General features: G+C 34.7%; 45 protein-coding genes (1 of these 45 running past the window's edge). 24 read left to right on the top strand and 21 right to left on the bottom strand.

Features of this window, described 5'->3' with window-relative positions; all coding sequences use genetic code 11:
• Nucleotides 1-907, top strand: partial view of an LETM1-related biofilm-associated protein gene (locus tag ACODSI_RS10665; RefSeq protein WP_488916839.1) — the 3' portion only. It extends 287 nt beyond the left edge of the window; the window shows 907 of its 1,194 coding nt (coding positions 288-1,194); its start codon lies beyond the left edge, outside the window; the stop codon is at nucleotides 905-907.
• Here the strand turns inward: ACODSI_RS10665 and can are convergent.
• The 5 genes from can to ACODSI_RS10640 all read right to left on the bottom strand — a co-directional run bounded on the left by can (nucleotide 904) and on the right by ACODSI_RS10640 (nucleotide 4,923).
• Entirely contained in the window at nucleotides 904-1,542 is a 639-nt protein-coding gene (can, locus tag ACODSI_RS10660) for a carbonate dehydratase (protein ID WP_488916838.1), read from the bottom strand. The genes ACODSI_RS10665 and can overlap by 4 nt on opposite strands.
• Before the next feature lie 134 nt (nucleotides 1,543-1,676).
• A complete protein-coding gene (locus ACODSI_RS10655) occupies nucleotides 1,677-2,360 on the bottom strand; it encodes a carbonic anhydrase family protein (protein ID WP_488916837.1) in 684 nt (227 codons plus the stop codon).
• Between the two features lie 13 nt (nucleotides 2,361-2,373).
• Nucleotides 2,374-4,029 carry a SulP family inorganic anion transporter gene (locus ACODSI_RS10650; RefSeq protein ID WP_488916836.1) on the bottom strand — a complete coding sequence of 552 codons (1,656 nt, stop codon included), beginning with the start codon at nucleotides 4,027-4,029 and terminating at the stop codon, nucleotides 2,374-2,376.
• Between the two features lie 58 nt (nucleotides 4,030-4,087).
• Nucleotides 4,088-4,375, bottom strand: a complete 288-nt coding sequence (locus ACODSI_RS10645; protein WP_488916835.1) for a hypothetical protein — start codon at nucleotides 4,373-4,375, stop codon at nucleotides 4,088-4,090.
• A gap of 74 nt (nucleotides 4,376-4,449) precedes the next feature.
• The gene (locus ACODSI_RS10640) at nucleotides 4,450-4,923 is read right to left on the bottom strand and encodes a Dps family protein (protein ID WP_488916834.1); all 474 of its coding nucleotides are present in this window, start codon (nucleotides 4,921-4,923) and stop codon (nucleotides 4,450-4,452) included.
• Between the two features lie 95 nt (nucleotides 4,924-5,018).
• Here ACODSI_RS10640 and ACODSI_RS10635 point away from each other — a divergent pair, with 95 nt between their 5' ends.
• Entirely contained in the window at nucleotides 5,019-5,960 is a 942-nt protein-coding gene (locus ACODSI_RS10635; RefSeq protein WP_488916833.1) for a LysR substrate-binding domain-containing protein, read from the top strand.
• A 9-nt stretch (nucleotides 5,961-5,969) separates the two neighbouring features.
• Here the strand turns inward: ACODSI_RS10635 and ACODSI_RS10630 are convergent, their stop codons facing one another.
• The 5 genes from ACODSI_RS10630 to ACODSI_RS10610 all read right to left on the bottom strand — a co-directional run bounded on the left by ACODSI_RS10630 (nucleotide 5,970) and on the right by ACODSI_RS10610 (nucleotide 8,336).
• Nucleotides 5,970-6,191, bottom strand: a complete 222-nt coding sequence (locus ACODSI_RS10630; RefSeq protein ID WP_488916832.1) for a hypothetical protein — start codon at nucleotides 6,189-6,191, stop codon at nucleotides 5,970-5,972.
• A 217-nt stretch (nucleotides 6,192-6,408) separates the two neighbouring features.
• Nucleotides 6,409-6,606: a hypothetical protein gene (locus tag ACODSI_RS10625; RefSeq protein ID WP_488916831.1), complete on the bottom strand. Its 198-nt coding sequence runs from the start codon at nucleotides 6,604-6,606 to the stop codon at nucleotides 6,409-6,411.
• 117 nt (nucleotides 6,607-6,723) lie between these two features.
• Nucleotides 6,724-7,386, bottom strand: a complete 663-nt coding sequence (mnmC2, locus tag ACODSI_RS10620; protein WP_488916830.1) for a tRNA (5-methylaminomethyl-2-thiouridine)(34)-methyltransferase MnmC2 — start codon at nucleotides 7,384-7,386, stop codon at nucleotides 6,724-6,726.
• Nucleotides 7,387-7,389: 3 nt separating this feature from the next.
• On the bottom strand, nucleotides 7,390-7,836 hold the full coding sequence (locus ACODSI_RS10615) for a hypothetical protein (protein ID WP_488916829.1): 447 nt from the start codon (nucleotides 7,834-7,836) through the stop codon (nucleotides 7,390-7,392).
• A gap of 8 nt (nucleotides 7,837-7,844) precedes the next feature.
• Nucleotides 7,845-8,336: a DUF4920 domain-containing protein gene (locus ACODSI_RS10610; RefSeq protein ID WP_488916828.1), complete on the bottom strand. Its 492-nt coding sequence runs from the start codon at nucleotides 8,334-8,336 to the stop codon at nucleotides 7,845-7,847.
• Nucleotides 8,337-8,619: 283 nt separating this feature from the next.
• On the opposite strand from ACODSI_RS10610, the gene ACODSI_RS10605 reads away from it, so the two are divergent.
• A complete protein-coding gene (locus tag ACODSI_RS10605) occupies nucleotides 8,620-9,687 on the top strand; it encodes a branched-chain amino acid aminotransferase (RefSeq protein ID WP_488916827.1) in 1,068 nt (355 codons plus the stop codon).
• A 78-nt stretch (nucleotides 9,688-9,765) separates the two neighbouring features.
• Here the strand turns inward: ACODSI_RS10605 and ACODSI_RS10600 are convergent, their stop codons facing one another.
• From ACODSI_RS10600 to ACODSI_RS10590, 3 genes are all read right to left on the bottom strand, one after another.
• Nucleotides 9,766-11,253 carry an aminotransferase class V-fold PLP-dependent enzyme gene (locus ACODSI_RS10600; RefSeq protein WP_488916915.1) on the bottom strand — a complete coding sequence of 496 codons (1,488 nt, stop codon included), beginning with the start codon at nucleotides 11,251-11,253 and terminating at the stop codon, nucleotides 9,766-9,768.
• Between the two features lie 151 nt (nucleotides 11,254-11,404).
• A complete protein-coding gene (locus ACODSI_RS10595) occupies nucleotides 11,405-17,110 on the bottom strand; it encodes a choice-of-anchor D domain-containing protein (protein WP_488916826.1) in 5,706 nt (1,901 codons plus the stop codon).
• Nucleotides 17,111-17,400: 290 nt separating this feature from the next.
• A complete protein-coding gene (locus ACODSI_RS10590; RefSeq protein WP_488916825.1) occupies nucleotides 17,401-19,044 on the bottom strand; it encodes a S41 family peptidase in 1,644 nt (547 codons plus the stop codon).
• A 92-nt stretch (nucleotides 19,045-19,136) separates the two neighbouring features.
• Between ACODSI_RS10590 and ACODSI_RS10585 the strand changes: the two genes are divergently transcribed.
• A complete protein-coding gene (locus ACODSI_RS10585) occupies nucleotides 19,137-20,702 on the top strand; it encodes a protein adenylyltransferase SelO (protein WP_488916824.1) in 1,566 nt (521 codons plus the stop codon).
• 44 nt (nucleotides 20,703-20,746) lie between these two features.
• On the opposite strand, the gene ACODSI_RS10580 is transcribed toward ACODSI_RS10585, so the two are convergent.
• Complete coding sequence (locus ACODSI_RS10580; protein WP_488916823.1) at nucleotides 20,747-23,626, bottom strand: T9SS type B sorting domain-containing protein; 2,880 nt, start codon at nucleotides 23,624-23,626, stop codon at nucleotides 20,747-20,749.
• 263 nt (nucleotides 23,627-23,889) lie between these two features.
• On the bottom strand, nucleotides 23,890-25,278 hold the full coding sequence (gene glmM / locus ACODSI_RS10575) for a phosphoglucosamine mutase (protein WP_488916822.1): 1,389 nt from the start codon (nucleotides 25,276-25,278) through the stop codon (nucleotides 23,890-23,892).
• Nucleotides 25,279-25,841: 563 nt separating this feature from the next.
• Between glmM and ACODSI_RS10570 the strand changes: the two genes are divergently transcribed.
• The 8 genes from ACODSI_RS10570 to ACODSI_RS10535 all read left to right on the top strand — a co-directional run bounded on the left by ACODSI_RS10570 (nucleotide 25,842) and on the right by ACODSI_RS10535 (nucleotide 34,269).
• The gene (locus ACODSI_RS10570) at nucleotides 25,842-27,020 is read left to right on the top strand and encodes a hypothetical protein (RefSeq protein ID WP_488916821.1); all 1,179 of its coding nucleotides are present in this window, start codon (nucleotides 25,842-25,844) and stop codon (nucleotides 27,018-27,020) included.
• Between the two features lie 189 nt (nucleotides 27,021-27,209).
• Nucleotides 27,210-28,481, top strand: coding sequence for a glycosyltransferase family 2 protein (locus ACODSI_RS10565; RefSeq protein ID WP_488916820.1), 1,272 nt, complete (start codon nucleotides 27,210-27,212; stop codon nucleotides 28,479-28,481).
• Between the two features lie 3 nt (nucleotides 28,482-28,484).
• Entirely contained in the window at nucleotides 28,485-29,735 is a 1,251-nt protein-coding gene (locus ACODSI_RS10560) for a YaiO family outer membrane beta-barrel protein (RefSeq protein ID WP_488916819.1), read from the top strand.
• A 41-nt stretch (nucleotides 29,736-29,776) separates the two neighbouring features.
• Nucleotides 29,777-30,136, top strand: coding sequence for a response regulator transcription factor (locus tag ACODSI_RS10555; protein WP_488916818.1), 360 nt, complete (start codon nucleotides 29,777-29,779; stop codon nucleotides 30,134-30,136).
• A 10-nt stretch (nucleotides 30,137-30,146) separates the two neighbouring features.
• Complete coding sequence (locus tag ACODSI_RS10550) at nucleotides 30,147-31,268, top strand: protein-tyrosine phosphatase family protein (protein ID WP_488916817.1); 1,122 nt, start codon at nucleotides 30,147-30,149, stop codon at nucleotides 31,266-31,268.
• A 74-nt stretch (nucleotides 31,269-31,342) separates the two neighbouring features.
• Nucleotides 31,343-31,927, top strand: a complete 585-nt coding sequence (locus ACODSI_RS10545; protein WP_488916816.1) for an acyl carrier protein phosphodiesterase — start codon at nucleotides 31,343-31,345, stop codon at nucleotides 31,925-31,927.
• Nucleotides 31,924-33,591 carry a gamma-glutamyltransferase gene (gene ggt, locus ACODSI_RS10540; RefSeq protein ID WP_488916815.1) on the top strand — a complete coding sequence of 556 codons (1,668 nt, stop codon included), beginning with the start codon at nucleotides 31,924-31,926 and terminating at the stop codon, nucleotides 33,589-33,591. Before ACODSI_RS10545 ends, ggt begins: the two co-directional genes overlap by 4 nt.
• Before the next feature lie 9 nt (nucleotides 33,592-33,600).
• Entirely contained in the window at nucleotides 33,601-34,269 is a 669-nt protein-coding gene (locus ACODSI_RS10535; protein WP_488916814.1) for a DNA alkylation repair protein, read from the top strand.
• A gap of 1 nt (nucleotide 34,270) precedes the next feature.
• On the opposite strand, the gene ACODSI_RS10530 is transcribed toward ACODSI_RS10535, so the two are convergent.
• Nucleotides 34,271-34,843: a hypothetical protein gene (locus tag ACODSI_RS10530; protein ID WP_488916813.1), complete on the bottom strand. Its 573-nt coding sequence runs from the start codon at nucleotides 34,841-34,843 to the stop codon at nucleotides 34,271-34,273.
• Nucleotide 34,844: 1 nt separating this feature from the next.
• Nucleotides 34,845-35,942, bottom strand: a complete 1,098-nt coding sequence (locus tag ACODSI_RS10525) for a hypothetical protein (RefSeq protein WP_488916812.1) — start codon at nucleotides 35,940-35,942, stop codon at nucleotides 34,845-34,847.
• 1 nt (nucleotide 35,943) lies between these two features.
• On the opposite strand from ACODSI_RS10525, the gene ACODSI_RS10520 reads away from it, so the two are divergent.
• The 4 genes from ACODSI_RS10520 (at nucleotide 35,944) to ACODSI_RS10505 (ending at nucleotide 40,397) form a co-directional block, all read left to right on the top strand.
• On the top strand, nucleotides 35,944-36,951 hold the full coding sequence (locus tag ACODSI_RS10520) for an SIMPL domain-containing protein (protein WP_488916811.1): 1,008 nt from the start codon (nucleotides 35,944-35,946) through the stop codon (nucleotides 36,949-36,951).
• A gap of 9 nt (nucleotides 36,952-36,960) precedes the next feature.
• Nucleotides 36,961-37,440, top strand: coding sequence for a hypothetical protein (locus ACODSI_RS10515; RefSeq protein WP_488916810.1), 480 nt, complete (start codon nucleotides 36,961-36,963; stop codon nucleotides 37,438-37,440).
• Nucleotides 37,441-37,532: 92 nt separating this feature from the next.
• Nucleotides 37,533-39,353, top strand: a complete 1,821-nt coding sequence (locus tag ACODSI_RS10510) for a chloride channel protein (RefSeq protein ID WP_488916809.1) — start codon at nucleotides 37,533-37,535, stop codon at nucleotides 39,351-39,353.
• Nucleotides 39,354-39,404: 51 nt separating this feature from the next.
• Nucleotides 39,405-40,397 carry a tetratricopeptide repeat protein gene (locus tag ACODSI_RS10505; protein WP_488916808.1) on the top strand — a complete coding sequence of 331 codons (993 nt, stop codon included), beginning with the start codon at nucleotides 39,405-39,407 and terminating at the stop codon, nucleotides 40,395-40,397.
• Between the two features lie 74 nt (nucleotides 40,398-40,471).
• On the opposite strand, the gene ACODSI_RS10500 is transcribed toward ACODSI_RS10505, so the two are convergent.
• Nucleotides 40,472-40,993, bottom strand: a complete 522-nt coding sequence (locus ACODSI_RS10500) for a DUF8685 domain-containing protein (protein ID WP_488916807.1) — start codon at nucleotides 40,991-40,993, stop codon at nucleotides 40,472-40,474.
• A gap of 111 nt (nucleotides 40,994-41,104) precedes the next feature.
• On the opposite strand from ACODSI_RS10500, the gene uvrA reads away from it, so the two are divergent.
• The 8 genes from uvrA to ACODSI_RS10460 all read left to right on the top strand — a co-directional run bounded on the left by uvrA (nucleotide 41,105) and on the right by ACODSI_RS10460 (nucleotide 53,743).
• The gene (gene uvrA, locus ACODSI_RS10495) at nucleotides 41,105-43,942 is read left to right on the top strand and encodes an excinuclease ABC subunit UvrA (RefSeq protein WP_488916806.1); all 2,838 of its coding nucleotides are present in this window, start codon (nucleotides 41,105-41,107) and stop codon (nucleotides 43,940-43,942) included.
• Nucleotides 43,943-43,949: 7 nt separating this feature from the next.
• Nucleotides 43,950-44,495, top strand: a complete 546-nt coding sequence (locus ACODSI_RS10490) for a GNAT family N-acetyltransferase (protein ID WP_488916805.1) — start codon at nucleotides 43,950-43,952, stop codon at nucleotides 44,493-44,495.
• A gap of 168 nt (nucleotides 44,496-44,663) precedes the next feature.
• Nucleotides 44,664-45,389 carry an LOG family protein gene (locus ACODSI_RS10485; protein ID WP_488916804.1) on the top strand — a complete coding sequence of 242 codons (726 nt, stop codon included), beginning with the start codon at nucleotides 44,664-44,666 and terminating at the stop codon, nucleotides 45,387-45,389.
• Nucleotides 45,390-45,468: 79 nt separating this feature from the next.
• Nucleotides 45,469-46,902, top strand: coding sequence for an MBOAT family O-acyltransferase (locus ACODSI_RS10480; protein WP_488916803.1), 1,434 nt, complete (start codon nucleotides 45,469-45,471; stop codon nucleotides 46,900-46,902).
• Nucleotides 46,902-47,792, top strand: coding sequence for a hypothetical protein (locus ACODSI_RS10475; RefSeq protein WP_488916802.1), 891 nt, complete (start codon nucleotides 46,902-46,904; stop codon nucleotides 47,790-47,792). Before ACODSI_RS10480 ends, ACODSI_RS10475 begins: the two co-directional genes overlap by 1 nt.
• Nucleotides 47,789-50,590 (top strand): gluzincin family metallopeptidase, encoded by a 2,802-nt coding sequence (locus ACODSI_RS10470; protein ID WP_488916801.1) that lies wholly within the window; start codon nucleotides 47,789-47,791, stop codon nucleotides 50,588-50,590. The genes ACODSI_RS10475 and ACODSI_RS10470 overlap by 4 nt, the downstream gene beginning before the upstream one ends.
• Before the next feature lie 187 nt (nucleotides 50,591-50,777).
• Nucleotides 50,778-53,180, top strand: coding sequence for an alpha-ketoacid dehydrogenase subunit alpha/beta (locus tag ACODSI_RS10465; protein ID WP_488916800.1), 2,403 nt, complete (start codon nucleotides 50,778-50,780; stop codon nucleotides 53,178-53,180).
• Nucleotides 53,181-53,275: 95 nt separating this feature from the next.
• Nucleotides 53,276-53,743: a hypothetical protein gene (locus ACODSI_RS10460; RefSeq protein ID WP_488916799.1), complete on the top strand. Its 468-nt coding sequence runs from the start codon at nucleotides 53,276-53,278 to the stop codon at nucleotides 53,741-53,743.
• Nucleotides 53,744-53,745: 2 nt separating this feature from the next.
• Here the strand turns inward: ACODSI_RS10460 and ACODSI_RS10455 are convergent, their stop codons facing one another.
• The 3 genes from ACODSI_RS10455 to ACODSI_RS10445 all read right to left on the bottom strand — a co-directional run.
• Entirely contained in the window at nucleotides 53,746-55,620 is a 1,875-nt protein-coding gene (locus ACODSI_RS10455; protein WP_488916798.1) for an OmpA family protein, read from the bottom strand.
• 10 nt (nucleotides 55,621-55,630) lie between these two features.
• The gene (locus ACODSI_RS10450) at nucleotides 55,631-56,584 is read right to left on the bottom strand and encodes a PorP/SprF family type IX secretion system membrane protein (RefSeq protein WP_488916797.1); all 954 of its coding nucleotides are present in this window, start codon (nucleotides 56,582-56,584) and stop codon (nucleotides 55,631-55,633) included.
• A gap of 19 nt (nucleotides 56,585-56,603) precedes the next feature.
• Nucleotides 56,604-57,671: T9SS type B sorting domain-containing protein (locus ACODSI_RS10445; protein WP_488916796.1), on the bottom strand; the 1,068-nt coding region annotated here is incomplete at its 5' end.

Raw genomic sequence — 57,671 nt, 5'->3', positions numbered from 1 at the left:
TTATAACGAAATTACCCCCAAAGGTTTTGGTTTTTTTAATAAAATAATGCCCTCAACTGTTAGTTCCAAATTAGAAGGTTTGATTGATGAACGTGTACAAACCAATAAAGACATCATAAGTAAGAACTTTTCACATATTGTTACCAATGCCTTGCTGTTTGTAGATGTTTTGGCTTTTAGACGGTATTTAAAAGAAGGCAAAGTTCCCGAAAAATATTTGAAACGTATGGAAGAAACTATCATGAGTTTGGTTTCCTTAGCGCTTCAAGTAAAAACAATAAAATCGCAACACGACGATTTATTAATTAAATTATTTGAAGCATCCGTGCGCTATACACGGTTTTCTAAAGTCAATATTCAAAATTTAGAATCGTTACCCTTAAACGATTTTAATGACGATTTAGAAAAATACTATCTATTTGATTTAACAGGTTTGACCCTTTGGAATGATGAAAAAATAGAAAATGACGAAGTGTATTTTCTTCATAAATTGGCAGAAACATTAGCTATTACTGATGATTTTGTAAATGAAAGTATTGTCGCCAATGATGCTTTCATTACAACTCACAAAGAGGAAATTCAATACTTTAATTATTCCAATCCAGTAAAGCACTTTTACGACCAAACCACACATGGCGTTATTTTTCTAATCAAACGGAACAAAAAACGACTGACAAAAGAAATATCTGAAAGTAAAGAATTGATGCAACTTTTAGCACAATCTACGCAACGCGATTTGGATGCTGATGAAAAAAAGAAAGTAAAAAAACAGCTGTTAGACATTTGCAAAAGCATACCGTCGTTAACTATTTTTTTACTTCCTGGTGGCGGATTATTATTACCTATTTTGGTAAAATTTATTCCGCAATTATTGCCTTCTGCCTTTAATGAAAACTTAGACGATTAAAATTTCAATTGGTATACTTCGTCTAAATCTTTGTTACTACTCATGTTTACTTCCAAATCGGTTACATACCCCGAATTCAATCCGTAGGCCCATCCATGAAGGCTTAAATCTTGTCCTTTCTTCCATGCCGATTGCACAATAGAGGTTTTGGCTAAATCGAACACTTGTTCTTTAACATTCAATTCTACAAAAGCATTAAAACGTTCATTTTCGTCTTCAATTGAATCTAAGTAAATGTTATGCAATCGATAAACGTCTTTAATATGACGAATCCAATTGTCAATTATCCCAATAGAATCGTTGCTCATAGCTGCTTTTACCCCACCACAACCATAATGCCCACACACAATAACATGTTTAACTTTCAAAACATTGACTGCATAATCTAGCACGCTCAACATATTCATATCGCTGTGAACGACCATATTGGCGATGTTTCTATGTACAAAAACTTCTCCGGGTTTGGCACCAATAATTTCATTTGCCGGTACCCGACTATCCGAACAGCCAATCCAAAGTAACGGTGGATTTTGTCCTTTAGATAAATCTTTAAAATACTCAGGGTCAACTGCAATCTGGCTTTCAACCCATTGCTTATTATTATCTAATATCTTTTTATAAAAATCACTATCCATAGTTAATTTATTAATCTGATTCGTTTGTATTATTAGATGTTCCAATAACATTCAAATATATAAAAAATAAAAAGCCATTAATCACAATTGGCTTGTTAGTTGCGATTAATGGCATAATTAAAAATTTTGGTTTATTAATGACGTAAATTGGCAACTGAAAAATTAGGATTCTGTTCATCTTTTATGAATTCAACATCTTCATAAAAAGTCACTTCTCCGTTTTCAATATTGTGCATTGCTCCTACGATACCAATCTCACCATTTTCAATCATTTGTTCTAAAGTATAACTGCGTTCGATAATGTTTTTTACATTTCGTTTTACGTTAATTTGTGCTACATTTTCAACAAAATCAGGGTTGCCCGAAGTTCTATTTTCTAAAGTATCCTTTTCTTGATACACCGAAGGTTGAATTTTAGACAATAATTCGGTAAGATTTCCCATTTCAACATGGTCACAGGCACCTTTCACAGCACCACATTTACTGTGTCCAAGAACCACAATTAACTTAGAACCTGCAACTTTACAGGCAAATTCCATACTGCCTAAAATATCGGTGTTGACAATATTTCCGGCAATTCGCACTGAAAAAATATCTCCCAATCCTTGATCAAAAATCAATTCGGCAGACGTTCTACTATCAATGCAACTCAATATAATTGCAAACGGCCATTGTCCGTCTCTGGTATCATTTACTTGTTCTAATAGGTTTCTGTGCGCTTTTAGGTTTTGCTTGAATCGGTTATTTCCTTCTTTTAATAACTCTAATGCTTTTCTAGGGGTAATAGACGATTGTAATTCTTTATTTAATGTTTTCATTTTATTATTTTTTTTAATCAATAAACTTTGTTTTACTAACTTCAACAATCACAGTTTCTCGTTTCAAGGCATCGTATTTATGTTCTAGAGTAACTGTATTTTTAAATCCGTCACTATTTTCCAATTCGTAAGCCTCTTTAAAACCAACCAATTTCACTTTAATATTTTCTTCTTTGGCTCGTATTTTTTTAAATTCTTTTATCAAATCTAATACATCGTGCGCAATATAAACCGTATCGGTTGCATTAATGACTACTTTAGAATTTGATGGTATAGCGGCTAAAGTTGCTTTGATGGCAGCTTTATTTAAAAAAGATACTTCTTGCGCTAAATCGATATGAATGATGTCACCATCAACATATTCTTCCTTTCTAAAGTTATAGGCACGTTTCATATTTCCTTTCAATACAAAAATAACACTGATTATCATACCAAGCGCTACTCCTTTCAATAAATCTGTAAAAACCACAGCAACAAATGTGGCTATGAAAGGAATGAATTGGTATTTCCCTTTTTGCCAAAAATGTTTGATTGTTTTTGGATTGGCCAATTTATATCCAACCAATAACAAAACAGCCGCTAGAGTGGCTAACGGAATTTTATTTAAAACAACTGGAATAGTTAACACACTAATCATCAATAACAACCCATGAATGATTGCTGACATTTTCGATTTAGCACCAGCATTATTATTAGCCGAAGTTCGAACCACAACAGAAGTCATGGGCAATCCACCTAAAAGTGAACTTACAATATTTCCAATTCCTTGTGCTTTTAACTCCACATTGGTGTTGGTATATCGTTTTTGAACGTCCATTCTATCGGCAGCTTCAATACATAAAAGCGTTTCAATAGAAGCTACAACGGCTATTGTTATAGCAACAATCCACACTTTAGAATTGGAAATTACGCTAAAATCGGGTGTTACTATAATGGCTTTAAATTCTTGCAAAGAGCTTGGAACTGGTAAATTCACCAAATGGTTTTGTGCCACGGCTAAATCACTACCGGAACGAATAAAAATCTCATTCAAAACGACACTAACCACAACGGCTACTAGAGCTGCTGGAACTAATTTTATTTTTTTGAAAAATTCAAACTTATTCCAAACAAGAATTATTGCTAACGAAAGTATAGTTATTACAATGGAACCCAATTGAACATGATTTAACACCGAAAATAGTTCTGAAAAAGTATTTTGACCATCGTCTTGAATGAAAGACAAATCGCCTTCATAATCGGGATCATACCCAAAAGCATGCGGAATTTGTTTTAAGAAAATGATCACTCCAATTCCGGCCAACATCCCTTCAATAACATTGGTTGGGAAATAATTGGAGATGGAACCTGCTTTGATAAAACCCAATGTCAACTGAATCAAACCTGCAATTAATACGGCTAAAAGAAATGAATTGAACGATCCTAAATCGGCTATTGCAGTTAAAACTATAGCGGTTAAACCAGCCGCTGGACCAGACACACTGATGTGAGACTGACTTAAATAACCTACAATAATGCCGCCAACTACACCCGAAATAATACCTGAAAATAAAGGTGCTCCACTCGCTAATGCAATACCGAGACACAGTGGCAATGCCACAAGAAAAACCACTAAACCTGATGCGAAATCAGATTTGAGGTTTGCAAAAAGATTGATTTTTTTTGTCATACCTTGAAATTAATTTAATACGTAAATGCCTTCACTTGATGTGAAACTGTGATTAGTATTAAACGAATTCGGGTGGCGGTGAAAATATTTCTTCGGCCACATTATCATGGCGAGACAAGTTCTCTGAAATGATTTTATTTGAAGTAGATTGAGATAAATCCACAAATACAAAAGAGTATTCGTGGCTCAAATCGGCTTTAATCTGTTTGTAATCTTTGTGCATTTCTTCTTCACTGAAACTATAAAACACAGAAATATCGGTGTTTTTCTTTATCAACGTTACAATAGTAGGCGTTGAAAGAAAAAACACAAAAAACACCAATACGATTCTTGCTACTAACTTCATATCGCAAAAATAGCCATTGAAAAGATTAATAAACAGATATTATATATTTTTTAACACACTTTCTATTTCTATACTTATTGCTCCAACCAAGCTTTCATCATCCAAATGGTTTTTTCTTGCTCTGAAATAAAATCGCTCATCATCGAAGTAGTGCCTTCATCGTCAATTTCGGATGCTTTTTTAAGTATAACACGTTCAATTTTAAGAAGTTTAACCAACGAATCCAAAATCAATTCGATGGCTTTTACATCATTTTGGATATTACTCCCAATTTGCAACTTATTGTATTTTATGTACTCTTCAAACGTATGTAGTGGTGTAGCATCTAACGTTAAAACTCGTTCAGCAATTAAATCAATTTTTAGCTGGCTGTCGTTGTACAATTCTTCAAATTTCAAGTGTAAATCAAAAAAACGTCTACCTCGTATGTTCCAGTGTAAACCTCTCAAATTTTGATAATAGATTTGAAAATTGGCTAATAAAATATTTAATTCTGCTGCTAAAATTTCAGCATCTTTTTCGGGTAATCCAATACTATTTAGTTTCATTGTGACTTATTTTTACACAAAATTACTTTTTATTTAAGGGTAATACTATAAATTAAATTGATTGTTTTTATATTTGCATCAAATTTTACTATATAATGACAATTACGCAACTTCAATATGTTTTGGCTGTAGCCGAATATAAAAATTTCACATTAGCAGCCGAAAAATGCTTTGTAACGCAACCTACGCTGAGTATGCAAATACAAAAAGTAGAAGAAGAACTTGGAATACAAATTTTTGACCGAACGAAGAAACCTATTCAACTCACCGAAATAGGACAAAAAATAGTAAATCAAGCTAAGAATATTGTGAATGAGGCCAATCGCATTCAAGATATTGTACACCAGCAAAAAGGATTTATAGGAGGCGAATTTCGATTGGGAATAATTCCGACGATTATGCCAACATTATTGCCAATGTTTTTGAGCAATTTTATCAAAAAATACCCTAAAGTAAAGCTGATTATTGAAGAATTAAATACAGAAGATATCATCTTCAAATTGAATAATGGTCATTTAGATGCAGCTATTGCGGCAACTCCACTTAATGAAGAGAAAATCAAAGAAGTCGTTTTGTATTTTGAACCGTTTGTTGCCTACATTCCCGAACATCAGGGTAGTTTTAACAAAAAAGAAATCGAAATTGACGATTTGAATCTGGATGAAATTCTATTGCTGCAAGATGGACACTGTTTTAGAGACAGTATTTTAAATCTGTGTAAAAATAACAACAATTTGGAAAATAATAACTTTCAATTGCAAAGTGGTAGTTTTGAAACTTTAATAAAATTGGCCGATGAAGGTTTGGGCACCACATTATTACCCTACTTGCATACCTTAGATTTGAAAGAAAAAGACCAGGCAAAACTTCGCCATTTTACAGAGCCAAAACCAGCTCGAGAAGTGAGTTTAATTTATCCAAAAAACGAATTGAAAATTCATATTATAGATGCTTTACGCACCACAATTGCTGGTGTAATTAAAGGTGCCATCGTCTTCCAAAACGTACAAATTATTAGCCCAAAATCGAATAAATAAAAAAAGGAGTTAGCAAACTCCTTTTTTAAAATGTTCTATATCAATTTCTGTAATACATTGCTGCAAATGAGGTTTGTTGTTAGCAAAATAGGATAACCACTTTTGCAGATGATCAATCTCATGAGGCAATAAACTATGCACTGCCTTTCTCAATTTTCTTTTAAAAAGATTTGGGTCTATACTTACACTTTCCAACTCTGATTTAGTGTAATCGTAAATCATTCTTGCCATAGGTTTAAAGTTTAGGTTAAGTTTCGTTTAAATGTTTTGGGGAAAACGTTAAGTAAAAATATATTTATTTTTTTAATTGACCTAAAAAAAATCGAATTTTTATCGTCAAAAAGCCGATATAATCGACAAAATACATTTTAAAACTAATAAACTAAATATATACCTACAAATAAAATTTATGCATAAAAAAAAGGAACCGTTTAAGTTCCTTTTAGTTTTAGGTATTGCTACTCAGTAAACATTGCCTTAATTCTGGCTTTTCACTTGTGAAACTGAGTAACCATTCTGTTAATTGCTCAATTTCATAAGGTAAAAGTGTTTTTAAAGCTTTTTCTAATTCTTTGCAAAAAAGTTTAGTATCAAAACTAACCCTTTCAAGCACCGTTTTAGTGTAGTCGTAAATCAATCTTGACATAATAACATTAATAAGATTTGGTTAGACTTTTGGTAGAACTTGGAATAAGAACGTAATAAAAATACTTTTATTGTATCAAATTTAAAAAATTATTCTTTACCAAGATAACTTTAACCTTTATTTTTTTGTTGCGCGCAACATTTCTCTTTTTCCAGGAGCTCCGGGAAGTTTCTCAACCACAAATCCGCTGTCTAACATAGCCCTTTTTATGCTGCTTCGACAAGCATAAGTTACTAAAACACCGTCGGGTTTTAAAGCTGTAAACATTTTCTTAAAAATTTCAAGCGACCAAAGTTCAGGTTGCACTCTAAACCCGAAAGCGTCAAAATAAATTAAATCAAATTGTTCAATATCTGTAATATCTTGAAAAAATTGTTTTCGTTTGGTTAATGAAAAATTATCTGAAATGAATTGTTTTTCTTCCCAAGCAAATTCGTGAATGGCTTTAAATATTTCAGATGTATTGGAAGCGTCCAATTGCGAAACATAATTCATTTGCAAGGCTTCGTCAAGTAATACAGGATAAGCTTCTACACCAACATAATCAATAGGTTGACTGTCTTTTGTTGCTTCTAAAAAAGTTATAAAAGCGTTCAATCCAGTACCAAAACCAATTTCTAAAATAGAAACGGACTTTCCTTTAAAAAGATCAAGTCCGTTTTTTATAAATACATGATAGGCTTCTTGAATGGCACCGTGTTTGGAATGGTAACTTTCTTCCCATTCGGGTAAAAGTATGGTTGTAGAACCGTCTTGGGTTTGAATAATTTCTCTTTTCAAAATCTATTGGATGTACAACTTTTTAATTCTAGGAATGGGTCCGCCACATTTTCCTTGATGACACGTGATACAAGCATCAAGTCCTTTGTTAAAATTTGCTTTCACATTCTTAGGATCGCTATAAATTAGCCTTTGAGCTTCAATATATTTTTTGGCATTTTCTTTAAAAAAAGCATCGTTATCACTTGGAGTAGTAAACTTGGCCGTGTAAATTTTATTGAAAAATTCTGGATATTTCCCTAGCGTATCGCCTTTAACAATTAGCTTTTTAATTTGACTGTTGTAAGCATACATTTGTTCCATAAGAGTAGCCATTTCCGACATTTCATACATCTCGAATTTTTTTTCTTTGGCACACGATTTTTGTTTGTCAGTATCCTCTTTTTTTGCTTCCTTCTGTTGGCACGAAAAAAAAGAAAATGTCAATAACAAAACTATAACTTTATTCATCTAAAGCGCTATTTTTTAATTAAAACACCATCAGCCAAGAACGAATAATTAGTTTCAGGAGCTACAATACTATCAATGGCAGCTTTTGATTTTCCTGCATCTTTAGCATATTCTTTTAAGTCTGCAACAGAAGTTACTTCAACAAATGCTTTTCCATTCACAATTGCTTCACTATTACCCGCATTTTTAGGAACAAAAAAACCGTAGTCTTTAAATTTTACAAAAGCGGATTTCCCTTCACCTAAATCTAAATTCATCCAACATCCTTTCTTCTGACAAACATCAACAATCTTGGCAGCTACTTTTACAGTTAACGTGTCTGTAGGTTTCATGGTTTTGTATTTCGTTAGAAGTTCTGCACTGGTAATAGCACCATCAGTTGAAATACTATCGCCAAATTTTGCATACGATTCCGTTTTTTCTTCTCCTTTAATTTCCACTTTTTTTTGGCAACTTGCTAAGGCTAAAACGGTCAAAGCAGTATAGATTATTTTTCTCATTTTGATTGTTTTTAAATACACAACAAAAATAATCAGATATTAAAAACTAACACTCAAAAACGTATCTTTTTTTTTGTTTTCATTGATAATTTTCTATTTTTTTTGGAATAGTTTCAAAAAAAATAGAAAAGTGGGAATTAATTTAGATTAGTTAAAAAAAACATTCATTTTTTTAGTAGTTTAGCAAAATAATACCATTGATATGTTATAATATCTGAAATATTATACAACTATATAAAAACCAAATAGTTATATAGGATTTACTAAATTAATACCTGATCTAATGAGTCTAAATAATACGCTCGAAATCGATATAGTTAGCGCTAATTCTTCTAAAATTGATGCTGTAGATTTTGAAAATCTTACCTTCGGAAACACTTTTACCGACCATATGTTGATTTGTGACTATAAAGAAGGTGCTTGGCAAAAGCCTCTAATTAAGCCTTACGAACCTTTTATGATTGATCCTTCGGCAAAAGTATTTCATTATGGACAAGCCATTTTTGAAGGAATGAAAGCGTATAAAGATGAAAATGACGATGTTTGGTTGTTCAGACCTGATGAAAATTTTCACAGACTTAATAAATCAGCCGTGCGATTGGCCATGCCTGAAATTCCTGAAAACATTTTCATTGATGGATTAAAAACCATCTTAGATATGGAACGCAATTGGGTCAAAAAAGGATTGGGAAATACCCTTTACATAAGACCTTTTATGATTGCTATTGGTTCGGGTGTTATTGCACAACCTTCCACCCAATACCGTTTTATGATTATCCTTTCTCCGGCAAAATCATACTATTCTGGTGCAGTAAAAGTAATTATTGCCGATCATTACAGTCGTGCTGCTAACGGTGGAATTGGAGCCGCTAAAGCCGCTGGTAATTATTCGGCACAGTTTTATCCTACCAAATTGGCCAACGAAAAAGGGTACCAACAAATTATTTGGACGGATGATGCCACCCATACAAGATTAGAGGAAGCAGGTACAATGAATGTTTTTTTTAGAATTAACGATACCTTATATACCGCACCAACAGGAGAACGTATTTTGGATGGTGTTACCCGTAAAAGTTTAATTGAATTGGCCAGACGAGAAGGGCTTCATGTAGAAGTACGTTCGGTATTGGTAGAAGAATTAGTAAATGCAGCACAAGACGGAAGTTTGAAAGAAATTTTTGGAGCAGGAACAGCAGCTGTAATCAGTCCGATTAGCGCATTTGCTTATCAAGATGTGGAATATGTTTTGCCTGTAATTGAAAATTCCTATGCGAGTCAATTGAAAGACAAACTGACTAAAATTCAGTACAAATTGGCCGAAGATACTTTTGGTTGGACCGTGAAAGTATAAATCAATAATTTAAAATACACTTTATAAAAAAGCGATTTTCAAATGAAAATCGCTTTTTTTATTCCTTCATTGGTTAATCTATATTGAAAACCAATTTTTTACCATGTCTTTTTCAGAATGCAATGCGTTTTTGTGAACAAATTCATTTGTCTTTCCATTGTACACATAGTCGCTTTCCCAAGCTGTATGATTTGCTGCTAAATCTTTAATACTATCACAAACAAATTTTATTTCTTCAGTTGTTGTAGTCGGATGAATTGACATTCTAATCCAACCTGGTTTTTTTATTAAATCGCCAGAAGTAATGAGACAAACTAAATCGTGAGAGGTTTCTTGATCAACGTGCAATAAATAATGACCATAAGTACCAGCACAACTGCAACCACCACGAGTTTGAATTCCGAAACGGTCGTTGAGCATTTTAACCCCTAAATTATAATGTAAATCTTTAATATAAAATGAAATCACTCCCAATCGATCTTCTTGTTCTTTAGCTAAAATCGTTATGTTTTCTGAACCTCTCAGCGCATCAAAAACATAATTCACAATTTCGTGTTCGCGATCAAGAATGTTTTGAACACCCATTTTTTCTTTCAACTGAATAGCTAATGCCGTTTTAATCACTTGTAGAAATCCAGGTGTTCCACCATCTTCCCTATCTTCTATGTTGTCAATGTACTTGTGTTCACCCCAAGGATTGGTCCAAGAAACAGTCCCACCGCCAGGACAATCAGGAATGCTGTTTTTATATAAATCTTTATTAAAAACCAAAACACCGGAAGTTCCAGGACCTCCCAAAAATTTGTGTGGTGAAAAGAAAATGGCATCCAAATAACTTTCTGGATCTTTTGGATGCATATCGATAGTTACATAAGGTCCTGAACAGGCAAAATCTACAAAACAAACTCCATTATTTTGGTGCATTAATTTAGCCACTTCGTGATAAGGTGTTTTAATTCCAGTTACATTAGAACACGATGTGATAGATGCGATTTTAAAACTTCTTTCTTTATATTTTTCAAGCAGAATTTTTAAATTTTCAATAGAAAACAATCCGTTTTCATCAGCTGGAATGATTTCAACCTCAGCCATGGTTTCCAACCAAGAGGTTTGATTCGAATGATGCTCCATGTGTGAGATGAATACTATCGGCTTCAGTTCTTTAGGAATGGTAGTAAATTCCTTTAAATTTTCAGGAATTTTTAATCCTAAAATGCGTTGAAATTTATTTACTACACCTGTCATTCCAGTACCCGTATTGATTAAAACATCATTATCGGTAGCGTTTACGTGCTTTTTAATGATGTGCTTGGCTTCGTGATACGCCATGGTCATAGCGGTTCCAGTTACCGAAGTTTCGGTATGTGTATTGGCTACAAAAGGACCAAATTCGTTCATCATTTTTTCTTCAATAGGACGATACAAACGACCACTGGCAGTCCAATCGGTATAGATGATTTTTTTAGTTCCAAATGGCGAATCGAATTCTTGATCAATTCCAATAATATTCTTTCGAAATTGTTGAAAATAAAGCTCTAGTTTGGTAGTAGTTTCAGTTGCAATCATTCTGTTTAGTTTGTGCGTCAAAGATACGTTTTTTTGAGAAAAATTAAGTTATGAATTTGATTACTACAATCGATTGAAAAAATAGCAATTAAGACTTATTTGAAATAAAAAAATCCGACTAATTAGGTCGGATTTTGATTTGTATTTAAAATTATTTGATACTAATTTTTTGAGCAAAATCAGTATCCGAAGTATGAACTTTCACAACATAAGTTCCAGCACTGATTTCATTTACAGGAATTTTTAGACTTGTTTGGTTGTTGTCTTTTACATTCCAAGATTGGATTAATTGCCCTAACATAGTATACAAGGTCACCGACTCAATAGTTGAACTTGATGAACTGCTTTTAATACTGATAGTGTTATCTGATTGGGTATAAATTATGAAACCCTGATTACTCGATTCCAGCTGATTTGATGATAATACAGCCATATTACTGAAACGTAAAGAGAATCTTGTATCAATTGTTCCGGCAGGTAAATTAATTTCAAATGGCGTATTTTTTACATCGTGATACAGTTCTGTTACAGCATCATAAATATATACATTTTGATTTTGGTCGAAATTTTCCAATCCATCCACCATGATTTTAACCAATCCAGAAGCCGCAGTTTTAATCCCTAATGGATAGCTATTTGCTGTCGCAAAAAATCCTTCACCTTGAATGTTCAATTTTTCAGTTCCGTTTAGAAAGTACATATCACTCGGCAACGTTTCATTCAAACGAGCATCATATCCTAAATCAAATCCACTGGTTGCATTTTCATTCATAAACCCTAATAAAATTTGTCTGTGGTAGTTGTTAGTCGAATTAAATCCCAATCTAATTTTAGCAAATGTATTTTCTAAAACCACCTCTGCACTATTATTGGTAGCGGTTACTGTTGCGTTTGCACTAGAAGTTTTAAACATATCATTAGAATCTACATCCGTTTCTTTAATAAAAGCTCTTTGATTGTTATTAAAAACAATGGTCCCTCCAGTTGCATTTCCGTAAAGTAAAAAACCTTGTCCAACCGGAATAAATCGGCCCGGAATTCTTGAACTAGAGCCCAATCCGCTTGTTCCTGCAGGTGCTACTGGAGGTGTTCCTCCAACTAACGTTCTAGTAGCATAACCGCCCTGATAATCTGTAGTAACATGAGAGGCATTGGTACCATAATGTTCCCAAAAATATAAGGTTCCTGTGGTAGAGCCTAAATTATCTTTTATAAAAGCATCTGCGTCTAATGCTGATGCATAAGGGTTTCCACTTAAATTAGCATTATTTGCGGCAATCGGACTTGTTATAGTCCCATTATTTGGTTTTCCAACAAAAGTATAATTTTGAGATTCCGATAATGCGCCACTTCCTTTCATCGTAAAACCCTGACAAGCAAGTAACGATCCATTTTGCCCAACAGCCGCCCAATTGGCATACACTGGAGTCACATTTTGAAATTTAAAAATCCAGTAACTACTCAAGGTAATTGGTGACGTTGGCGCACCGTTGTATCCTGTTGTCCAAGTAATATTTTGAATGTTATTGGGATCTGTGGCATCTCTTAATACTCCATTTACAGTAAAAGCGTTGTTATTTGTTGTCGTATTTATACTTCCAACAGGAGAAGACCAATAATTGTAATTGAATTTATTGGATTGTCCTTGTTGGTCTCTTTCAATAAATCCAGCACTGGTTTCATCCAAATCACTTTCGGTTGTTTGTAACAATTGGGATTTTCCTTGTAAGTCAATTTTTCCATCCAATTTTAAATACCAATCGTTTTGAATTTTGGTGTCATTATCCATGGTAACTACAACACCTGAATCTACAATCAAACCTAAATCAACTGTATTAGTTGTTTCGGTAATATCATTTTTAACGTGTATTATTGACCAATCTTGTTCCACACAATCTAATCCTCTTACTTCATTAGTTGGGCTATTAACAGCGGTTGAAAAATCGCCACTACGTTCGGTTACAAAAGGCATTGGGGCTTGTTGTTCATAAATATTTTTATGGTTGTAGATTTTCATACCGGTTACTACATCTGTAGATAGAGTTGCATAATTATCAATGATGTCGTCTTTATATACATCCATTCTGTAATAGCGAATAAGATTGACAAACGATAATCCCTCAATGTTTTTAGGTATGATTGAACCACGAATTTGACCTCCATTGTCTTGAATTTCTTGATAGACCATTTTCTTTATCTGAGAATCTGTTAGTGATACATCAAAAAGGCGAATTTCATCTATTCTTCCTTTAAAATAATCGGCAGTACTGCTTGGATTTTTACCAATTGTAAGTAATGACGTATCGGCATTAATACTTCCTGAAGCCGCCACACTTGCTACTAAAGCACCGTTCAAATATAATTTTAAAAATCCATCACCATAAACAGCTCCAACATGATACCATTGTGAGGTGTTCAACGTATTTGTAGCATACGTTAAGGTTGTTGAATTAACAATAGCTTGTAATTTTTTATCATTTGTAACTCGCAATTGAAATTTATCTTGACCAATAACTACTCCATTAGTGGAAAATGCAGTATTCAAATCAATCCATGCCATCAGAGAGGCATTAGCTAATCCACCTAAAACAGAAGCGTCTTGACCGTAATCATTTCTTCCGTCAAATTCGAGAAGTAATTTTCTATTCAAATCTCTTGGAGAACCTTTTACTGTTGTATTTGTATCTAAGGCATCGAGAATTCCGTCTTTATCTGTATCGACTGTCCCATCAATAACTCCATCATTATTGGCATCTAAACTAGAATACAGACCAGTATAAATATCTTTAATTCCGTTGGCATCAGAATCCAATTGCATGTAATCGGCATTACCCAAACCGTCTGTATTTTGAGCAAAAGGTCTTATTAATGTACCAAAACCAACTTTGGTATCGTAAAAGTCAACAATTCCATCACCGTCAGTATCAGCTCCATCAGCCACTCCATCACCATTAATATCACCATCACCGTTCGATAAACCTGCTTCATCAATATCAAAAAATGAGTCGTTATCACTATCTAAATCAATAAAATTTGGAACCGAATCAGCATCGGTATCATATATTGCATATGATGCTCCAGAGATTGAGGCATCTAAAGTATCATACAGCCCATTTGAATTAGTATCTGACCAAATGCTAGGATCCATAGTTTCTAAACCATTGCTGTATTGCTTGAATCCAGCTTCCTCAATATCAGATATTCCATCATTATCGGTATCTAAATCGAGAGAATTAGCAATTCCATCGCCATCAGAATCACAAAAATTTTGAATTATCGAAATATCATCTAATGCTAAATTATTACCAATACCGGTTGTAACATTATTTTTAAAACGAACAATTACATTGGAAACATTTCCTAAATTTATACTTGCAGTAAATTGTTGCCATTGCGATAAAACACAAGAATTATCAGAAGTTGTTGATGAACATCGACCAATACTACCTGTATTAAAAGTTGAAATAAGAGTATTCGATAAATCGCTAAACTCTACTGTTATATTGGGTAAAGCTGACCCTGCATAAGTAGACTGATTCATAATATTGAGCACCCAAAAACTATAATTAATTGGGACATTTGGAATCAAACCATTAAGAGTGGTTTCATAGAAAACACCTGAATTAGTGTCGGCATTAAAAATCGCCATTCTTCCGTTAGTATCGCCGGGCGTATGGTCTAATTGAGTAGTCCAATCGGTAGCAGACCAAGAGGCAAGGTTAGTTGGACCACCTGATGCATCACTAATCATGTAATTTATGGTATATTCTCCATCATTCAGACTAGCATTGGTTTGAGATGGGCAAGAAACCGTATTGGTTCCAACAATACCATCTTCATAGCAATAGGATGTAACAGCACTTGGATTATTAATAGTAATCATTCCTCGGGTAGTTCCTGTTCCGAAAGTTTCATTTAAAAAAGAATGTTGTACGGAAGTTGCAATAGAAGAGGTTAAACAAGCTGTTTGCTCAATACTATCCAGAATTCCATCATTATCATCATCAATATCAATAGTATCGGCAATAGTATCATTATCGGTATCTAAAAAAGACTGAACAACAGAGCCCATTATAGCAAAATCATACGGATTTTCGTCACTATCATTATTAATCACAGCTATAGTAGCCGTTTTAATTCCGATTGTAGTTGGATTAAAACCTATTTGAAATGTAGTAGTTCCTCCTGCCACAACTGTAGCAGATGGTAGAGTTACCACGTTAAAATTAGTAGCATTAACTCCAGAAAATGAGATTGCTCCAAGTGTTAAACTTGTCGTACCGGTATTTTCAATCGTATAGGTAACTACAACCGCACTACTTCCTAAAGAAACTGAACCAAAATCGGTTTGATCATTAGCAGAAGGACTAGTATCATCATCATTAATCGTAGTATAATTGCCTTTCACGTTTATTTCGGGAACAGTTCCTATTCCTTGAATTGTGAAATCATACGGATTCTCGTCGCTGTCATTATTTACAATTGAAATTGTTGCCGTTCTGACACCTGAAGCACTTGGATTGAATGTAACTACAAACGTGCTGCTGCTTGCACTAGCTACAGACGCACTTGGAAAGGTTGTTACTGTAAAATCACTTGCGTTGGCACCTGAAAAAGAAATCGCTCCAATTGTAAGCGCACTGGTTCCAGTATTTTGTATGGTAAACGTTCTTGAAATGGTACCCGAAGCAACGTCTGTAGACCCAAAATCGGTCCAATCTATGGTAGTTGGCGTAGCATCACCATCAACAATAGTAGTGGCGTTGCCTAGAACATTGATTTCTTGTTCGGTTCCTAATCCTTGAAGTGCAAAATCGTACGGATTTTCATCTAAGTCATTGCTAACAATAGAAAGAGTTGCAGATCGTAAACCAGCGGCACTTGGATTGAATCTAACCGTAAAAGTCGTACTTCCCGAAGCAGCAATGGTTGTAGCAGGAGCTGTAAAAATACTAAAATCACTTGCGTTGATACCTGAGAAAGTAAAGGCTCCAATCGTTAAGTTAGAAGTCCCTAAATTTTGTATCGTGTACGTTTTATTAACTAATCCTGTATTAATATCTGCCGAACCAAAATCGGTCCAATCGGCCGTGTTTGGTGTTGTGTCTCCATCAAGTATGTTCGTTGCATTGCCCTGAACATTTATTTCTGGATTTATCCAAGTCACGATGATGCGACCATTTGCACCTGTTCCACCATTTTGTGCTAATAGAGAAACAAATGCACCACCGCCACCGCCACCAGGGAAATTTCCGTTAGACCCACCACTTCCAACAGCCAATAAAGCACCGTTTCCTCCGGCACCACCGTTGGATGGTGCAGCGCCAGCTGTAGGAGTGGCACCATTATTTCCATTAGAAGCATCACCTGCAGAAGAGCCACCTCCTCCACCTAAAAGAGCGCCACCATTTCCACCTGTACCTCCACTATAGGTAAGGTCGCCAATACAACTTGCGGCTTGTCCTCCGAGAGCTCCAACTGTTGAATTGTTGGCAACACTTTGTCCGCCTTTAGCCAATACCGAAGTGCTTGTAGAAAACCACGAATCACCACCTGCTGCCGTTGTGGTACTTCCTAAACCCACAGTAGCAGTATAGGAATTTCCAGCGGTTACGTTCAGTACTTTTTTACTATAAGCTCCACCTCCACCTCCTGCGGCAGCTAAACCTATAATGTTAACAGTACCTCCTTTTCCGCCACCACCCCAGGCTTCAACAGTAATACTTGTTACTCCGGTTGGCACTGTAAAAACACCTGTTGAAGTAAATGTTTGCGATTGTGAATGCGCATAATGATTCTGTAATAAAAAGGCAACTAGTAGTGCACTTTTTATATTTGTACGTAAAAATGACTTCATAATTCATTCTCCCTCCTGAGAAAAATTTTAAGTTAGTTTTTATCCATTTTGTTTAACATAAAAGTAGGAAATATTTTCGAGTATGTAGTATAAAAATGACGATAAAACACTTTTATTATCGATATAATTCATTTTTTAATATTAAATATAATTATTTTCTTACATTAAAAATAAGACAATATTAATACAAAACTCAAACAATTATTAATTTAAATTTAAAATCTTACTAAATAAAAACATAAATAATAAGCTAAAAAGCTTAAAATCATATATTTAAATTTAGAAATAAATTATTGATTTTTGGAATTAAGGTCATTCAAAATCCAATTCATTTCTGGATCGACAGTATTTATTTTATCTTGAAGTGTAGGAAGAATTTCAATATCCGGAAAAATGCCACGTCCAAATATCTCCGATTGATTGGTAGTTTTAACATCCATTAAGCCCAATCTCCAAAACAATTTTGAATTCGGTAGTTTTAAAACAGGTAAAAGTCCAGCTACGGTTGAATTAAAGCCTCCACCGGTTTCTTCACCCACAAAAGTGATCTTTTTATTGGCTTTTAAACTGGAAGCTAACAAACAAGAGGCAGAAAAACTTCCTCCATTTATAATAACGTAAATTTTACCTGAAAAATGATTTGGTTTACATTTTCGTTCTTTAGAACCTATTAATGAATAAGTATATGTACCATCAGATTGTTTTTTTGTTCTTAGTGTTGAAAACAACATATATGCTGGATAAAAAGCAGCCGCGAATGGATACGACACTTTTGGGATTTTAGCAAATAATCCGAGTTTCCACAAACTCATTTTTGAAGTAACTTCGGCATTTTGAAGCATTACAAAACTTGTATCGGTGACATAGGAATACAAATCAACAACTTCGGCAACACGACCACCCGGATTGTTTCTCAAATCTATGACTAATGATGCTGCCTTTTTTTCTTTCAATTTTTCAAAAATTTCTGCAAATGCTTTTCTGAAATTTCCTTTAGAAAAATCTCGAAGTTTCAAAACCGCAATGCTACTGTCTTTTGAAGCAAAACTCAAATCGATACTACATAATTTTGTTTTTTCATCGAAACCATAAATTCGTTTATCTCTTTTACTAATTACATTTTTTTTCGATTCAACTTTAACTTTCTCTGCACCAATGGTCTTTATTTTTTTTTCAGATTTTAATCGACTAACAACCATTTCTTTCAAGGAATCATTTTGCTTAAAAACATAAGTCAAACTATCATTGATACCGATTTCATTGGTTAAATAGGTAGTAAATCGCCTTGAAAACCCTCTAGACATATACGTCTTATTGAAACCGTCGGAAGTATAGGTTTTTCGGTATTTATCAAAAATAAATTGAGGCGTAATGGAATTTATGCTAATAACTTCGGCTCCATTTTGAATTGTCTTTTGTTTGGATTTATTTTTTACAACATACAATTTATCGTTCATCCATTCAAAATCGAATTGCGATAAAGGACCTAAACCCAATTTTGAAAGTCGGTTTTGCTCTTCCTTAGTCAATCGTTTTACTGGCGGAACTAAAATCATATGTCCTTGTCGAACTGAAGCGACTATTGGACTCATTAAAAAATAAAACTCTTTAGAAGTCAAGGGTTGTGTTATCACCTTTTTAAGGCTGTCAAATTTTGAATTCAATTTTTCTTTAGAGATGTATTTGTACAAACTCGGATGCAACCGAATCATCTTTTGATGAACATAATCAACATCCTTTAGTAGTTTTTCTGTAGGAATAGGTTCATCTAATTGTTGGTTGTATCGTGCAACCGAAGTACAATTTGATAGTAAAAAAGCACCCATAAAAAGGAAGCTAAATTTCAACAGACTAGCTTTAAATACCCTATTGTAATTATGCATTTTAAGAATTTTATTCATCGTTTTCAAATATACATTTATTTGTGATTCCATTTTTTTTCTAACGTGTAGAAATTGATATTATTGAATTATGCCTTTTTTAAAGGGAATTATTTTGTAAATTTGGTTACCAATCCATTTGATTTATGCAACTCCAAATTAACAATCGTTTCAGTTCAGAATTACCAGCAGACTCAAATGAAACCAATGCAACTCGCCAGGTTTTGAATGCTTGCTTTTCGTATGTTACTCCGAGAGTTCCCTCAAATCCGAAATTAGTTCATGTCACTTCAGAAGTAGCGGAACAAATTGGTATTTCTAATGAAGAAACGCAATCGGAAGATTTTCTTAACATTTTCTCAGGAAAAAAAATTCTTCCAAATTCAAAGCCATATTCTATGAATTATGCTGGGCATCAATTTGGGAATTGGGCAGGGCAATTGGGCGATGGACGTGCTATAATTTTGGCAGAAGTAGCTCACAATAGCAGCGTTTATTCGCTCCAACTAAAGGGAGCAGGAAGTACACCTTACTCCAGAAAAGCTGATGGTTTGGCAGTTTTGCGATCGTCTATTCGGGAACATTTATGCAGTGAAGCGATGCATCATTTGGGCGTACCAACAACACGCTCGTTATCCCTAATTCTTACTGGAGATCAAGTTTTACGTGATGTTATGTATGATGGACATCCCGATTATGAAAAAGGAGCCATTGTGTGTCGCGTGGCACCTGGTTTTATTCGTTTTGGGAATTTCGAACTTTTTGCAGCTCAAAATGATGTAAAAACATTAAAGCAACTTGCTGATTTTACCATAAAATATCATTTCCCTGAAATTACTTCCAACGAAAAAGATAGATACATTCAATTCTTTAAACTTGTAGCCGATAAAACACGTAATATGATTGTGCATTGGCAACGCGTTGGTTTTGTTCACGGTGTCATGAATACCGATAATATGTCTATATTAGGTTTGACTATTGATTATGGTCCTTATGGTTGGTTAGAAGATTACAATCCGAATTGGACACCGAACACAACCGACCGAAATCATAGAAGGTATCGATTTGGAAACCAACCCGATATAGCCTTATGGAATTTATTTCAATTGGCAAATGGATTGTACCCTTTGGTAGAAGAAGCGGCACCATTTGAAGCTATTTTAGAAGAATTTCAGTTGCTATATCAAAATGATTATACGCACATGATGCGCAAGAAATTAGGTTTTACTTTAGTTTCTAAAGACGATCATAAGATGATTACAGAATTGGAAGAACTGCTCCAACTATCTGAAACAGACATGACTATTTTCTTTCGGGAGTTGGGACGTGTTCAGAAAGATCACTCTGCTGGATGTGCCATAGCCACTATAGATGATGCTTTTTATAAGCCTGAGGAAATTAAAAAAGAAATCTTAAAAAAATGGGAACGATGGTTTAAAAAATACATTTTTCGATTGAATGAAGAAGACCACAGCGACGACCATCGCAAAGAAGAAATGGATAGCGTAAATCCAAAATATGTATTGCGCAACTATATGGCTCAATTGGCTATAGACGCCGCTAATAAAGAAGATTACAGTATCATTGCTGAATTGCATGAAATGTTGAAAAAGCCTTATGACGAGCAAATCATGTTTGAAAAATGGTATGCAAAAAGACCCGATTGGGCTAGAGATAAAATTGGAAGTTCGATGCTTTCGTGTAGTTCATAAATAAAAAAGTTTCCTATGTTGTAGGAAACTTTTTTATTTTATCATTATCGTTTTAAAGAAAAGTGAGCTTTAAATTCTCTCAATTCTATTTCACCTTTAAGATTATTCTCTTTGTATTTTACTACAAACCAGTAATCGGTTGCGGGCATTAAGGTGCCATTATAGGTGCCATCCCAACCTTGACCTGACGGACTAATTTGTTTGATCATTTTTCCATATCGATCAAAAATATAAATCTGAGCTTGAGGAAAGTCGTTAAAATAATAAATATTCCAATAGTCATTTTGTCCATCACCATTTGGAGTAAAATATTTTGGATACCCCATAACTGTAATTTCTTTAGTGATAACCGTACAGTTGGTATCATCTTTAATGGTAACTGTGTGCACGCCCGATGCTACTTGATGAAACACATTGGATGTTTGAAAATTATCTGTGTCTAGTTGATAATAAAATGGTCCACTACCGCCTTGAACTAGTATAGTTAACACATTATTATCGGTAAATGTATCGTCAATACTCGTAATAAAATCACTTGCCATTTGTGCCGAAATCACGGTAGCAAAAACTTGACTAGAGAAACATCCTGTAGCAATATTAGTGGCTACAACTGAGTAATTTCCTATGGCTGTGGCTATGTATGTACTTAATGTTGCACTCGGAATTAATACACCATTCAAGTACCATTGAAACGAATATATAGCCGGACTTAATCCACTATTGAGCGTATAACTTCGGGCTAGATTTCCGAGAGGATCAAAACAAATATCACCATCAGTTAATGATGGCTGTGGCAACGGATTAATGACAACCGTGGTTGTAACGGCTGCAGGTGTACATCCTGCGGAAAAAGGTATAGCATAAGTAACTGTATAGGTTCCAGCGTCACTTATACTAGGTGTAATTGCTCCCGTAGTACTGTTTAAAGCTAAACCCGTTGTAGACGAAAAAACTCCTCCCAAATAGGCATACGTTCCAGTTAATAGTACAGGTTGTGGTGTTGTAATGTCTCTACAAAAAGGGCTGTTATAACTAATATTAGCTGTAGGCATTCCCGTTATGGTAATAGTAGTAGTTACAGGTGCCAACGAACATCCGGCTAATGGCGGAATAGTATAAGTAATGGTATAATTTCCAGGTGTACTTAAACTTGGATTTATGGCTCCAGTTGTTGCATTAATATTTAATCCTGGCGCTGAGCTAAAAATACCGCCAGTATAGGCATAAGTTCCTGTTAATGATACCGTTTGCAATGCAGTTACAGAAGTACAAAATGGTGAACCCGTATAACTAATGGTAGCTGTTGGAAAAGAATTGACTACCACATTTGTTGTTATTGGAAATCCAATACAACCGCCAAAGGAAGGCAGAGTATAAGTTACTACATAATTTCCTGTGGCACTCGCACTTGGTGTTATTGCTCCTGTGGCACTATTAATAGCCAATCCAGCAGGTGTTGCACTAAATGTTCCTCCTGTGTATGCGCCAGTTCCAAACAATGAAACAGGTCTTGGTGTTGAAATATTGCCACAATAAGGCGAACCCGAATAGGAAATCGTAGCTGTTGGAGATTGTGCAATTGTAATATTTCGAGTCGATGCTGGTACACTACATCCGTTTGCGGTTGGAATGGTATAAGAAACTACATAATTACCTGGAGTACTTGCACTCGGTAAAATTTCTCCAGTGGTTGTATTAATAGACAATCCCGATGGAGTTACAGAAAACACGCCGCCTTGATACAAATTGGTTCCAGTTAAATTTACTGGTTGAGGAGTTGTTTCTGAAGTACAAAAAGCCGAAGAAGAATATGATATATTTGCTGTAGGAGCCGAATAAACCGTTACTGGATATGTTGTGGTATTGGAACACCCCAAAGTATTAGAAATTGTAAAAGTAACATTATAATTACCCGGCGCTGAGTAAGTATGTGTTGGGTTTTCTATGTTAGAAGTAGTACCATCCCCAAAATCCCAGTGAAATGTATCTAATATCGTTCCAAAAGGTAACTGCGTTGTGTTAGCAAAAATTGCATTGTCATAACATGTATTGGTAATACTAAAATCGGCTACAGGATCAAAAAGGGTTAACACCGTTGAAATATTTACAGTACAACCCGTTACCGATGTCAACTGACACGTATAGGTTAAACCAGCATTTGGATTATTTACATTGATAGATTGTGTTGTAGCGCCTGTATTCCATAAATACGTAAAACCAATAGGTGCTGTAAGTACCGCTGCGAAAGAACCTGTACAATAAGTAGAACTAATTTGAAGTGGAGAACAATAAGCATCAACATAAGCATATCCAAAATGAGCTCCCAAAGAACAGTCGCCAGTGGCAAACTCAATAGTGATTGTTTGTCCGATATAAGCGGTTAAATTAAGACCAACTGTAGTCCAATCTTTATATCTAATGGTTCCGTTACACGTTTGAAAACCCGGAATATTACTACCCGAAACTACCGTATATTCACCGCAAACAGGGTCAATTAGATTCCCTGCTGCATTTAAAACGCTAATTTGAAAACGTGGCTGTTCTACTGGTGAATGGCCTGGATCTTCTAAAACTACAGCATATTTATAGATGAAAAGTGCATTTGATGGCGTAACATTAATAACATACGTTAGTTTCTCCGATTCGGAATTAGTATTGTCATTTCCCAAACGAGCAGAGTAAACTCCACCTGGAGCCACTACTGTTACATTCCCACAAGTATTGGGGTCTGTTCCTGTTCCTGTCATAATGGTATGTCTACCATTGACAATAGAACTGTTTGAAATGTTGATTGGACAACAATTTCCTACACCACCTTGCCAGCCATTAAAGGTTCCTGATTCAAAATCTGAATTAGGACAAGAAGATTGTTGAGCAAATACAGAACTAGTAATAAAAAGAACTAATAGGAGTAGCTGTTTCATTTTCATGGCGTTTACTAATTATACAAAATTACAGACAAGTAATAAGCTACTTGTTTTATTTCTAGTACAATAATAATAGAATATTTTGTAATTACAGCTAATTTATTAATTTTTATACTAAAAAATCCTATAAACAATTTGCGACTGTATCTATAAATCAAAACCTTAACTTTAACATCAGTACTCTAGAACCATTAAAATATCTAATAAAAAAAGCCTTTAAAGAATTAGGTCTCCAAAGGCTTTAAAAAAATAATATTTATTTACAGTCCAGCTACAGCTTTGATTTCATCTATAATCCTTGTCGCCAAGACATCCGCTGCCACCTGTGTAGGAGCTTCTGTATAAATTCTAATAATTGGTTCGGTGTTGGATTTTCTTAAATGTACCCATTCGGAAGCAAAATCAATTTTAACTCCATCAATAGTGGAAATATCTTCATTTTTATATTTCTCGGTCATGGCTATCAAAATAGCATCAACATCAATTTGAGGTGTCAGTTCAATTTTATTTTTACTCATATAATATTGAGGATAACTAGCTCTCAATTCGGCAACTGTTTTTTCTTGATTGGCCAAATAAGTTAAAAATAAGGCAACACCAACCAAACTATCTCTTCCGTAATGCAATTCTGGATAAATGATACCGCCATTCCCTTCTCCACCAATAATAGCATTGGTCGCTTTCATCAATTCGACTACATTCACTTCTCCAACAGCACTCGCTTGATAATTTCCATTGTGCTTATTGGTAATGTCGCGTAAAGCACGAGACGAACTCATATTGGAAACCGAATTTCCAGGAGTTTTACTCAACACATAATCAGCAACAGCCACAAGTGTATATTCTTCTCCAAACATTTCTCCGTCATTAGAAATAAACGCCAAACGATCTACATCGGGATCCACTACAATTCCGAAATCGGCTTTCTCTTCTACAACCAATTTACAAATATCACCCAAGTGTTCTTTTAACGGCTCAGGATTGTGCGGGAAATGACCGTTAGGTTCGCAATACAATTTGACTACTTCTACACCCATTTGCTCTAAAAGATTCGGAATTACAATTCCGCCAGTAGAATTTACACCGTCTACAACAACCTTAAACTTGCGTTTGGCAACAGCCTCAGCATCAACCAAAGGCAATTCTAAGACCTCATCAATGTGTATATCCATATAGGAATCATTAATGGTGATTTCACCTAACGAATCTACATCAACAAAATCAAAAGCCTCTGCCTCTGCAATCTCTAAAATTTTAGCACCATCGGCACCACTTAAAAATTCTCCTTTTTCATTCAATAATTTCAAAGCATTCCATTGTTTCGGATTGTGAGAAGCGGTTAAAATAATTCCTCCATCCGCTTTTTCTAATGGAACTGCTACTTCTACTGTTGGTGTTGTTGAAAGTCCTAAGTCAATCACATTGATCCCTAAACCCACTAATGTATTTACTACTAAATTGTGTATCATAGGTCCCGAAATGCGAGCATCACGACCAATGACAACAGTTAATTTAGATTTTTTAGTATTATTTTTAAGGAAAGTACCATAGGCAGAAGCGAACTTTACAGCATCTACCGGAGTGAGATTATCTCCTACTTTTCCGCCAATAGTTCCGCGAATTCCAGAGATTGATTTTATTAAAGTCATTTTTAGGGATTTTTTTATTTATAGGTTTACAAATATAAAAAGTTAGGCTTTAGGAAAAGATGAAATTCAAAAAATGTTTTTTTTACCAATGAAGAACACTGAATTATTACAAAGTACTTTTAAACAAAAGTAAGATGATTCCTCAAATTATTAGTGCAAAATATTCCTATAGACAAACTTTTGTATAGGATAATTTTGAAAATTGTGAAAAAAAAGTAGTATTTTTTCTATACATCAATATTTTATGACATTTCTTACTTTTTTTAACAATTTTTATGTTAAAATATAAAAATACATTATTTTTTTAAGAAGGTATATGTTTGAAAACCAAACTTTTTGAAGAAATAAATATTTATTTTTTATTTTTTTTTAAAACCAAAAACAATTTTAAATCGTAAATCTTTATGAGTAATACATTACTTACATTTGTTATAAAAAAGTGTATTTTAAATGATTTTTATGCATTTTGTCGATAAAATATCTTTTTTTTGAAAAAATTTTAACACAAAATAAAACAATATGATTTAAAAAAATAAAACCCAAAATCTAAAATAACCTAAATTATGAATACACCCCTACTAACCAAATTAATTGGATTTTTATCCACTCTAAAATCACTTGCTATTTCTTGGTATTCTAAAATTAACTTTAGATTACTTACAGCTGAAGAAATATATCTTTTCTTGAAATTTTTCTTTATTCCAGCAATTGTTATCTTGTTATCGCTTATTACTGTTGTTATTATTTACAGAAGATTCCGCTTGGATGCTATAGAATTGCAAAAAAGCGAACTAGACGATACTGTAAATAATTTCTTGACTGATATTATTTTTTTGGATTACACCGATGAAGAAACACTTCAAAAGATTCAGCATTTTCAAGTTGAATATGTGAAAAACAATCCAAAAATTGAACGTTTCATCCTCAACAAATTAATAAGAATAAAAAGAAATGTTCAACAACTTAATCAAGAAAAATTTATCTTCATATATGAGTCTTTTGGATTTAGAAAAATTACTGATAAACTAATAAATAGTTACAGTTGGACCAAAAAATCGCAAGGCTTTTATCATTATCAAATATTAGATCACAAAGAAAAACAACCATTAATTGCTCCTTATTTGGATCATAATAATGGGAAAATTAGATCGAATGCCTTAATTGCTATGATCTCTTTATCTACAGATAATTTTGACATTCTTAACGATTACAGACATGCTATTTCTGAAGCAGATGAGTTGAAAATTTTGGATGTTATTTATCAAAAAGAAACCGTAATTCCTGCCAATATTTCAAAATGGCTGAGAAATAAAAACGAGTCCATTGTTTCACTGGCCATAAAATTAGGGGTTCATTTTAATTATGATTTTACAGAAATCGAAACCAATCATATTCTAAAAACCTACAGTTCAGCAATTAGACGAGAAATTATTTTGGCCCTACGAGCCTTATCAATTGAAGCTGCGGTTGAACCTTTGATAGCGCATTACAATCATGAATCGAACTTGAGAAACAAAATTTCTATCTTAAAAACATTTCAAAAAATCAATAACGATAACACCAAAGAGTTGGCATTAGGGCTATTGTTTACTGAAAAAAATATCGATTTGAAATTTGAAATTGTGAATTGTATTCATCAAATTGATCAAACTTTCTTTCAAAAATTTAAAACTAATGACCAACAAGAACATGAATTAATTAACAGAATGTTGCTTCATCATAGCAATGCTTACTTAAATTAATCATCAACTAACTACCTAACCACTAAACAAAATAAATTGGAATTTTTAGAACATTTAATCAAATCACTGGAATTATTTTTTGGATGTTACTCTATTTTTTACATCTCAATATACTGTTTATTAGGCATATTATCTTTCGTTGAAATTAGACGCTACTATGCGACAGCAAAGTTTTTACATAAAGATGTATTGATAAAATCTAATAACATTGTGGGAGTTTCTATAATCGCTCCTGCATACAACGAAGGTAAAACCATTGTATTCAATGTAAAATCACTCTTGTCACAAGAGTATCCTAAATTTGAAGTTGTTATCATAAACGACGGAAGTACAGATGATACTTTAGAAAAACTTATAGAGGAATTTAGCTTAGTAAAAGTTGATTTCTTTTATCAAGAAAAAGTTAAATCATATCATATTAGAGGACATTACAAATCAACAAATCCGATCTATAACAAACTGCTTGTTATAGATAAAGTCAATAATAAAAGTAAAGCCGATGCTGTAAATGCAGGAGTTAATTCTGCAAAAAATCCTTTATTTATTTGTACTGATGTAGATTGTATTCTCAGAAAAGATACCATAGCAATGCTGGTAAAGCCCTTTATTGAAAGTCCCAAAAAGGTTATAGCATCTGGTGCAGCCATTAGAATCTCTAACTCGTGTGAATTTAAAGAAGGAATGCTCTATAAATCACATTATCCTAAGAACTTTTTTGCCAGATTCCAGGAATTAGAATACATCCGTTCTTTCTTATACGGAAGAATGGCTTGGAGCAGGTTGAACGGACTTTTACTGGTTTCTGGTGGACTTGGAATGTTTGATAAAGAAACTGTAATAGCTGTAGGTGGTTACAAAAAAGAATCTTTGGGTGAAGACATGGAATTGGTCACTAGAATGAGACGTTACATGCATGAAAAGAAAGAACAGTTCGCAATCATATACATACCAGAATCATTGTGCTGGACAGAAGGCCCTTCGGACAGAAAAGTATTTATGAGACAGCGTGTTCGCTGGGCTCGCGGATTAATTCAAAATCTTTACATGCACCGAAAAATGATTTTTAATCCAAAATACGGTATGACATCAGTGGTAGTTATGCCCTATTTTTTACTGTGTGAATTTGCCGTTCCTATATTAGAAGTAGTTGGTTTGATTTTCATCGTTTTAGACATCATGTTCTTTGGTATAAATTATAATTTCTTAGTTATTATTAGTCTGTCAGTATACTTATTTTACACTTTTGTAACGTTAATATCAATTTATTTAGACCAACTTATTTACAAACAATATTCTAATGTTAAAGACATTTTTATATTGATAACCATGGTTTTTTTAGAACCTTTTCTGTACCATCCAATTATTACGTATGCCTCTCTAAAAGGATATTTCAACTTTTTTCTAAATAAAGAAAAAAACTGGGGTGTTATGACTAGACAAGGTTTCAATGAAATAAAATAATATATGAATAAATTATACATTTTACTTGCCATATTACTTTTTTCTGTAGCTGAAAACACAGCACAAAAAATTAACACCGATAGTTTACTAGTAGAAACTAATAAACTCATCAACATCGAAAAAAAATACCCAGAAGCTATTCAGTTAGGATTGAAAGGTATTAAAGCAGCTCCTAATTATTTAGATTTTCATATTGCTTTGGGTAGAAGTTACAAATTCATCAATAAAAAAGACAGTGCCGCATATTACTTCAACTATGTAATCGAAAAAAATCCAAAGTACAAAGAGGCCTTTGGCTATTTAATTCAAATCGAGATTGAAAACAAGAATAATGCCCGAGCACAAGCAATTGTTGATAAAGCTTTAAGTTTATATCCTGATGATAAATCGATGCAACTTCTAAAATTGAAAGTATTAGAAGCTGAAAATGATTCTAATAAAACGATTGACTATCTAAAAGAATTAACCCAAAAATATCCCGAAGACAAGGCATTAAAAGACCATTTATTGGATACCAAATTAAACAGTAAATCTGATAGAATTGGGATAAGTTATAACATCACTAATTTTAGTCGTTCTGGAATTGGACCATGGGATTTTACAAGTGTACAATTCGTTCGCCAACGAAAAAAACTCACTTTAATTGTGCGATACAATTATACCGACCGAAAATATAATGGTATTGTAAGCAGTTCGGGCTCGCTTTTTGAAGGTGAAGCTTATATCAAAACCACCAAAAAAACGTACTCTTTTTTAAATATTGGCGCTGGTAACGACAATGTATTTCCGAAAATTAGGGTAAACTATTCGGCTTATTTTAACCTAGTAAAAGGCTGGGAAAATGAAATCGGTTTCCGCTACAACAAAACAACGAATAATGAAAATTATTCTGGAGTTATTGGTTTAGGAAAATATATCGGTTCGGGTTGGTTAAATCTTCGCTCGTATTTGCAATTAAAAACCGCTAATAAATACCCTTCATTTTCGGCACAATACCGCTACTACACAGATACACGATACGATTTTTTTGCTGCTTCAATCGGCTATGGAACTTCTCCAGACGAACGTGAAACCCTGAGCCAATACGAACAACGAATTTCGTTACATTCTTACAGAATGGGATTAGGCTACTCTAAACTAATCAAAAAAAGATATATCCTAGGAATATCTGCCAATTTTAACCGTCAAGAATACAATTACAACCAATATCAAAGTGAAATCAATACCGCTGTAAACTTGCAGTATGTTTTTTAAGAAAACCCAAAATCCCAACTAACCTAAAAACCTAAAATCTAATGAAAAAAATATTAATCATAGAAGACGATAAAATCATCAAAGGAATCATTGAATTCTTATTAAAAAAAGAAGGCTATACGACCGAATTTGCCTTTGATGGTTTAGCTGGTTTAGAAAAAATAACCACATTCAGTCCTGATCTAATTATTACGGATGTAATGTTGCCCTATAAATCTGGTTTAGAAGTTATTGCTCATAGTAAATCGAGCTTTCCAGACATTCCAATTATTGTAATTTCATCTTTAGGAAAAGAAAACTCTACAGTCGTTGAAGCATTTAAATTAGGTGCCAATGACATCCTTGCAAAACCATTCAACCCAATGGATTTAACTTCAAAAATAAGAACCTATCTAAACTAAACCTTAAAATATGGAAGAATCAGAACCATTAAAATTAGACGTTAAAAATACGTGTTTATTTTTCTTTTTTGGATTGTGTTATGTATTTCCGCTAGGATTATTTTTTCTGACTATCGGACCAACAAGAATGATTTCTGATTATGCTCAAAGTCATTTATGGAAAGAAGAAACTGAAAATACAGTACAAAAAATTGTAATGGTGTTGTTTCTAATTTTAATATTATACTTAACCATTAAATCTATTCGAGTTTTCAATAACCTCCGAAACAACATCATAAAAAAAGTATTGTTAGTAATTTATGCCGTAGTAATGCTTTTTTCTGTTTCGATATTTTGCTTTCAACCCACAGTTTTAATCGATACCGAACGCGTTGATTATGTTAAAAATGAAGACGGAATTGAGTTCCATTTTGGCTCATATCCCGATGACGAAAAATTAGAAGAACTCAAAGCAAAAGGTTATGATGGTGTTATTTCTTTATTGAATGAATTGGTTGTTCCTGCAGAGCCTATTTTAATGGAAAAAGAAGCAGAAAACACCAAAAAAATTGGCATCAAACTAATATCTATTCCGATGCTACCTTGGATAACCAGCAATGATGCATCGGTAGAAAAAATAAAAAAAATAGCTAAGACTTACAAAGGCAAATACTACGTTCACTGCTACTTAGGAAAAGACAGGGCAAGTGTTTTTAAAAACATAGTAACTAATGTCAATAAAAAAATAAGCATAAAAGGCGAAGTAAGTGGTAGAGATATCGATACTTTAGACCATTTTGAAAGAGGTTTAATATTCAAATTAGATGATCACACCTATTTTACGCCTTACCCAACCAAAGAAGAATTTACCAGTTTCATTTTAAACGGAAAAATAAAATCCGTTGTATCTCTTTTTGACCCCAATAATGTGGAAGAAAAGCCAAGATTAGTCCAGGATGGTACCATCATGAAGCAATACAATCAAAAGTATTACAACATGCCACTTCGGGAAAATTTAACTCAAAAAGAACTAAAAAAACTGGCTAAATCGATACAAGCGTTGGAACAACCCATTGTGATGTATGCGTATTCCTCCAAATCTGTAATGGCAAAAAACTTCATGAAAATTTATAAAGAACAATTAAAAAAGTAAAATACAATCTACTTTTTCATAAATGTTTAAAATTTGGCTATTTTTACGGTAACTAAATTTTAAACATTTTTCTTTTGAATTTTCTAGCCCACATCTATCTTTCTGGCAACAACGATTTGCTGAAAATCGGAAACTTTATGGCGGATAGCATTCGTGGGCATCATTATCTAGACTATCCAGACGAATTGCGAAAAGGCATTTTATTACATCGCTACATCGACACCTTTACCGATGCCCATCCCATTTATAGAAAAAGCAAGCACCGATTGCACGAGAAATACGGACATTATTCGGGTGTGATTATGGACATCGTCTACGACCATTTTTTAGCCAAAAATTGGGCTTCCTATTCGGAAATAAAATTGGAACGTTATGCTGAAGAATTTTATCAATTATTGCAAAATAACTTTGAAATTTTAACAGAAAAAACCCAGAAAATGATTCCCTACATGATAGCTCGAAATTGGTTGGTGAGTTATGCTTCGTTGGAAGGTTTAGAAATGATTCTTTTTCAGATGGACCATCGCACCAAACACAGAGCCCATATGCAAGAAGCCATTGTGGAAGTCAAACAATTTTATACCGAATTCGAAGCAGAATTCACCTTGTTCTTTGAAGAATTGCAAAACCATTGCCAAGAAAAATTAGCTGAATTATGAAAAAGATAGTCTTACTGCTATTGGTATTTACAACTTCAACTTTCGGTCAAACCGGACTGGTAACTCCGCATGCTATGGTAGTTTCTGCGCGCGAAGAAGCCTCCGAAATTGGTATAGAAATCATGAAAAAAGGCGGCAATGCTTTTGATGCAATGGTGGCAACCGAATTGGCTTTGGCTGTTTCTTATCCGTATGCAGGAAACATTTCGGGTGGCGGATTTATGGTCTACAGAAAAAATAACGGTGAAATAGGTGCACTAGATTATCGTGAAAAAGCTCCTATAAAAGCCACAAAAGACATGTATTTGGATACCAATGGAAACGTAATTCCAAATTTATCTACCCAAGGTGCTTTGGCTGTTGGGGTACCGGGAACTATAGCCGGAATTTTTGCAGTACATGAAAAATTTGGCAAACTTTCTATTGAAGAAATTATGAAACCTGTTATTGCTTTGGCGCAAAAAGGAGTTGTAGTTACTGAAAAACAATTAAAACAAATTCGATCAAATCAAGCCGATATTATAAAAATTAGTGGCGCTGAAACCTTATATGCTCAAAATTATAAAATTGGAGATACCATTAAATACAATGCGCTTGCAGAAACCTTAACTCGCATCATGAAAAATGGCAAAAACGAGTTTTACCAAGGTGAAACAGCCCAAAAAATAGTGGCGTTTATTCAAAAAAAAGGAGGCATCATTTCGATGGAAGATTTAAGTCAATACGAAGCCAAATGGAGAACTCCAATTACTTTTAAGTACAAAAATTTTAACATTATTTCCATGTCACCACCGTCCAGTGGTGGAATCACGTTGCAACAAATCATGACAATGATTGCACCCTATAATGTTGCTCAACTCGGACACAATTCGGAACGCTACATTCAACTACTTGTGGAAGCCGAACGTAGAGCTTATGCCGACCGAAACTACTTTTTAGGCGATCCCGATTTTGTTAAAATTCCTCAAAAGAAATTAGTACAAAAAAACTATTTGAAACAACGGATGCGTTCGTTCAATTGGGAAAAAGCAACCCAATCATCTGAACTGAATCATGGTGAGATTTCCATTTCTGAAAGTAATGAAACTACCCACTACTCTATTGTGGATGCTGAAGGAAATGCCGTTTCGGTAACGACCACTTTAAATGGTGCTTATGGTTCCAAACTCTATGATGATGAATTGGGCTTCTTTTACAACAATCAAATGGATGATTTTTCGTCCAAACCTGGAGTTCCAAATTCGTATGGTTTAGTCGGTGCTGAAGCCAACAGTATTGAGCCTCAAAAGCGAATGTTAAGTTCTATGACGCCTACCATTGTTGAAAAAAATAACAAACTATTTATGGTTTTAGGAACACCCGGTGGTTCTACTATTATCACTTCGGTTTTACAAACTATTTTAAATGTAACCGAATTCAATATGGGAATACAAGAGGCTGTCAACGCACCACGATTTCACCATCAATGGTTGCCCGACGAAGTTCTTTTTGAACCGAATAAATTTTCGGCATCCATTCTTCTTAATCTCACAAAAAAAGGATACAATATCAATGAAAAATCGGCGCCTGTCATCGGAAAAGTAGATGCTATTTTGGTTTTACCAAACAAAAAGCTAGAAGCTGGAGCCGACAACCGTGGCGATGATAAAGCAGTTGGATTTTAAAAATAGTATATGAATTTCATTACCGATTTAGAAAAAGAAATGCGTGCGCATGCCAATCGAGAAGTGGCCATTCCCATGGAAAATTATATGAAAAATACGTTTTCTTTTTTGGGCATAAAAACCGATCAAAGAAGAACAATTTTCAAAACCAATTACGAAACACACAAAGTAGAAATCAAAATCAATTTTAGAGCTATTGCTTGGGAATTATTTGGTAAAAAGGAACGTGAATTTCATCAATGCGCCATCGATTTATTGGTGAAAGAATTCAAGAAAAACTATGTTGAAGAAGACATTCAAATGATAGAAAATTTCATTACCACCAATTCGTGGTGGGATTCGGTTGATGTGGTGGCTAAATATATTTTGGGTGGCTATTTGCTTCAATTTCCTAATGAAACGTATGCCGTTATAGAACGTTTTTCCAATTCAAATAATATGTGGTTGAATCGAAGTGGCATTATTTTTCAATTGAGTTATAAAGAAAAAACCGATTTTGATTTGCTAAAAGCTGAATGCGAGAAACACAAACATTCTAAAGAGTTTTTCATCCAAAAGGCTATTGGTTGGGCGTTGCGCGATTACAGCCGTTTCAATCCGAGTGGTGTTACCGAATATGTGAATGCAACCAATTTAAAACCTTTAAGTCAACGAGAAGCATTGCGAAACATTCCGTAATTTACATAGCGCCCAATAAGGTCGAAAAAACAACTTTGGTTTCACTTCCAAAAACTTTGGGAGTTTCATAAAAGTAAATCGTTTGCATTACGTTGGTTGTTGAATTCAAACCCGATTTGGTTCTTGTAACGGTATAATTGGTATTCCAGCTTTGATAGGAAACACTATCATAATGCGCTTCATTTGAAACTGTAAATAGAATAGGTTCTGAAATCAGCAATTTCTGAATGAATTGGGTTAACGGAATTTTATCCAAAGAATCTGACGTAAAATCAATCACCAAAGCATTCGGATTTTGAAACAACAAATGAATGTTATCAATCACTTCTTTTTTCAAATCGGCATCCAAACTGGCATCGGTCAACAGTTGAAAGTAGGCAAAGGCATCGGCAACTTTGGTTTTAGAATTATCTTGATACGCATGCAACACTTTAGCCGAAAACTTTTGATTTAACGTGGTAACAGCAGCATCTTTTTGAGCCTTTTTTTCACTTACACTTTCTTGCGTCGCAGATTGAGCTTCGGTTAAAAAGCTACAAAGCAATAGCGCAATACACAACCCGTTCTTAATCATGTTATTCTTGTTTGATTCTGATGAATTGAATTTTATTCGTTGCATCATTTTTTATTTCGATAATCTTCAACTTTTTTAAGGATGCTGTAGGCACAATCAATTTTTGTGAAAACTCTTTTTTATTAAAATACTCGGCACCCAAATCTTCTTTAAGCATAACAATCACTTCCAAATCATCCGAAAGAATCTTATCCAATTGCACTTTTCGGGTTTGCCAATCTTTGATATCCGACACCATAAAGGCTTTAAGCATCATGGCGTAATCATCGGGTTTCAAATTGATTTGCGATACCGGTGCTGCAACAATGCCGTTTGAATTCAGTGGAACCGTTTGAGTTCTGTAAAACGGACTTTGTATCACCAATTTCGTTTTTTCATTGCTGTTGGTTACTTGAACCTTTCCTTCTTTCAATTCCAATTCTTGTTTCACCGAATCGTTGACTTGAAAAACTTTTACCTCATCTGATGCTACTTTTTCATTGGTAAACTCATTTTTCAACTGAATCGTTTTGGTGGTTGGATTGTCTTTTTTAGTGAAAAATAGTATGGCGAATAGTGTTAGAACCACTCCTATTGCGACTAAAACAATTGCTTTTTTATTCGATTTTCTGGCTGGTTCAACTTCTTTGGTTTCGACACCTTTTTCTTCAAAAATAAATTCATCCCAACCCGAATATCCTACCAACTGACAAAGAATATTCAACATATCTTTTCTCGGAATCTTGCTGTTGGTTTCGGGTTTTAGATGCGTGTAAATCCATTTTTCACTAATGGTTTGCTTGCATTGTTCTTCAATTAAAGCAATCAAATTCTGAATGTCTTGCGAGCTGAATGTCTTCCAATTTCCTTGAAAAAAAGGATACTGCTCTTGATATTTCAAAAGCACTTGTTCTTTTAATTCTTGAAATTGCTGCAATTCGGTCATTTCTAATTTCAGTTCAAATGTAAGGGTTACGTTGGTTTTGTTTACTAAAAAACCACTGTAAAACCACTGTAAATGTAAGTAAAAAACTTTACAGTGAGTAGAAAGTGTATTTACCAAACCTACTTTGAAAAGCAGCGGTACTATTGCACCATAAATCTTAAAACACAGATACATTATGAAAACAAATTTGATGACAGCAATCGCACTTTTAACCGCAATTTCATTTGCTAGTGCGCAAGACATGGGAAATGCACAATATGAGAAAAAAGGCAACGCCGATTATGGCAATGGCGGCTATGGTTATGGAAGTTACACCGTGAACAGAGTCAATACCATTCCAACTACATCGAGCAGTCAAGACGAAATGGTCATTGTAATTAAAGGGATTTACAACGAACGTGCCACCGCACAAATTGCCACTTTTGCAGTGCTGCAACTGGGCAAAACGGCCGAAGAAGCGACTTCTTTGATTGACGAACGTATTGGCAATGTGATGCGAGAATTGAGTGCGTTTAACAAAGAAATTGTGGTAGAAACCGATATGATTTCGTTTGTGCCAACCTATGATTATGGCGTTGAAAAAAAGATTTTCAATCCGAAAACCTACAACGAAAAACCATCCGGATTTGAATTGAAAAAGAACATCTTAATCAAGTTTAGAAACAATAACGATTTTGACAAAATACTTTCCATTTGTGGTAAAAACGAAATTTACGACATTGCCAAAGTGGATTATGTGACTACCAATTTTGATCAAGTGAGAAGTGCCATGCAAAAGAAGGCTTTAGAAGTTTTTAAAGATCAAATGGCCAACTATTCCATGATCATGAGTACTGATTTGAATAAAAAAGAAAAAATCATTCAAGAAGGTTTTAATGTAACCTATCCGATGGAAAGCTACAGAAGTTACCAAGCGTTTTCACAAGCCGATGCTAATTTTGATCCGAAAAGTGAAGTGCACAACATTAAGAAAAACACCACCCAATATTACAATCAAGCGTTGGTAAAAGACCATAATTTTGTAGTCAATCCCGACATTACCGAACCAACCATTCAAGCGTTTTATGATATCACCATCAGAATCAAATTGAAAGAAGATCAGCTTCCAAAAAACACTATTATTCGAAACAATCGTTATTACATTATTACAGCAAACGGAGATATTAAATTGTTGAATTTATAAAAATTAGACATGAAAAAATTAACCCTCCTTTTGATCTTTTTAATCAGTAATTTTATCAGTGCACAACATTGCCCGTATGATGGAGCATCGATTGTTATCCTAAAAATTCACACCTTGGAAGATGTAAGTACGATTCCCAATTTGAAAGTAACTTTAGTAAAAAAGAAAAAGAATAAAATAATTAACAGCACCGAATATGTTTTGACTCAATCGAATAGTTTTCCATTTTTGTCTGATGAATACACAGCCATTGTTAGCAATAATTTCGATACCGAAAATTGGTTTGTAAAAATAGAAAGTGCCTGTGAATATGGAGACAATGGCTGGATGAATTATGGAACAACAGAAATAAAGCTAACGCAAAATGATATTTTTTCGTTGTGTGGTAATTACGACAACACGAATTTCTATGATCATAACGAAGGTCGAGTCTACAGTCCTATTGAGGTACTACTTGCAAAGAAGAGTTGCGAAACACCTGAAAACTAAAACCATTAAATCCGATGAAAAATACTTCATCGGATTTTTTTTAGCTATGAATGTATAAAACACTATTTTTGTGATTCCTTTATTAAAACACAATGCCAAATCGTAAATCTGTTTCTGTACAATTGTTCTTTAGAAAAATTGCTCGACGTTTTGAATCGATCATTTTTTTAACCAAAGCGCTTTTATCCGAAAGAAATTTCATTTACTTGTCCAGCGTAGCCGTAGCGATTTCGTGTGCTTTGGCAGTAATTGTCTTAAAAAGTTTTGCCCACAATGTATTCATATTCGCCAATTATGTCAATAAATATTTAAAATTACCTTATGCCAATAGTTTGTTTCCTATCATTGGTATTTTGTTAACTGTTTTTGTGGTTCGAAAATTTCTAGATGGATCTATTGAAAAAGGAAGTTCCAAGGTATTGTATGCCGTGGCAAAAAAAGGCGGTATTCTTCCCAAAAAACAAATGTATGCGCAAATCATTACCAGTTCGTTAACCGTTGGACTAGGTGGATCGGCCGGATTGGAAAGTCCGATTGTGATTACTGGAGCAGCTTTTGGATCCAACTTTGCTCAAAAATACAAACTCTCACAAAAAGATAGAATTTTATTGTTGGCTTGTGGTGTTGCTGCCGGAATTGGAGCTGCCTTTAACGCACCGATTGCCGGTGTGTTATTTGCCATCGAAGTCGTTTTAACCGATGTTTCGATTTCCGCCTTCATTCCCATTATCATTTCGGCTGTGAGTGGCGCTTTGGTGTCTAAAATTCTTTTAAGTCAGGAGATTCTTTTAAACTTTAAACAAGAACAAATTTTCAATTTTCACAATACACCCTATTACATTTTATTGGGAATTTTAGCGGGTTTATACTCGGTTTTCTTTGCCCGAAATTTCAGAAAAATCGAAGGATTTTTTCATCGCATTTCGGGAAGAGGATACAAAAAAGCACTAATAGGCGCTAGTGTATTAGCCATTTTAATCTTCTTTTTCCCAACGCTTTTTGGCGAAGGATATGAAAGTATCAAATCGTTATCGTCCAATCATCCCGAAATATTATTAGAAAATACATTATTAGAAAGCTATAAAAATAACGGTTGGATAGTATTGAGTTTTATCGGATTAACCGTGCTGCTTAAAGTAGTAGCCACTGGGGTTACACTGGGTAGTGGTGGCAATGGTGGCATATTTGCTCCTTCCCTATTTGCAGGTTCCTATTTGGGCTTTTTTGTAGCCAAATCAATCCATTTATTAGGCATTTCCGATTCGCTTCCAGTAGCTAATTTAACGATTGTGGGCATGGCTGGAATTTTAAGCGGACTCTTTCATGCGCCTCTAACAGCTATATTCCTAATTGCAGAAATAACAGGTGGTTACGATTTAATGATGCCTTTAATGATTGTTTCCTCCATCAGTTATGCCGTTTCTAAACAATTTGAAAAACATTCTATGGATGTGAAAGCGCTAGCCGATAAAGGTGAAGTATTTACCAGTGACAAAGACAAAAATATTCTGCAAAGCATTGACTTTCTTACATTGGTGGATACCGACGTTAAAACAATTTCTTTAGAAAAAACATTAGAACCGTTGGTTGATTATTTATCGACTTCGAATCAAGCTATTATTCCCGTTTTAGATGACAAGCAAAAGTTATTAGGCATCGTTGATTTTGAAAACATTAGACCCATAATATTCAATTCGTTTCGCATCAAATTTACCGAAGTACAAGAAGTGTTGTCGCAGCCCACTGAAGTCATCAACCACGACGATGGTATGGAAACTATTATGGATAAATTTGAAACTTCCAATCAACTCATTTTACCAGTTACTAAAAACGGAAAATTCTACGGATTGATAACCAAAGTAGACATTCTAGAATCCTACAGAGAAAAGCTGAAAGAAATGATTATTGAATAAAGTTTTGATTTTCAAATAAATTGGTTATTTTTAAAAACTAATTTATTTGATATGAAACATATAGTATCCTTATTTTTAATTACCCTGTCGATAAGTTATGGGTATTCTCAAGAAACTTCAGACAAAGACAACGAAGTCACACTAGACCAGAAAAAACTATTGGCTGAGTTATCGGACAAAGCGTGTAAGTGTATCGATTCTATTGAAACCGCAAATAAATCTAGAGACAGTATTTCATCTGAAATTAGTGCTTGTCTAAAAGAATACGTTGGCGCATATCAAATGGGGATTAAAATTGCTTCCATTAAAGATTTAGAAAAAACGGCTAAAGTTGGTGAAGATGGAAAAAAACAGATTGACATCACCATCAATATGAATGAAGATTCTAAAGAATTTAAAGAATACTATTATGATATGGAACGGTATTTAGTTAAGAATTGCCCAGCCATTAAAAATAAAATTGCCGCTAACGATAAGATTGGTGAGAAATCGATTTCTAGAAATAGTGAGGCTATCAAATATTACAATTTAGGCTTAGATGAAACCAAAAAAGAAAATTTTGAAAAAGCTATTGAATATTATAAAAAAGCCTTAGTCTTTGATCCTAATTTTGCTTTTGCCTATGACAATATTGGCATCAATTACAGACGATTGAACAAGTTTGATGAAGCCATTGAAGCCTATGAAAAATCGCTAGAAATTGACCCTACTGGAATCATGCCATTGCAAAATTTAGGCATCGCTTACATCTATAAAAAAGAATATAAAAAAGGTGTAAAGGCCTACGAACGATTGGCAAAAGTAGATCCTAACAATCCCGAAGTTTTTTATGGAATTGGAAATATTTATACCCAATACCTATTTGAATATGAAAAAGCTTTAGAAAATTTATGTCAAGCCTATAACCTGTATGTTGAACAAAAATCACCCTATCGAACTGACGCTGAAACCTTGATTCAAATTGTGTACAGAGAAATGAAAAAACAAGGCAAAGAAGCCTTATTTGAATCAATTTTAGCCAAATATCATATTTCCAGTAAATAAAAAAAATCCCTTTACAATCGAAAGGGATTTTTAATTTTAATACCTCAGAGGTTCTAATTTCAATTTAAAAAAAATTACTTCGTTTTCTCTCCAACAAAATAATCACTCGTACTTTTAAACAACACATTAAATGTTGTTAAACTTCCATAACATCTCGTAATGTATTGTTGCAGTTCTACTTTTTCCGAATTGTCTAAATTACTCGAATTAATTTTTTGTTCCATTACACGAAGCCTGTCTCTAACCATAATAATTTTATTGAAAAAAACATCAATCGGCACTTCTTTATTTTGGGTTGGCGTTCCTGGTTCCATAACCAATTTTCCGCCTTTCCATTTATCGGCAATTGGGACTACTTGAGAAACGTCTGACCAACGTTGCAATATATTTTTCAACGTGCGTTCTACTTCATAAAAACTTACCGAATCAACTTCGCCATCAATGGCATCAATCACTTCAAAAGTACTGTCAACGTCTATCGTTTCCAATCCGCTTTCTATAAAAGTAACCCAATAATGCTTCGAGGTTACATTGGTTACTACGCCAAGTCCCAGTTCAGGGTGCTTAATGCGTGAACCTATTCCTAAAATATTCATAATGTAATGATTTTTTAATTTGCCCAAATATAAAAATCTTTAACAAATTCTTCTCAACTGACTAAGTGAATTTTGACCTTAAAATTGTACTTTTGCGTTTTCACTCCAACTATGCTAGAAAACGATACTACTATTGAAGTTATTGGCGCTCGTGTTCACAACTTAAAGAACATCGATATTACCATTCCGAGAGAACAATTGGTGGTGATTACTGGGCTTTCGGGTTCGGGAAAATCATCCTTAGCTTTTGATACGATTTATGCCGAAGGACAACGTCGTTACATCGAAACGTTTTCGGCATATGCACGTCAATTTTTAGGCGGATTGGAACGTCCTGATGTGGATAAAATTGACGGACTTTCACCTGTAATCGCTATCGAACAAAAAACAACCAGCAAATCGCCACGATCAACGGTTGGAACGATCACTGAAATATACGATTTTTTGCGTTTGCTCTATGCGCGTGCTGGAGAAGCCTTCAGCTATAACACCGGAGAGAAAATGGTTTCCTATTCGGATGAGCAAATTAAAAATTTAATTAAAGAGAATTTCCTCGGAAAACGCATTAACATTTTAGCACCCATTATTCGCGCCAGAAAGGGACATTATGCCGAGTTATTCCAACAAATAGCCAAACAAGGGTTTGTAAAAGTGCGTGTCAATGGCAAAATTGTTGACATCACTACTGGAATGAAACTCGACCGTTACAAAACACACGATATCGAAATTGTAATTGACCGATTGCAAGTTGAAGATAATGACGATACCGACAAACGTTTGTCGGAAAGTATCAAAACTGCGATGTATCACGGTGAAGATGTAATGATGGTTATTGAGCACGAAAGTGACGACGTGCGGTTTTTTAGTCGAACCTTGATGTGCCCAACCACAGGTATTTCGTATCAAAATCCGGAGCCGAATTTATTTTCGTTCAATTCGCCTAAAGGAGCTTGCGAACATTGTAATGGCTTGGGAATTGTAAACGAAATCAACCTCAAAAAAATCATTCCGAATCCGAAATTGTCCATCAATAAAGGCGGATTTGCGCCGCTTGGCGAATACAAAAGTTCGTGGATGTTCAAGCAATTGGAAATTATCGGTGAAAAATACAATTTCAAATTGACCGATGCCATCGAAACGATTTCTGACGAGGCAATGGACATGATTTTGAATGGCGGTAACGAAAAATTCTCCGTGGTTTCAAAAGCCGCCGGAGTGACTAAAGAGTATAAAATCGATTTTGAAGGGATTGCCAAATTTATTAAAAATCAGCACGATGACAGTAATTCGACTTCTATAAAACGTTGGGCAAAAGACTTTATGGACGAAATTAATTGTCCGGTTTGTGATGGTTCGCGTTTGAAAAAAGAATCGCTTTTCTTTAAAATAAACGATAAAAACATTGCTGAATTATCGGCTATGGACATTTCAGAATTGACGGCATGGTTCAAAGCTTTACCCGAAGTGTTGTCTGAAAAACAAAAAACAATCGCCACCGAAATTCTCAAAGAAATCAACGATCGCTTGCAATTTTTGATGGATGTTGGACTGAATTATTTGTCGTTAAGTCGAAGTTCTAAATCACTTTCGGGTGGTGAAGCACAACGTATTCGCTTGGCAACACAAATCGGTTCGCAATTGGTTGGCGTGCTTTATATTTTAGACGAACCGAGTATCGGATTGCACCAACGCGATAACGAACGATTGATCAATTCGTTGAAAAATCTTCGAGACATTGGTAATTCGGTTTTGGTAGTCGAACACGACAAAGACATGATTGAATGTGCTGATTACGTGATTGACATCGGACCCAAAGCTGGAAAATTTGGTGGGAATATCATCAGTAAAGGAACGCCAGCAGAATTACTAAAAGAACATACGCTAACCGCGCAATATTTGAACGGCGAATTGCAAATTGAAGTGCCTAAAAAGCGCCGTGAAGGCAATGGAAAATCGATAAAACTTTCGGGAGCTAGTGGTAATAATTTAAAAAATGTAACCGTGGAATTTCCATTAGGAAAACTGATTTGCGTGACTGGAGTTTCAGGAAGTGGTAAGTCAACGTTGATTAATGAAACGCTCTACCCTATTTTGAATGCCCATATTTTTAATGGTGTCAAAAAACCACAACCGTATAAAAAAATTGAAGGTTTAGAACATATTGACAAAGTAATTGACATTGATCAAAGTCCGATTGGTAGAACACCACGTTCCAACCCAGCGACGTATACCGATGTGTTTTCTGAAGTTAGAAGTTTGTTTACCCTAACACCCGAAGCGATGATTCGTGGCTATAAAGCTGGACGTTTCAGTTTTAATGTCGCTGGCGGACGCTGCGAAACCTGTGAAGGATCGGGAGTTCGAACCATCGAAATGAGTTTCTTACCCGATGTGTATGTCGAATGCGAAACCTGTCAAGGCAAGCGTTTTAATAGAGAAACTTTGGAAATTCGATACAAAGGAAAGTCCATTTCGGATGTGTTGAACATGACGGTAGATGAAGCCGTTGAGTTCTTTGAAAACATACCCAAAATATACCGAAAAGTAAAAACCATTCAAGATGTTGGATTGGGATACATTACCCTAGGACAACAAAGCACCACGCTTTCGGGTGGTGAAGCGCAACGCATTAAATTGGCGACGGAATTGTCTAAAAAAGATACCGGAAATACCTTTTATATTATGGACGAACCCACTACAGGTTTGCACTTTGAAGACATTCGGGTGTTGATGGATGTGATTCAAAAACTGGTAGATAAAGGAAATTCGGTGTTGATTATCGAGCACAATTTAGATGTAATTAAACTAGCCGATTACATTATAGATGTTGGTTTGGAAGGCGGAAAAGGTGGTGGCGAAATTTTGTGCACCGGAACACCCGAAGAAATCGTTAAGAATAAGAAAAGTTATACCGCACATTTTTTGAAAAAAGAATTGACTCAAAAATAATAGCGAAATGAATTCTATTGAAATAACTACCGAGCGATTAATTTTGAAAAGCATCACGCCTGCTATCATTCATGAACTATTTCATAGCAAAACCAAAGAAGAAATTGTTACCTATTTCGGTTTTGATGAAGCGGGTTTTGAACATGCTAAAACGATGCACGAAAAAGGTATGGAAACCCACCGAATATCCATGTTCTATTTTTTGTTGATTGATAAACAGAGTAACTTACCTATTGGTGAGTGTGGTTTTCACACGTGGAATGCTTCCCACAATCGAGCAGAAGTATTCTATAACATGAAAAACGAAGCTTTCAAACAAAAAGGATTGATGACCGAAGCATTAAATGAAGTATTACGGTATGGATTTACCCAATTAAACTTGCATCGTGTAGAAGCTTTAATAGCTGCCGAAAACCAAGCTTCTTTAAAATTATTACAACGGTATGGCTTTAGTTATGAAGGCACCGTGCGCGAAGATTATGTCGTAGATGGCAAAAATGAAGATTCGGAATGCTATTCGTTGTTGAAATGGGAGTGGGAAAAACGGAGTTAAAACAGCATCCTTATTTATAAAAATTTACCTTAAAACTTCAGATGTAAAAAAAAGAAGTAATTTAGCAGGCTTTTTTAGCCCAGATAGAGCCGATATCCTTGCGTAGTTTACGGAGCAAGATAAAGGCGAAAGCTGGATCAGCTTCAAATAAAAATAAAAAATACGATTATGGCATTTAACGATTACGAAAACGAAGACCACAGAATACAGGATAAATTAAAGCAAAAAACGTGGAACGAGATTAGAACCAACGACTCATGGGCGATTTTTAAAATCATGTCGGAGTTTGTAAATGGATACGAATCGATGGCTCGTATTGGGCCTTGTGTATCGATTTTTGGCTCAGCTCGAACCAAACCAGACGATAAATATTACGAATTGGCTGAACGAACCGCTTACAAAATCAGTAAAGCAGGTTATGGTGTGATTACAGGCGGTGGCCCAGGAATTATGGAAGCTGGTAATAAAGGAGCGCACCGAGGCGAAGGAACTTCGGTTGGATTGAATATTGAATTGCCGTTTGAACAACACTACAATCCGTATATTGATAAAGACAAAAACTTGAACTTTGACTACTTTTTTGTGCGCAAAGTGATGTTTGTAAAATACTCGCAAGGCTTTGTGGTGATGCCGGGTGGTTTTGGGACTTTAGACGAAATGTTTGAAGCCGTAACCTTGATTCAAACTAAGAAAATTGGGAAATTTCCAATTATTTTGGTCGGAACCGAATACTGGTCTGGTCTTTTAGATTGGATTAAAAATGTGATGATTGACAAGCAAAAAAATGCCAATCCAGAAGACATGAACTTGATTCAATTGGTCGACACCGAAGATGAAGTGGTGGAAGCGTTGGATAACTTCTATAAAAAATACAATTTAAGTCCGAATTTTTAAGCTCTCAGCCTTCAGCAGTTAGCTTTTAAATCGATAAAGATAAGCTAACTGCTAATGGCTAACCGCTAATTGCTTTGCTATGTTTTTTAACTCGTTTCATTTTGCCATTTTTCTGCCTATAGTTTTTATGCTGTATTGGTTTGTGGGGCATAAATCGAAAATCAATCAGAATTATATTTTGATTTTGGCGAGTTATTATTTCTATTCGTGTTGGGATTGGAGGTTCTTGTTTTTATTGGTTTTTTCAACGCTATTGGATTATGTCTCGGCTATGAAAATTGAAAAAAGTCAGACTTCTTCCGAACGAAAAATGTGGTTGTGGACGTGTGTTTCCATCAATTTAGGATTTCTTGGGGTATTCAAATATTACAACTTTTTTGCCCAATCATTTGCCGAAATGGTACATTCGTTTGGGTTTACTGCCAATCCGATTTTATTGAAATTAATACTACCTGTTGGGATTTCGTTTTACACCTTTCACGGCCTTTCTTACATCATTGACATTTACTACAAACGCATCAAATCGGAAAAAAACTTTGTAGATTATTCGCTATTTGTGAGTTATTTTCCGCTGTTAGTAGCTGGTCCGATTGAACGTGCGACACACTTATTACCCCAAATTAAAGTCCGAAGAAAATTCAATTTCAATAAAGCGCAAGAAGGTATTTATCAAATCGTTTGGGGATTAGTGAAAAAAGTGGTGATAGCCGATTCGTGTTCGGTTTATGCCAACGAAATTTTCAATCATTATACTACGGCAAATTCCTTGTCCTTGATTTTGGGTGCGGTATATTTTGCCTTTCAGATTTATGGCGACTTTTCGGGCTATTCGGATATTGCTTTGGGAACTTCGAAACTATTCGGAATTGATTTGTTGAAGAACTTCAATTATCCTTATTTTTCAAGAGATATCGCCGAATTTTGGCGCAAATGGCACATTTCGCTTTCGTCGTGGTTTCGCGATTATTTATACATTCCGTTGGGCGGAAGTAAAGGCAATAAATGGTTTCAGGTGCGCAATACGTTCATCATCTTTTTAGTCAGTGGTTTTTGGCATGGTGCCAATTGGACCTATGTGGCTTGGGGATTGATTAATGCGATTTACTTTTTACCCTTACTCCTACTGAACCGAAACCGAAAAAATGTTGATGATTTTACGTTAGGACTTAATTTTGAATCGGTTCAAACCCTTTTCAATATACTAGTAACTTTTTCAATTACCTGTGTGGCTTGGATTTTCTTTAGAGCTAAAACCATTACCGATGCCGTTTTATACCTTAAAAGAATGTTCACGAACTTGCATTTTAACGAAGAATATTTTAGAATTGAACGCTACAGCCACAACTTAATCCCATTAGTGCTTATTTTCGTACTTGTAGAATGGAACAACCGTCATAAACTAGAGCCTATTTCGGGAAAATACAGTTGGTTGAAATTAAGTTTGTGCATAGCAGCCATTTTAGCTTTGGGTGTTTTTTCAGATTATAAAGAATTTATTTATTTTCAATTCTAATGAAGCAATTTCTCATATTCTTAACAAAAGGTTTAGCCATCATCATTCTTACGATGGTTCTGCTTGATGTGCTATATACTGCCATCTATATGCAATCGGATTCGAGAAGTAAAATAGATTATTTATACCATTCCAAAAATAAAAGTTATGATGTCGTTTTTTTAGGTTCGTCACGCGTTAACAATCATTTTGTACCTAAAATATTCAACGATCAAGGACATACTACGTTCAATTTTGGCATCACACGTTCGCGTTTAGAAGAATCGGCTTTAATGTTGCAAATGATGGTTGAACGCCATTACAAAATCAAGAATTTAATTCTTCAAGTCGATTTGAACATCAATAGCAACGATCATTCGGAAGCGATTCGTTCGCTCTTTATGCCCTATTTACATTCGTCTAAAACCATTCGTGATTTTTACAGAACCATTCCCGAATACAACCAATTACTGTACATTCCGTTTTACCGATACATGCATTATGATGCCCGAATTGGATTCAGAGAAATGTATTATTCAGCCGTTCATAAAAAAACCAATGCTTTAGATAACGATGGTTTTTATCCGTTATTAACGGACCAAAGACCAATGGTGGCAGCCGATTTATCAAAATATTATCCGAAACGAAACAAAGGATATGAAGAAATAAAAGCCATTTGCAAAAAGAACCACATCAACTTGATTGCGATGACCACTCCAATGTGTATGGAGACCATTAACCGAGATTATTTCAATCACTTACACGAAATTTATCCAGAAATTCGTAGATTTGAAAATGCCGTAACCGAGGATAAGTATTTTTCAACGTGCGGACACATGAATAAAGACGGTGCAATAGAATTCACTAAAATAGTTTTCAAAGCATTATTCAAACCCAAAATAGCCCAGTGAAAAAGATAACCTACTTACTTTTCTTATGCTCCATTATGGCATTTTCACAACACCATTCCACATTGGTGGTGGAAGTGAACCACGAAAAGAAAGTACTGAATGTCTATCAAGAACTAACCTATTTCAATCAAAGTAACGATACCTTATCGAGCATTGTTTTAAACGATTGGAACAATGCGTATTCTGATAAAAATACCGCTTTAGGTGCCCGATTTTCGGATGAATATGTGCGTAGTTTTCATTTGGCTTCCGAAAAAGAACGCGGCAATACCAATACCATCACCATTATTGACGAATCCAAATCACTATTATCGTGGAACCGACCTGAAGATTTTTCAGATTTAGTAGAATTTCAATTAAAAAACAAATTGCTTCCGGGAGAAAAAGCGACATTTGTGTTGTCGTATTTTGTTAAAATTCCGGATGATAAATTCACGAAATACGGGTACAATTCACAAGATGGTATTGCTTTAAAAGATTGGTTTCTGACACCGTCGATTTATAAAAATAATCAATTTATTACATACAACAATCTCAACATTGACGATGCGCCTAACGCTTTAACCGATGTTGATTTAAAAATCACCACTCCTAAAGATAGTCAAGTCATTTGCGATTTGCCTTTGATATCTGTAGACAATAATACCTATACTTTTTCGGGCAAGAATCAATTGGTTGTGAATCTGTACATCGATCCCACAAAATCGTTTTTAAGTTTTAAAAATAATCATTTGGACGTTACTTCTAATTTGGAAGACAAACGTGTAAACGACATTAACAAAGCCATTATCGTTGATAAAGTAATCAATTATGTTGCTGATAATTTAGGAAATTACCCAAAGCCAAAAATCATCGTTTCACAATTGGATTATGAACAAAATCCGTTTTATGGATTGAATCAATTGCCGTCGTTTATCAGTCCGTTTCCCGATGATTTTATCTACGAATTAAAGTTTTTAAAGACGTATTTGAACAATTATTTAAAGACTACTTTACAATTAGATCCGCGAAAAGACAATTGGATTTACGATGCTATTCAAATCTATTATATGATGAAATATATAGATGAATATTATCCTGAGGCCAAGATGATGGGAAGTATTGGCAAGTTGCGATTGCTTAGAGGTTACCATTTGGTTTCGTTAGATTTTAATGAACAATACAGCTATTTCTATATGTTGATGGCGCGTAAAAATTTAGACCAACCGCTTGGTGACCCAAAAAATACGTTGATAAAATTCAATGAAAAAATTGCTTCAAAATATAGAGCCGGATTGAGTTTTAGGTATTTATCCGATTATATTGGTGAAGAAAATTTGAAGAAAAGTATTCGTGAATTTGTACTATATGCTTCTAAAAGCCAAACCGATGTTCATCAATTTGAATCTATAGTTGAACGCAATTCGCAAAAAAAAACCGATTGGTTCTTCAATACCATCATCAATTCGAGAAAAATTGTCGATTATAAATTTGATGACGTTACCAAAACCAAAGACAGTGTTTCATTCCGTTTGAAAAATAAAACTGGAGTTGATGTTCCGATTCCTGTTTATGGTATCAAGAAAAAAGAAGTAGTTTTTAAAGAATGGATTGATGCGGTAAAAGCAGACAGTATCTATACTTTTAAGCGAAATGGTGCCGATAAAATTGTCATTAATTACAAAAATATTGTACCCGAATACAACCAAAGAAACAACTGGAAGTCGTTGAAATCATTTCGATTGAGTAATAAGCCCATCAAGTTCAATTTCATGAAAGATTTGGAAGATCCGAATTACAATCAAATTTTGTATGTGCCCACTTTGGAATACAATTTTTATGACGGATTCATTCCAGGCATGCGTTTTCACAACAAAACCATATTGGATAAACCGTTTAATTTTGATGTAACGCCTTCGTATTCTACCAAAACGAGTTCGCTTTCGGGACGCTTTTCAACGTCAGTGAATCAATTCAATCGCGATAGCAACATGTTCAACATTCGGTATGGATTGAGCGGCGAAAACTACCATTATGCACCCGATGCGTATTACAAAAAAATCAATCCGTATGTGCTGTTCAGATTCAGAGAAGACGATTTTAGAGACAATCACTACAAGAGTTTGTTGTTCCGTCAAGTGTATGTCAATCGAGAAGCAAGTGAATTTGTAAAAAGTACTCAAGACGGAAACTATTCCATTTTCAATGCGCGTTACAACAATTCAAGAACCGAAATTACGAAGCATTTTGGCTATGCAACCGATTTACAATTGGCTTCCAAATTCGGAAAAGCGTCTACAAGCATTAGTTTTAGAAGACTTTTTGACGACAATAGACAAATTAATTTACGTTTGTATGGTGGTCTGTTTTTATACAATAAAACCGAAACTACCTACTTTAATTTTGCTTTAGATCGTCCCACCGATTATTTATTTGATTACAACTATTTAGGCCGATCTGAAAGTACCGGAATTTTCAGTCAGCAGTACATTCAAGCTGAAGGCGGATTCAAATCGAAATTGATTAATCCGTATGCCAATCAGTGGTTAACGACTGCCAATGGTAGTTTTAATGTTTGGAATTGGATTGAAATCTACGGTGATTTAGGCTTCTTGAAAAACAAACACGAAGATGCTCGATTTGTATACGATAGTGGTATTCGTTTGAATTTAGTTACCGATTATTTTGAGTTGTATTTTCCAGTGTATTCTAATAATGGTTGGGAAGTTTCACAACCAAAATATGCTGAAAAAATTCGTTTTATTGTAGCGTTTTCTCCACAATCGTTGATTGGTTTGTTTACCAGAAAATGGTTTTAATTCTTATCAAAATACTAGTTTTATTGAATATTTAATTTGTATTATCCATTTTTTATAAACAAATTACATTCAAACCTTAAAATACAGAGTAATAATTGCTAATTATTAAATTATATTTTTTTCACAGAATTATAATTATTAGCGCTTTTTCATTAAATTTGTTTCATTAAGAAATTCCATAATCATTATGACCGAAACACAAACCAAAGTCGAAATTACTTTTGAAGATTTTAAAGCCGAAGTTTTAAACGATTATAAAATTGCTACCATAAGCCGTGAATGTAGTTTATTAGGAAGACGCGAAGTGCTTACTGGTAAAGCCAAATTCGGAATTTTTGGTGACGGAAAAGAAGTGCCGCAATTGGCATTGGCTAAAGCGTTTAAGAATGGAGATTTTCGTTCAGGATATTACCGCGATCAAACCTTTATGATGGCTATTGGCGCTATGACTATTGAGCAATTCTTTGCCGGATTGTATGGTCATACTGATATTAATTTTGATCCAATGAGTGCAGGTCGACAAATGGGCGGACACTTTGCTACCCATTCGCTTGACGAAAATGGCAATTGGAACAACTTAACCCAACAAAAAAATTCAAGTGCTGATATTTCACCAACGGCTGGGCAAATGCCACGTTTGTTAGGGTTGGCACAAGCCTCTAAAATATATAGAAACGTTGCTGGAATCGACCAAACCAATTTTTCAGAGAATGGAAACGAGATAGCATGGGGAACTATTGGAAATGCGTCTACCTCTGAAGGGTTGTTTTTTGAAACCATCAATGCGGCAGGTGTTTTACAAGTGCCGATGGTGATGAGTGTTTGGGATGATGAATACGGAATTTCGGTGCATGCACGATACCAAACAACTAAAGAAAATATTTCTGAAATTCTAAAAGGATTTCAACGTGATGAGAAAGGAAATGGCTATGAAATTCTAACCGTTAAAGGCTGGGATTATCCAGCTTTAGTGTCAACGTATGAAAAAGCAGCGGCTATTGCTCGTGAAGAACACGTTCCGGTTTTAATTCATGTACAAGAATTGACGCAACCTCAAGGACATTCAACTTCTGGAAGTCATGAGCGCTATAAAAATGCCGAGCGACTGGCATGGGAAGCCGAATTTGATTGTTTGGCACAAATGCGTTTGTGGTTCATTGAAAATAATTTGGCTACAGCAGAAGAATTAGACGACTTAGACAACCAAGCTAAGAAAGATGTTCTTGAAGGAAAAAAAGCCGCATGGATCGCTTTTGTAACGCCAATGAAAGACGAGCAAAAAGAATTGGTCGCTTTGTTAAATTCAGTGGCATCATCGAGTGAAAACAAGATATTCATTGAAAAAATTGCTAACGATTTAGCGGCTATCAAAGAACCAATTCGCAAAGATATTTTGACTACAGCTCGTAAAGTATTGCGAATGGTTATCAACGAAACAGGAAAGTCGGAACTTGCAACTTGGATTACCAATTATACGGCTAAAATCCAACCCAAATTCAGTTCGCATTTATTCTCCGAATCAGCTAAAAGTGTATTGACTTCTGCGGAAGTTTTACCTACTTATGATGCTTCAGCAGAAGACGTAGATGCGCGCTTGGTATTGCGAGATAACTTTGATGCCATCTTTACTAAATATCCTGAAACGTTGATTTTTGGAGAAGATTCGGGTAATATTGGAGACGTAAATCAAGGTCTGGAAGGCATGCAAGAGAAATATGGTGAATTGCGTGTTGCCGATGTTGGAATTCGTGAAGCGACTATTTTGGGACAAGGAATTGGAATGGCGATGCGAGGATTGCGTCCGATTGCTGAAATTCAATATTTGGATTATTTGTTATATGCTATCCAAATCATGAGTGACGATTTGGCCACCTTACAATATAGAACTGCTGGAAGACAAAAAGCACCGCTAATTATTAGAACACGCGGACACCGTTTGGAAGGTGTTTGGCATTCGGGTTCACCTATGGGAATGATTATTAATGCTATTCGTGGTATTCACGTTTTGGTTCCAAGAAATATGACTAAAGCCGCTGGATTTTACAATACTTTATTAGAAAAAGACGAACCTGCTTTGGTAGTAGAATGTTTGAATGGTTATCGATTGAAAGAGAAAATGCCAACCAATTTAGGTGAATTTAAAACACCAATTGGAGTTGTTGAAACCATTAAATCTGGAACCGATATTACGTTGGTTTCTTACGGTTCTACTTTGCGATTAGTAGAACAAGCAGCTAACGAATTGGAAGCTGTTGGAATCAGTGCTGAAATCATTGATATTCAATCATTATTACCATTTGATTTGAATCAAGATATTGTAAAAAGTGTTGCCAAAACCAATCGCCTTTTGGTAATTGATGAAGATGTTCCCGGTGGTGCGAGTGCTTACATTTTACAAGAGATAGTAGAAGTACAAAAAGGTTACAACTATTTGGATAGTGCGCCTCAAACCTTGGCTTCTAAACCACACCGACCTGCTTATGGCACCGATGGTGATTATTTTTCAAAACCTTCAGTTGAAGATATTTTTGAGAAAGTATATGCAATTATGCACGAAGCCAATCCAGCGAAATATAAGAGTTTGTATTAAATTTAGACATGTAATTAAAAAAGCCATACATCACAGTATGGCTTTTTTTTATACTAAAACTACTGATTATGAGTTTATATACAAACGAATAAATTATGAAAAAAATTTGCATATTACTGCTGCTGATGGTGTTTGTTTCTTGTAAGAGCAAACAGGCAGCAACTGAAAATAAGGACGTAGTGCGTTTTGAAAAAATAGATCTTAAAGAGGTAAATACGCTTAAAAAAGATAGAGCAACCGATTTAGGAAAACGATTATTGGAAACATGTAACACTTCTGTTTTTAAGGTTTTCACCAAAAATGAAGCCACTGATAAAGTGATAAAAAATGCTACCGTAGATCGAATTTCTAAAGCTTGTCACATCATTAATCAGCGTAATGGTAAATTCATTGCTATTCAACTCCTAGACGTCACACACGACATGGAAACTGATGATTTGATATTCCGATACAAAATAGAATATCAAAAAAAATATTTTGAACGAGAGTTGTATGTTACCGTCAATTCGGAAAACAAAGTAGCTGCCATATCTACCAAAGAAGTACCCAAAAAACCTATGTAAGTTTATTTCAAAATTCTAAACTCACATCTACGGTTGATAGAATGTTCTGTTTCGGTACATTTATCACCACATTTCACTAAAGGAACACTTTCACCATATCCTTTAGAGCGCAATCTTTTTCTGTCAATTCCTTTATTTACAAGATACTCTAATGTAGAAGCTGCTCTGTTATTGGATAGAATTAAGTTATACATTTCTGAAGCTCTCGAGTCGGTATGTGCACCTATTTGAATTTCCATCAAAGGGTATTTTTTCAATAAATCAACCAAAACATCTAAAATTTTGGCCGCTTGCTCTTTGATGTTCCATTTGTTTAAATCAAAATAAATATTTTCCAATTCGATGTACACATATCCATCATTTTTAGTGACTACAATATCTTCGGCATCGTCATATGATTCTACTTCCAATTCGATTGAGAATCGCGATTTTCCTTCGTCGTTGGTTGTGAATTCTACACTACTCGGAATGTAAAAATCTCGAACCGCTTCAACACGGTATTTCTTATTAGGACGCGTATTAAAGAAGTACTCTGCTTTTGAACCCGCTACCATTTGTCCAACTAATTTGTTATCTTCATCGTATAATGTTACTGTGGTTCCTGGCAGTAAGTTTTTTGAGATTTTATCGCGAACATCGCCTTCTACTAAGAAGCGTTTCTCATTTTCTTTACGTTTAAAACTATATAAGTTATCAGATCCTTTTCTGTTTGAAGACAAAAATCCGCTATTATCTTTTTCATTCAAAACATACCCAAAATCATCCAAATTACTGTTGATAGTTTCACCCAGATTTAATGGTTTTATGTACACATCGTTGTACAATTTACTCATGAATATGTCCAATCCACCCATTCCTTCATGTCCGTCTGAAGCAAAATAAAGAGTGCCATCTTCGGTTAAAAAAGGAAATTGTTCCCTGTGAATCGTATTGATGGCATCACCTAAATTTTTGGGTGCACCATACGTTCCATCTGAGTTCACATCAACATAGTACAAATCCATTGAGCCTAAAGTCCCTGGCATATCACTGGCAAAGTAGAGTTTTTTACCATCTTTAGTTAAGCAAGGATGTTCGGTTGAAAACACATCACTTGAGAAAGGCATTTCGGTAATATTCGTCCATTCGTTATTGACCAATTCAGCTCTGAAAATTTTAACCGTAGCATATTTTTCTTCCCCAATTTGAACCCTTTTAGCATTGGTTCTACTGAAATACATAATTTTTCCATCTTGAGAAAAAGTAGCATTACTTTCGTGAGTTTTGGTATTGATTTTATCCGAAAAGGGTTTAATATTTTCAAGAAGACCATCTTTAGTAACGGTCGCTTCAAATAAATCTAAATACGGTTTTTGATTCCAATTAAAAATAGGTTTGTCGTTACTTCTCAAGGAAGCAAAAACGACTTTATCTCCAAAAAAGGACATTCCAAAATCGCCATTGGAAGTACTTTTAGTCATCAATTGAATTTCATAATCATAAGGCACAATGTTGACTAGATTTTCGATGAATTTTTTAGTGTCTACTTGGTATTTTAAGTATTCACTCATAATTGCATCTGCTTTTTCATAGTCTTTTATTCCTTTTAATGCATGAGCATATCTAAAATACGATTCTGGCTTCAAACTATCTTTATATGAAAAAAACAATTGTCCGTAATTCTTTACTGCAAAATCCATTTGTGAATTATAGTAATAGGAATCCCCTAAATTTTGAAGTACTTGTTGTGATGGCTTTAGCGCTTCATACATTTTGGCAGCGTCTACATAAGAACGGTTTACAAAAAGATGATTGGCTTTTTTCAAAGATGGTTTTTGTTGCCCGAAGCAAGTCAGACTTAAAAACAAAATGAAGCTATATGTATATAAATTTCTCATGTGCTTTGTATTAGAAAAATCTTGGCGATTTGTCGTATCCATTGGTATTACTATTATTTCCAGATTTACTGATGTCAAACAATAACATTATTTCATGTGAACCTGAATTGAATCGTCCTAAATTTGATAAGGTATAATCGTATGCATAACCCACTCGTAAAGCAGGTGTTACTCTAAAATTCACTAAACCACTCATTGAATCGCCAAAACGATAACCTACACCAGCTTCAAAAACATTGTTAATTAAAACATTGGCGGTTACATCAATAGATACCGGAGCTCCTGAAACTGCTTTAGACATAAAAGCTGGCTTGAATTTTAAATTATCATTCAATGTAAAAACGTATCCACCTGTTAAAAAATAATGCACTTCTTCGGAACCTGTTCGAACAATTCCATCTTGACGTTCAAGGTGTTTAGAAGTAAGAATATTTGGAGCCGAAAAACCAACATAATAGTTCTCTCCAAAATAATACGTACCGATTCCTACATTTGGGAACGTTCTGCTTAAATTATTTGCAAATGCTTGATCAGGCAAAGGATCTGAATACACAAATCCGTTAAAATTGGTACTAAAAAAAGTAGTTCCTGCTTTAATCCCAAACGATAATTTATTTTTATCGCTTACAGGCAAAACATAAGCAAAGTCAGCGTAAACATTAGTTTCTTTTACAACATCACCAATTTGATCGTGAATGATAGACAAACCACCTTCTACTCGTTTCCCAAAAGCAGCATGACCAAAAAATGTTCCTGTTGTTGGACCTCCTACAGATCCAACCCATTGTGCTCTATATAGACCTCCAAGGTTAATTGCATCTTGATTATCGGTAGCATAAGCCGGATTTAAGACACTCATGTTATACATATATTGCGTGTATTGTGGGTCTTGTTGGGCTGAAGCAATAAAGCACATCAATAAGGTGCTTAATTGTATCAGATATTTTATATTTTTATTTTTCATAAGTACAATTTCTTTCAAATTATCTGCTTAAATAGACTCTTCCTTGCAATGGTTTTCTATTTCCATCATTGAATTCTATAATAAAAAAGTATACTCCTGTAGGAAGCAAACCGTCTCCTATAGTCAAACCTTCTGTTGATTTACCATTCCAATTAGATGAATTTATAGTTCCTTTATACAATACACTTCCATATCTGTTATAGATTTCAAGACTGTAATTTGGATACAATGTTGCTAAATTTTCAATAACAAACTCGTCATTAATTCCATCTCCATTAGGAGAAAAACCATCAGGTATTATAATGTCTGTAACAGGACAAATATCAATAGTAACCGTCACAGTTGCTGATGCTGGAGCACATGTTGATGTCACTGTGTATGTATAAACACCTGCTGTGTCAACCGCTGGATTAAATACGCCTGTACCACTAGCTAGTGCTGGTGACCAAACTCCGCCTGATTGTGGGGTTCCGCCTAAAACTGTGAACAAATCTTGTGGAGTTGCTGTATTGCAAATAGTTAAAGCATTATTAGTTCCTGCGCTTGGGGCTTGTGTGATAGTTACAGTAACTGTTGCTGTCGCATTTCCACATGGAGCTGCGCCTGTTACGGTATACGTGTAAACACCTGCTGTGTCTACTGCAGGATCAAATACGCCTGTGCCACTAGCTAATGCCGGTGACCATACACCACCTGTTTGTGGAGTACCACCTAAACTGGTAAATAAATCTTGTGCTATGCCGTTACTACAAATGCTTAATGTACCGTTCGTTCCTGCATTGGGTATTGGATTAACCGTTACGGTTGCTGTTGCTGTGCCTGCTGCACATGGTGCTGTTCCTGTTACCGTATACGTGTAAACACCTGCTGTGTCAACCGCAGGATTAAATACGCCTGTACCACTAGCTAGTGCTGGTGACCAAACTCCGCCTACTTGTGGGGTTCCGCCTAAAACAGTAAATAAATCTTGACTCGGACTCGTAGCACATAATGTTAATGTTCCATTAGTTCCTGCATTGGGGGCTTGTGTGATTGTTACAGTCACCGTTGCTGTCGCATTTCCACATGGAGCTGCGCCTGTTACGGT

This window comes from Flavobacterium sp. FG139 (assembly GCF_057809695.1).
Note: the sequence above shows the minus strand (reverse complement) of the source record. Positions and strands in the feature narration are given on the sequence as shown.

Excerpts from the sequence above, each read along its gene's own strand:
- can (WP_488916838.1), bottom strand. The coding sequence starts at position 1,542 with ATGGATAGTGATTTTTATAAAAAGATATTAGATAATAATAAGCAATGG.
- ACODSI_RS10655 (WP_488916837.1), bottom strand. The coding sequence starts at position 2,360 with ATGAAAACATTAAATAAAGAATTACAATCGTCTATTACCCCTAGAAAA.
- ACODSI_RS10650 (WP_488916836.1), bottom strand. The coding sequence starts at position 4,029 with ATGACAAAAAAAATCAATCTTTTTGCAAACCTCAAATCTGATTTCGCA.
- ACODSI_RS10645 (WP_488916835.1), bottom strand. The coding sequence starts at position 4,375 with ATGAAGTTAGTAGCAAGAATCGTATTGGTGTTTTTTGTGTTTTTTCTT.
- ACODSI_RS10640 (WP_488916834.1), bottom strand. The coding sequence starts at position 4,923 with ATGAAACTAAATAGTATTGGATTACCCGAAAAAGATGCTGAAATTTTA.
- ACODSI_RS10635 (WP_488916833.1), top strand. The coding sequence starts at position 5,019 with ATGACAATTACGCAACTTCAATATGTTTTGGCTGTAGCCGAATATAAA.
- ACODSI_RS10630 (WP_488916832.1), bottom strand. The coding sequence starts at position 6,191 with ATGGCAAGAATGATTTACGATTACACTAAATCAGAGTTGGAAAGTGTA.
- ACODSI_RS10625 (WP_488916831.1), bottom strand. The coding sequence starts at position 6,606 with ATGTCAAGATTGATTTACGACTACACTAAAACGGTGCTTGAAAGGGTT.
- ACODSI_RS10615 (WP_488916829.1), bottom strand. The coding sequence starts at position 7,836 with ATGAATAAAGTTATAGTTTTGTTATTGACATTTTCTTTTTTTTCGTGC.
- ACODSI_RS10610 (WP_488916828.1), bottom strand. The coding sequence starts at position 8,336 with ATGAGAAAAATAATCTATACTGCTTTGACCGTTTTAGCCTTAGCAAGT.
- ACODSI_RS10605 (WP_488916827.1), top strand. The coding sequence starts at position 8,620 with ATGAGTCTAAATAATACGCTCGAAATCGATATAGTTAGCGCTAATTCT.
- ACODSI_RS10600 (WP_488916915.1), bottom strand. The coding sequence starts at position 11,253 with ATGATTGCAACTGAAACTACTACCAAACTAGAGCTTTATTTTCAACAA.
- ACODSI_RS10595 (WP_488916826.1), bottom strand. The coding sequence starts at position 17,110 with ATGAAGTCATTTTTACGTACAAATATAAAAAGTGCACTACTAGTTGCC.
- ACODSI_RS10590 (WP_488916825.1), bottom strand. The coding sequence starts at position 19,044 with ATGGAATCACAAATAAATGTATATTTGAAAACGATGAATAAAATTCTT.
- ACODSI_RS10585 (WP_488916824.1), top strand. The coding sequence starts at position 19,137 with ATGCAACTCCAAATTAACAATCGTTTCAGTTCAGAATTACCAGCAGAC.
- ACODSI_RS10580 (WP_488916823.1), bottom strand. The coding sequence starts at position 23,626 with ATGAAACAGCTACTCCTATTAGTTCTTTTTATTACTAGTTCTGTATTT.
- glmM (WP_488916822.1), bottom strand. The coding sequence starts at position 25,278 with ATGACTTTAATAAAATCAATCTCTGGAATTCGCGGAACTATTGGCGGA.
- ACODSI_RS10570 (WP_488916821.1), top strand. The coding sequence starts at position 25,842 with ATGAATACACCCCTACTAACCAAATTAATTGGATTTTTATCCACTCTA.
- ACODSI_RS10560 (WP_488916819.1), top strand. The coding sequence starts at position 28,485 with ATGAATAAATTATACATTTTACTTGCCATATTACTTTTTTCTGTAGCT.
- ACODSI_RS10555 (WP_488916818.1), top strand. The coding sequence starts at position 29,777 with ATGAAAAAAATATTAATCATAGAAGACGATAAAATCATCAAAGGAATC.
- ACODSI_RS10550 (WP_488916817.1), top strand. The coding sequence starts at position 30,147 with ATGGAAGAATCAGAACCATTAAAATTAGACGTTAAAAATACGTGTTTA.
- ggt (WP_488916815.1), top strand. The coding sequence starts at position 31,924 with ATGAAAAAGATAGTCTTACTGCTATTGGTATTTACAACTTCAACTTTC.
- ACODSI_RS10535 (WP_488916814.1), top strand. The coding sequence starts at position 33,601 with ATGAATTTCATTACCGATTTAGAAAAAGAAATGCGTGCGCATGCCAAT.
- ACODSI_RS10530 (WP_488916813.1), bottom strand. The coding sequence starts at position 34,843 with ATGATTAAGAACGGGTTGTGTATTGCGCTATTGCTTTGTAGCTTTTTA.
- ACODSI_RS10525 (WP_488916812.1), bottom strand. The coding sequence starts at position 35,942 with ATGTATCTGTGTTTTAAGATTTATGGTGCAATAGTACCGCTGCTTTTC.
- ACODSI_RS10520 (WP_488916811.1), top strand. The coding sequence starts at position 35,944 with ATGAAAACAAATTTGATGACAGCAATCGCACTTTTAACCGCAATTTCA.
- ACODSI_RS10515 (WP_488916810.1), top strand. The coding sequence starts at position 36,961 with ATGAAAAAATTAACCCTCCTTTTGATCTTTTTAATCAGTAATTTTATC.
- ACODSI_RS10510 (WP_488916809.1), top strand. The coding sequence starts at position 37,533 with ATGCCAAATCGTAAATCTGTTTCTGTACAATTGTTCTTTAGAAAAATT.
- ACODSI_RS10505 (WP_488916808.1), top strand. The coding sequence starts at position 39,405 with ATGAAACATATAGTATCCTTATTTTTAATTACCCTGTCGATAAGTTAT.
- ACODSI_RS10500 (WP_488916807.1), bottom strand. The coding sequence starts at position 40,993 with ATGAATATTTTAGGAATAGGTTCACGCATTAAGCACCCTGAACTGGGA.
- uvrA (WP_488916806.1), top strand. The coding sequence starts at position 41,105 with ATGCTAGAAAACGATACTACTATTGAAGTTATTGGCGCTCGTGTTCAC.
- ACODSI_RS10490 (WP_488916805.1), top strand. The coding sequence starts at position 43,950 with ATGAATTCTATTGAAATAACTACCGAGCGATTAATTTTGAAAAGCATC.
- ACODSI_RS10485 (WP_488916804.1), top strand. The coding sequence starts at position 44,664 with ATGGCATTTAACGATTACGAAAACGAAGACCACAGAATACAGGATAAA.
- ACODSI_RS10480 (WP_488916803.1), top strand. The coding sequence starts at position 45,469 with ATGTTTTTTAACTCGTTTCATTTTGCCATTTTTCTGCCTATAGTTTTT.
- ACODSI_RS10475 (WP_488916802.1), top strand. The coding sequence starts at position 46,902 with ATGAAGCAATTTCTCATATTCTTAACAAAAGGTTTAGCCATCATCATT.
- ACODSI_RS10465 (WP_488916800.1), top strand. The coding sequence starts at position 50,778 with ATGACCGAAACACAAACCAAAGTCGAAATTACTTTTGAAGATTTTAAA.
- ACODSI_RS10460 (WP_488916799.1), top strand. The coding sequence starts at position 53,276 with ATGAAAAAAATTTGCATATTACTGCTGCTGATGGTGTTTGTTTCTTGT.
- ACODSI_RS10455 (WP_488916798.1), bottom strand. The coding sequence starts at position 55,620 with ATGAGAAATTTATATACATATAGCTTCATTTTGTTTTTAAGTCTGACT.
- ACODSI_RS10450 (WP_488916797.1), bottom strand. The coding sequence starts at position 56,584 with ATGAAAAATAAAAATATAAAATATCTGATACAATTAAGCACCTTATTG.